The following is a 57,671-nucleotide window of genomic DNA, read 5'->3' as shown; positions in this document are numbered from 1 at the left end:
TTGGTGCCCAGGAGAAGACTCGAACTTCCACGGCTTTGCAGCCACAGGTACCTGAAACCTGCGCGTCTACCAATTCCGCCACCTGGGCCCCGCCTTGACCGGCAAGGAACAAAAAAACAACCGCCTGCGTCGCGATGGTGCCCAGGAGAAGACTCGAACTTCCACGGCTTTGCAGCCACAGGTACCTGAAACCTGCGCGTCTACCAATTCCGCCACCTGGGCTTCCGTTGGTCTGTTAAGGACCACAGAAGCGTTGCCGTATCGCTCGGCAGGAGGCGAGCGTTTAAAGCCCCGGCGCCGCCTTGTCAAAGGAAAAAAGAGAAGGCTGGGGGAGGCGAGGCCTCCCCAGCCTTGTTTTACGCCCGCTTTCCCCAAGGATCCCCATGGGAAAACCCTTGCAGCTTCCTTGAAATTCCCCCACCTGTGACCGGGGCCGCCCCCCCAAGAAGAGCTTTCAGACGGCTTCACAGACCTTAGGCACGATCGGCACAGCAGGCACACAACAGCCCCAGGCGAGGAGAGACCCCATGAGCATGCACGGGCGCGTCGTCACGGTTTTTGGAGGAACGGGCTTCATTGGACGCCCGTTGGTCGGCGCCCTGGCGGCCCACGGGGCACGCGTCCGGGTGGCGGTGCGCGATGTTGAGCGGGTCTCCCCCCTCAAGATCTTGGGCGACCTGGGCCAGATCGCCCCCATCACCGCCTCCCTCACCCACCCCGACTCGGTGCACCGCGCCGTGGAGGGGGCCGACGCGGTGGTCAATCTCGTGGGCATCCTGAGCGAGAGCGGACGCCAGACCTTCCAGAGCGTGCACGTCGAGGGCGCACGCACTGTGGCCCGGGCGGCGGCCCAGGCTGGGGTGGGCACCTTGGTGCATATGTCGGCGTTGGGCGCTTGCGCCGACAGCCCGGCCCGCTATGCCCAGAGCAAGGCCGCCGGCGAGGCGGCGGTGCGCGAGGCGGTGCCCCAGGCCGCGATTGTGCGTCCCAGCGTGGTTTTTGGCCCCGATGACCGGTTTTTCAACCTGTTTGCCAGCTTTACCCGCTTTTCGCCGGTGCTGCCCTATTTTGACCGGGGCGGTTCCCTGGGCAGCCCGCGCTTTCAGCCGGTGTTCGTGGGCGACGTGGTCCAAGCCATTACCACCCTTGTCGAAACCCCGCGTCCGGGCGAAACCTTCGAGCTGGGCGGCCCGCAGGTGTATTCCATGCGGGAGATCATGGAACTGATCGTGCGCGAAACCCATCGGGCGACCCGGGTGATCAAGCTGCCGTTCTGGGTGGCGCAGACCCAAGCGGCTCTGCTGGGACGCCTGCCCAACCCCCTGCTGACCCCGGACCAAGTCTTGATGCTGCAAAAGGACAACGTGTTGAGCGGCGCGTGCCCGGGCCTGGAAGCGCTGGGCATTGAGCCCCAGGCGGTCGAGGCGGTGGTTCCCTCCTACCTGTCGCGCTTTCGCCCGCTCCACCGCCACGTCATCTTACGCGACACCTGAAACCTTCCAAAAAAGGAGGGGTCTGGGGAGGCGAGCCTCCCCAGCCTGTTCTTTCCCCCTACTCTGTCACGCTCCCCGACACCGAGCATGGCGGCGCCTCGGGCTCGTTCTTGGCCAGGGTCTCGCACAAGGAGGCCAAGCCGGTATCGCACGCGGTCATGATGGTTTCCAGATCCTGGCAGGAGCCATGCAAGGCTTCCAAGGCGCCGACTTGACGATCAAGAGCATCAAGCAATCCATCAACAGCAAGACGCAGGCGATCAAGAGGTTCAAGGAAACCCGAGGCCGGGCCATTGTCATTGGCCGGGGTGAAACGTAACAACTGTCCCATGAGGGCACCCCCTCTTGTTCGCCTCTTGAGAGAGGCGCGGTAAGACCACCGCCCGGATGCGTGGGTCCCTTCTGACGTGGGAGGCACTTTGCCGTTTTACCAGGGCCCTCCCGGGCTTTCTTTACCGTTGGCCGGAACAACGGCGGGCGCGGTCTTGACGCCATCCGTGGGGTGGTCGATCGTGAGCCAGAGCCACGTCTGCGTAAAGGGGGGGGAAGACGCGCGCCATGGCAAGCCAAGCCAAACCAAGCCGGGGATCGGGCGGAGCCGGCCCGGCCGGCGTCATCGTTCTGGGTCTCGGCGGTTTTATCGGAACCCAGGCCCTGATTCTTGTCGCGGCGCGGCTGGGCGGCCCCCCGGTGCCGCTGCTGGCCCTGGCGTTGCTGTTGAGCGTGATCGTAGCAACACTGACGATTGTTGCGATACAGGCTACCCGCAGAGCGCGCTCGGCGCGCCGCACCGCCGCGCGTCAGGCCCGGGCCTTGCAGATCCAAAGCCGCCTGCGCGCCCTGGCCCTGTCCGAGGTGCCCAAGCCGCTGGCGGTAACCGGCCCGGATGGCCGGCTGGTCCTGGCCAACCCGGCCTTTGCCACCTTGCCGCCGCCGTTGATTGAAGCGCTGGCCCAGATGCTGGGCACCCCCTTACAGCTTCAAGGCCCCGACGCCGCCGACGAAACCCGCACCCTGGCCTGGAGCGGCGACAACGGCGAGCTGGGGCGCGTGCGGGTGGTGCGCAAGGCGGCAGGGGGCGGCTTGATCCTCGTGACCCTTGAGGAACCCTCCCTGGCCCGAGGCGCCCCCCCCCGCTCCGAGCCCTTCGCCGCCGAACCGCCCCCGATCGACCCGCCGCAAGACGCCAACGCCGCCTTGACCAGTGCCCTGGAGGGGCTGGCGGAGCGCATCAAGGAAAGTGGCGCCGATATTCGCTCATCGGTTTTGCCCAATGTCCAATACCCTCGCGCCGCGCTAGAACGCCTGCTCCACGATCTGGTGGAAGCCGCCCTGGAGTCGGCTGTCCCCGAGCGCCCCTTGCGCATTGAAATTGATGGTCGGCTCGAGGACGGGCAAGCCCTGTTCACCTTAGAGGATAATGGCAACGGCCTGGGCAGCGGCGCCGAGGCCCTGGCCGATGACCGACGCGGCCGCCTGCTCACCGTGGAAGCCACCCCGGGCACCGGCACCCGGGTACAGCTCACCTTGCCAGCCCCTCCCTCGCGCCGGCCTGCGCCCTCTGCCGAGGAGTCGCCCTTGGGGTGATCCGGGAGAAGGCCGGGGAGCATGTCCCCCCAGCCCCCTCCTTGGCCTCACGGCGCGCAGATAAGGGTCAGGAACTCGGCCACCTGGGCCGAGAGGTGGTCCGACTGGCGACTGAGATCGCGCGATGCGGCCAACACCTGCCCGGCGCCGCCGCCGGTGTCTTGAACGCTGCGCGTGACCGCCTCGATGGCGCTGGTAACGTTGTTGGTTCCCTGAGAGGCTTCTTGGATGTTGCGCGCAATTTCCTGAGTGGCGGCGCCTTGCTCCTCGACGGCGGCGGCAATGGCCGCAGTGATCTCGCTGATCCGGCTGATGGTGGTACCGATGCCTTGAATCGCGCCGACCGCGTCCTTGGTGGCCGACTGGACGTTCTGAATTTGCGAGGAGATTTCGTCGGTCGCCCGGGCGGTCTGATTGGCGAGGTTCTTGACCTCACCGGCCACCACGGCAAACCCCTTGCCCGCCTCGCCGGCCCGCGCCGCCTCGATGGTGGCATTCAAGGCCAGCAGATTGGTCTGGCTTGCGATATTGTTGATGAGCTTGACCACCTGACCGATCTTGTCGGCGGCCTCGGCGAGGCCTTGCACCATGGTGTTGGTGCGCTGGGCTTCCTCGACGGCGGCCGTGGCGATTTGGGTGGACTGGCCCACCTGACGGCTGATCTCGTGGATGGAGGAGGTCAGTTCCTCGGTGGCGACGGCTACGGTTTCGACGTTGGCCGAGGCCAACTGGGCAGCATCGCCCACCGCCCCGGCCTCGCGTGAGGTCTGCTGGGTGCTGGCTGCCAGCCCCTCGGCGGTGTGGTGCAGGCTCATCGCCGAGCCGGCAACCACCGACACCAGCCCCGAGACGTTCTTTTCAAAGGCCTGGGCGTGGCGCTGCAAGGCTTGGCGCGCGGTTTCGCGGGTCGCCTCGACATAAACGGTCACGGCCAGTTCCATCTCCATGGCCATGGCCTTGCCTAGCGCCACAAGCACGGCCTCCAGCTTTTGCGGCTTCTTGGCAAACACCTGGGCCGCGATGCGATTCAATCCCCAGCCAAGGCGCGAGACGACCCCCGACATACCAGCGCGGCTCAACCCCGGCCGCAGCCCGGTCGATCGAGACCTTGCGGACCCCGTCGAAATACGCGCTGTCGAAACGAGCCTCCAAGAGTCCCTCCAGGAGGTGCTTTTTCATCCGCCGCTTCAACTCGTCATAGCCGGCAATGGCAAGGTAGCCTTTCGCCGCGTCGGGGAAGCGATCGACCGTTCCGTAAAGGTCATCAAGAACCGGATCGATCCGATCGGAAGCCAGCCGGCGAAACTCACGCAAGACCTGACGGTCTTCCTCGGTAATCCCCAGGTATCGAACCCGGGACTCCTGATCAATCCGTACATCCATGATGTCAGTCCTCATGATGGGCTGGCCCGGCACGATCTCCCCCCTGCGCAAGGGTGAACTCGGCCGTCTCCCGACTTAAGTCGGGTTGATGCTACCCCATTCTGACGGGCCACAGGAAGGAGGTGAACCGTGAAAGCGTAACCTTAAGCCCGGCCCGGGCCGCGTCGAGGAAGAGAGAAACAAGGGAAGGCTGGGGAGGCGCGGCCTCCCCAGGCGCCTCGGTTTTTTTCGGGGAGACGGAGAGAAAAACGCTTGCCAGAGGGGCGGGGCTGCCGTAAATAGGGCTTCCCACGCGGGTGTAGTTCAATGGTAGAACATCAGCTTCCCAAGCTGAATACGTGGGTTCGATTCCCATCACCCGCTCCAAATTTTCTCCCCTGTGAGACGACGACACCCGGTCCTCTTTAGACTCGGGTGTTTTTCCGTGTTCGGGGGGCGACCGGGGATGTCTGTTCGATGGATGTTGTGGTGACCCTCCTCACCGATCCGGCCCGCGGCGGGCTGGAGACGGCCCACCTGACGGCGGCGCGCGCGGCGCTGGAAGCGTTAGGGGGCGAAACGGTGCGCCCCGATTGGCTGGACGACGGCATCGCCGCCGACCTGCGGGTGGACGGCCTCTCGCCCGAGCAGGCGGAAGCGGCGGTGCGCCAAGCCCTGGGAGACGCGGCCCTGGACGTGGCAGCCCAACCCCTGGCCGGGCGACGCAAGGCCTTGCTGGTCGCCGACATGGACTCCACCTTGGTCACCACCGAAACCCTGGATGATTTGGCGGCCCACGCCGGCCTCAAGGAGACCATCGCCGCCATCACGGCGCGGGCGATGAACGGCGAGCTCGACTTCACCGCCGCCTTGCGCGAGCGGGTGGGCATGCTCAAGGGCCTGCCGGTAGCGGCCCTGGAGGAAACCTGGGCCCACACCCCGCTGACGCCCGGGGCCGAGGTCACGCTGAAAACCCTGGTCGCCCACGGCACCCGCTGCCTGATCGTCTCCGGGGGCTTCACCTTTTTCACGTCCCGACTGGCCGAACGCTGCGGCTTTCATGGCCACGTGGCCAATGTCTTGGGGGTGGCCGACGGAGTGCTGACCGGCACGGTGGCCGACCCAATCGTGGACCGCACCACCAAACTCACCACCCTGACGACCGAAGCGGCGCGCCTTGGCCTTGCGCTATCGGCCTGCGCCGCCATTGGCGACGGGGCGAACGACCTGCCGATGATCCAGGCGGCGGGCCTCGGGGTCGCCTTCCACGCCAAGCCGAGCGTGGCGGCGGCCGCCCGCCTGCGCATCGACCACGGCGACCTAACCGCCCTTCTTTACTTGCAGGGCTACCACCGAACCGAGTTCTCGCTCTAACCCACCCGAGGGGTCTGGGGAGGCCGCGCCTCCCCAGCCTTTTCACATCGGCCGAAACTCCAGCTTACCGCGCTGCACCACTTCCCACCCCCCCTGGGACGAACGACGCACCCGGGCCACCTCTTCCACATGGTACGACGCCGGCCACGCATACCCGGAAGGGGCCACGCACTCGAAGGCCCGAACATAGGCGGCTTTCAGGTCCTCCCCGCCCCGGCTGAGGAAGCCGTGGTAGTCGCTGCGCAGCCACCAAGGATCGGGTATCACGACCCCTGTCTCCCCATCGACCACCAAAAAGACACGCCCCCTCCCCTCTTCCCCTGGGAGCAATGCCTCCTCCCACAAGCTGACAGACCACCGCTCCCAAAGACGCGGGAGATCCGGGTCCACCACGGGGGCTCGGCCCTTCTGCTCCAGACAGGCATTGACCCAGGCGAGGGGATCGTCAAAAGACCGCAGGGGTGACGGGGGAGGATACGGAGGCTCTTGCCGCCTTGCCCGCCCCTCAGCACCGAGCAGGAGCTGGGAGACCAGACCGCGGCACCAAACAAGATAACTTTTCAGGGTCTCTAATTCCCGTACCAGATCAGAATCGCCCCCATTGGTCGAGGCACCCTCCTGGGTCATCCCCTTTCTCCTTCACCCCCCGTTTTCATCCCGCCGCCTTGAAAAACAAAAATGCGGGGCTCTGCCCCGCCCCCGCAAGGGACCAAGCCCCTTGACCCTGTTCTTTTTCCCTTGAAGGAGCGAGAGAGCTAGGAAGGCCTGCCTCCCCAGCCTCCTCTCGTTCAAGACCCTCTCCCATCCTCCCGGAAATCCCCCTGCCGCTGCAACAACTCCTCAAGACGAGACTTTAAGGTCTGAAACTCTACGTTAATATCCCTGACCAGTCCGACCACCTCTTTGTGGTCTTTTTTAAGAGATTCTTTGAGATCAATCAAATTTTGCTCGGTTTTTTTCAAGTCAACCTTAATGTCTTTCACCTCATTCTGCGCTGCCGTCCTGGCGCGATTCAGAACCAACAGCGCCCTTCCCATTCCCACCAGCACCAGACCGAGCAGCCCCCCTAAGATCCCGGGCCACCACTCTCTCCAAAAGGCGTTTTCCGAGAGAGAAGCGGGCGGGTCTTTCGTTTTTTGTAGACAAATCTCTCTATCCCCCTGAAGAGACCCAGACGCATGACGCCATGCGCTCGCATATGAAAAATATTCTTCATAAATATCGTACTGCCTAAATACGCTCATTGCTTCTTGATTAAAATTAATTTTTTCAAAACGATTATTCATTTTATTAATATTAGTTTCAATTCGTGCATTTATATTTTGGCAGTTATTATCAATATTATGCCCCGCCCCCGCAAAAGACAGGCTAGCGAACGGCATAACCAAGACCCCAGCCCAGAGCACCATCCGCCCAGCCTGCGCGGTCATCACACCCTCCGGGTCATAGGCAAGCGATAGAGATGCTCTCTCAGGGCGGTAATAAAGGGAGGTTGCACCGCTTCCACCGCCGCGGTGGAACTCCCGGAGGCCAGGACTTGGCCGCTGCGCCGGTCGTCATCGAACTCCTGATTGACAATATCGACGATCAGCTTCTTGACCTCATCCCCCGGGGAGACGGCGCACCCGAGAGGAGCCAGTAGGTTTCTCTCGAACTTTTCGAATTCTCCCAGTCTCGCGATGCGCAAGGAAGCGCCGGGGGCGGCTTGCAGGGCTTCGGTGATGGTCATCAGTTCCTTCTGGGCGAAAGGCGCCCAAAGGGCCTCCCCCATGACCAGATCCCGGGCGAATGGGACCGACGTTTCCTGGAAATCACTTTCCTGGGCCCACACAAGCCCTTGGGCCACTTCCTGTTTGGCTTCCTCGCTGAAAATGAACTCCGAGATGAGCTCTGGTTGCCACCCCAAATAGGCTTCCAGAAGAGACCTCAGCGTTCGCGATGTTTCCCGTGCACCGTCGCTGCCAAGAAAACGATGGAAGAGTAGAGAGCCCCGCCCCCCAAACAACACATTGATCCGCGTGACACCTTGCAACAAAGAATTGACTGGCGCGGGAGGATCCCCCACCAACAGTGTACTGCTTGGACGCTGAAGGCTCTTGATCACCATAAAAATATAATACAAAAGGCCTGCCGCACCGGTCAGCGAGATGGTCCGCAAGGAGGCGAGAACTGTATCCCCCGGCAACTGATCCAAGGTCCGGCGCGATGTCTGCAAATTGACGAGATCATTGATAATAGACTCGATGATGGCGAATCTCTGTGAACTAAATTCTTCCCTATTTTTGTGGGAAAAAGAAGCCAAGTCCCCCTCTTTCTCTGCAAATGACTCCAAGATACCGATGATCTTCTCATAAGCCTTGATCGCCTCCTGATCACCCAGACGGCGCGCGTCGATGCCAAGCTCGCGGATCAGGCGCTCTGGCTCCCGGCTCAAGTAATGAACCAACAGGTCCCGCCCCCCCAGTTTCAAGGAGCTGGCCCAGAGCATTGTGTCCCGACGCCAGAGGGTCACGTCGGTTGTGCGCCCTCCCACATCAAGGGTCACCACCAAATCGGTAAAGCTCCCGACATTTTTTTKGCGAAAATAGATCGCACTGGCCCAGCTCTCGGACAACACACCACGATAAGCCAGACCAAGGTCAAGATCTCGTATGGCAGTGTCGATGGCTTTTTTAAACGAACTTCGCTCACTATCCTTGAAGGCCTGGGGATAGGAGTAGCGGACTTCGATATTATCGGGAGTAAACCCTTGGTCAACCAATTCTGCGGCGACCATCAGCATGATTTGCCCCTGAAAATTACGCAAAGCGACTAAGGCGCCGCCATCTGCACGCTCCCATTTGAGGTCGAGGTACGACCTGATCTGCTGCCCCTCGCCMCCGACATTCATATTCTCCGCTCTGATGCTAGTGGCCGCTGCCACAAAATGCGGGAACGACGGAATTGTCCCCCCGCGCAACACAACAGGGTGCTGTCCGCGAAAAGCGTTCACGTTTTCATAGAACAAGGTGCGAAACGGTGCGTCTATCTTTTTGACGGGCATGTACTCCACGCCCACTTTTTCAAGCATGGAAGCGGTCGTGGGGCCCTCAACAGGCATCCACACGCGAGGACTCCACGCCTGGGCCTCGGGCGAACGGCCCTCGCGACTCACCGCCACGAAGGTGTTGGTGGTTCCCATGTCGATGCCCACGACGGCCGAGGTGTTGCGCAAGGCACGCTCGGGCATCTTTTCCGGCGGCAGAAGAAGCAAGGCGCGGTCGCTCTCCTCCCCTCCCTGGCACACCACGGCCTCGGGCGCCATGGAGCGCCGGAAGATGCCAAAGGCAAAGTCAGAGCCCCCCGCGTGAACCTCCCAGTCCATGCTGGCACTGGCCCGAGCCTCGACGCCCTCCTCAAGCTGCTTGAGCGCGGCGCTTAACCCGCCCTGACTGTTCCAGTCGAGACGAGTCAGGCAGTCCTGAAGATCGGCCGGGCTGAGCAGCGCCGAGGGCAGGGGCTGCTGGTCGCGGACCGAAGCATAGCGCATATAATGATGCTTCCAGACCCCCGTTACCTTGAAATTGGGCCAGAAATATAACGCGGGAACATCGAGGAGCCGGATATTGCCGCTGCGATAGGTCCGGCTCACGACATGGGAACGCGCTGTGCCGTCATCAGCGAGCAAGGTCAAGCTCAGGCTCACGGTGACGCCATCGCTCCCCTCGTGCAACCGAACCGCGTCACGCAGTTCCTCCGGCGAGAGCAGCAACAAGACCAACGGCGTCAAGGGCAGCAAGGCCCCCTCCAGCCCGTGGCGATGCCCAAGGCAGCGTCCGCTTTGCAGCGTGATCAAGGTCGGCCGGAACAGGTCGGCCGGGGTCAGGGGCAGATAGCCTTGGGCCAGCATGGCGGTCTTGGCGTCGCGGGCCAAGGAGGTATCCTTGAGCACCCGCTGTAGATCCTGATCCCTCCAGCAGGCCACGGCTCCGAGAGGACGTTGCAAACTGGTCGCGACCGCGGGGTCGATGAGGATCGCCCCCTTGAACGGCCCCGAGAAGCCCGAGCGTGGGGCCAAGCGCACCTCGGATCCCAACGACTGATCACGCTGGGGGACGGACAGCAGGGGAGCGTAGCTCTGCTGAGAGCCAATGTTGCCCCCGCTGTCCAGATTTTTAAACGCGATATTGCTGACATCGGAAGCACCGCCCTCGCGAGCCACCTGCGCGACCAAGTCCTGCTCGAAGGTGGACAGCGCCGCGATCAGGGCGTTGCGCACGTCTTGCGTCTGTTCCTCACCCGCGGCAAAAGCCCGCACGGCCTCTAGCAGATGCCGCACGAAGGCCAAGATGGCCCGGTGGTGGGGCAAGCGCAGATGGGGGGCAGTCACCGGGTCGAGCCACGCCCCCTTGTCGATCCAGGGAATATGTCCTTCCAGGGGCGCGAGATCCACGCTGCCCGGGCAAACTAAGGTCGTGGGGCTTACCAGGCCCACGACATGGGAGCCACACGCCAGCACCACCGGACGCTTCCACGTCATGTCCAACGCCAGCCGCTCGACGGGCAGAGTCCCCAGCAAAACCTGGGCGAACAGGCTTCCTTCGGGTGCCCCGGCGTGCCGCTCGAGATCCACTTCTTGAAACCGCACCCTAAAGTTCCCTCCCGGCACCCAGTCGGCCAGGGCCAGCAGGGTCAGCAGAGCTCGCCACTGGGTCACGGCATCTCCGTGCAACTCATTGCGGTCATCTCCCAGGGCGGCCCGGACCAGGAGAGGACGGGCCCAGCAGTCCGGGATGGAAGTGACCCGGTTCAAGCCGGAGCCGCCCGCCGCACCAACAATGTCGCGCGCGATCGTCGTCAAAAGATCAAGACCGCCCTCTTCCCACTCCCCGGCCTTTTGGGGCACCGGAAGGGTAGTCTTGGGATCCAGCGGGGGCAAAAACCGGTGAAACATGCGAGCGCTCCTTCAGACCGGGCGACGGGCAGGCCGGGGCCAGGGGCCGGCCAGGGGGATGGGACACAGCAGGAAAGACGGGACTCAACGGGTCATGAGCCCTCTCCTTGCTCACGTCCCCGCCGACGACGCGACCGTCCCTCCGATCCACAGGCCGCGTGCAAGGCATGAGCAAAGGTCCCAAGGCCCCGCGCCTGGGGATGGGGCCAAGCGGCATCGAGAGCGCCAAACATCTGGGCCATGTCGGGCCACGTGCCCCGCGCGACCAAGGTGCGAAAACCCGCCTGTTCCGCGGGGTCCATGCCCGCCTTGAGGGTCAGCAGACCATCTCTGCCGAGACGACCGTCGTGGAGGGCCTGCCCCTCGAACAGCGTGACCCGGTGCCTGCCCGTGCTTGAGGCAAAGGGACAGGTCAAGAGCCAGCGCAGGGCACGCGACGAAAACTGCTCCAGCGCTTCCACCATCTCCACAGGCGGGGAAGCTCCCTGTAGAGGCCGATCGACCAACTCCCGATACCAGGATTGGGGGAACCAGCGCTCGCGTTGCCCTGGCTTGAGAGTCGCGGCATAGACTCGGGTGATTTGCTGACAAAAGCGAGCATACTGGCCCAGAGCCTCCTCGGGCCGGTCCCCCCCAACGAAGGGGAGGTCGGCCCAGGTGATGGCATCCTTGCTGTGGGAGGAGAGAAAGCGCAGCCGCCCCTTTCCCTCGGGACCTCGCTCAAAAAAGTCGCACGCAGCGAGTCCGGCGATCAGTTCGGGGAGCAAGGGAGGATTGCACTGCTCCTCCCCCCCAACCGAATAGGTTGGCAGCGGAATGCTGGGGTTCCCCCCCACCACATACAACGTATCGAACAAGGACTGGGCCGAGGCGCTCCGCCCGTCGGCGGGGAGGTCCAAAGCCTTCATGAGGTGCACATAATAAGTCAGAGCCGCCCGGGCCTGTTCCAGGAAGTGCTCGGCGTGGGCCACCTGAGAATTGTCGGGTCTGTCGGCAGGGTCAAAGGTGAAATAGGGCAGCAGCAAAACCGCCCCCACCTGAACATTGCGATCGCCCACCTTGGCCCGCGCGGTGTGGATCAGGCGGGCCAAGGTGGGCAGGCTGGCTGCGCCGGTGCCGCCGAAAATCGAGCCGATCAGAAAAATCCGCCCCCCTTCCCCGCCCTGGGCTTGCCGGATCTGACTTTCAAGATCAATCCACAGGCCGTCAGCCTCCAGCCGACGGCTCAAAATGGCGGCGGCACCCACAGCGGGCTTGCCCCGGTAGCCCCCGGCAAACGGCACATGGCGTTCGTCATGACTGTAGAGGGTATCAAAAAGCTGGCCCAATGCGCCGGCGCTGCCGCCCATGGCTGCGGCGCGGTTGAACAGTCGCTCAAGGTTCATCGCCCCTGAATTGCCCACGGGACACCACGCAAGACTGGCTGAACGGGTCTTCAGACGGGTCTTGAACAACGGGCAGTCAGGGGGCAGCTCATGGCCTCCCTCGGCACGACGTAGCTCTGTTTGCAGTTTCTCATAATTTTTGAACGTCTCAACGGTCCGTCCCAGATTGCCGTTGGCTTCGTCCTGATCCACGAGGGCCAACCAGGCTTCGGGCGGACCCAGACCGGCCGCCGCCAAGTGGAGGAAGGCTTCGACGCTTTTCGAGCCGGATCCGCCCAGACCCAGAAGAAAGTTTTTGCTCACGCTCTGGACTCCTTAGCGCCGCTTGCGGATCAGGTGAAACAGCGCGCGCCACGAGCCGAGAGGATCTCCTGGTGCCGCCGCGCGCAGTCGGTTGGGGGTAAACAGAAAGGTCATCAGGACATGGAGACAGGCCGCGAAAAGCACAGAGAGTCCAACCCCCAGAAGGGAGAGCACGGTGCTGGGGATATCCCGGCTATCCCAGCACGCCGCAACCACGGCAAGCACCGACAAGACCACGCACACGGCAAAGCTCAGGTACCACGGGGCGCGACGTTCCACATCCCAGGGGGTCGCGGGGGGGGCAAGAAAACGTCGAAGCCCGGCCCAAACGCTAAACGTCAGGAATACCACCAGGGCCCCCCATCCCAATCCCGTCAAAAAGGCCTCCACAAGATCGCCTAGGGCCTGCTGCGCGAGAGGTAAACTGTCGGCAGAGGGCGATTGCTCAACCATCTCCCGGAACTCTGGCGAGACGTAGATCGGAAACAACAAAAAGGTGAGCTGCGGTGAAAACCCCGAGCCGTCAAACAAGGTGGCCTGACCCACTAGGGGGGTAAGACACAGCACGCCGCCCAGGGCCGCCGCGATCCTCATGATAATGCGATCAAAGCTTCCACGCATGACACCCCCCGTTAGCGACTGAGTTGACTGGTGAAGGCGAGATCAACAACGGTGCGATCTGCCCGCACCGCGTCGCTTGCCTTAAAGCGCTCGGCGGTTTCCAGAAGATCGGCAAAACTGCCGAGAAAGGAGAGGTCGATCTTGCCTGGGGGGCTCTCCCGTTCGGCCCCGCCGCCACTGGCCCAGGCCCGCATCCAGTGGCCCGTCCCATTGGTCACGCTCACGTCCTTGAGGGTCGCCGTCACCCGGGTGAGCAGGATTTTGTCGTTGATCTGACGATCCATCGTCGAAACGGCCCCCGGATACACCGACAGCCGAACCCGTCCGTCGTCCATCTGCGAGGCAGGAGGGAGCTCGACGATCAGGGGGCGCGAGAGTTTGGTCCAGCGGACGTCCTCGCACCGCGCGACCTTTTCGTTGAGAACCCAGGTGCGGGCGCTCCAGTTGCCCAGCGTTCCTTGGGTGTTCCCCTGGATGATCGGGCCCAACTCAACCTGGAAAGCTTCCTTGCTCCGCAGGCGGTCGCGCGCATCAACATTGTATAATGGCAGACCGCTCAACCAAGGCAACAGATTGCGTGCCGCCCTGATACCGCTGCTGGCCGAGGGCTCAGGCCATACACCAATGGCGACCTGATCCAGAGCAACGGCACCCTTGATCCCTCGGTGATGAACCGCCGGGCCAGTCTGCTCGCTTGGCGGGCCGAGGCGCCGTTGACCGAACCGGGGGGGCTGATTCTTGACAGCTTCCGCGACGCGCTGAAGGGACCTGGGCTATCTCGGGCCGTATGTGCCCGTGGATGCCCTGGCGGCGGCTTAAAAGAGAGGAAAGGCTGGAGAGGCGCCGGGCCTTCCCAGACCCCTCGGTCCTTTGGAGAGAAAAAAGGGGGTTGCCTCCAGGCGGGGGGTCAGGGGGGCAGACGCACTCCCGACGCCGCCTGACCTCCGCCCCTCTAGGAGAGTAAAGACGATGAGCGCGACGTATCGGGTATGTGTTGTGGTTCCCGTGGCGACCGAGGCCTATAACGAGCGGATCCTGGCGGCCTTGGCCCCGGTGATTCCTCCCGATGTGGCGGTCGAGATCCGGGCCATTGCCACCGGCACGACCAGTATCGAGTGCCGGGCCGACTGGCTGTTTAATGGTCCCGCCGTGATGAGCTTGGCCCAGACCCTGGAGCAGGAAGGCTTTGACGGCCTGTGGCTGACCGACTTTGACATGTGCGGGGTCGAGGCGGCCCGCGAGATTATCGACATCCCCATCATCGGCGGCTTTCCGCCCTCGGCCTTCACCGCGCTCGCTCTCAGTCAGCGCTTTTCGATCATTACCATCTTGGAGAGCACCCTGGCCATGCAACGCCAGCACGTGCTGACCTATGGCCAATCCGAGTCCTTTGCCTCGATCCGGGCCATCGACTGTCCGGTCGATCAGTTGGGCAACCTGGAAGTCGTCGTCGCCAAGACCCTGAATGCCGCCCTCAAGGCGATCTCTGAAGATGGAGCCCAGTCCATTTTGTTGGGCTGCACCGGGTTCGTCGATGTGGCGGCCCGGGTCTCGGTGATGATCGAGGAGACCCTGGGCGTCTATATCCCGGTGATCGATCCCAATCAGGCCGGGTTCAGTTTTCTCGTGTCGTTGGTGCGCCAGCGTCTGCGCCCCAGCCGTGCCACCTATGCCAAGATGCCGCTTCCCCAGCCGGGCGGGCCGGGCTGACCGGCGGGGACGGGAGGCCGGGGAGCGCTCCTCCGTTCAGTCCCCGGCCTCCACTTTATTGCGTCCGGCGGCCTTGGCGCGGTACAGCGCGTCGTCCGCCCGGGCCAGCAGGGCTTTTAAGGTGTCGGGGCCTTGGCTGTCTCTGAGGGCGAGGCCGATGCTCAGGGTAAGGCGGCCGTAGGGTGAGGAAGGGTGGGCCACGGCAAGGTCCCACACGCCTTGTCGGATCTTTTCGGCGAGCACCAGGGCGGCGGCCCGGTCGGTGTTGGCGGCCAACAGCACAAACTCCTCTCCGCCATAGCGCGCGGCCAGATCGCCGGGGCGCCGTGCCGCGCCCGCCAGCACGGCCGCAACCCGCTGAAGGGCTGTGTCGCCAGTGGGATGGCCGTAGTGATCATTGTAAAGCTTGAAAAAATCCACATCGAGCATCATCAAGGTCAAGGGCTGGGCGGCGCGTTCAGCCCTTGACCACTCGGCGGCGGCCACCTCATCAAAATGCCGGCGGTTGGCAATCCCGGTCAGGCCATCGGTCACCGACAGGGCTTCCAGTTTGCGGTTGGCGGCCTCCAGGGCCAAGGTACGTTCGGCCACCCGCTCCTCCAACCCCTCGGTGTTGCGTCGCAAATGGTCGGCCATGCTTTCCAGGGTGTGGGTCAGACTGACCACTTCGTGGATTGGGCTTTCCAGGGGGGGCGGGGCCTGCCAGTCGCCCTTGGCGAGCCGACGTGCCCAGCGACTGAGCGCCAGCAGGGGTTGGGCGAGGGCATGGGTCGCGAACAAGGCGAGAATGATGCCCAGGAGCCAGAGGGCGAAGGTCAGGTAGCCCACGGTGCGAAACGCCTGTTCGACCGGACCGGCCAGCCGGGCTTCCGACAAAATAATACCAAGGCGCAGGCGCGGGCCATCGGGCAAGGAGAGAGTTTGCCAATCCAGAAGATGGCTTTCCCCGTCCACGTCGAGCATCGCCGTACCCTCCGGGAGGAGGGTTTGAGCCATCCGGGTTCCGGCGGCGCGAATGTGAGGGTCGAGGCTGTGATCGACGGAGAGGCGGGCGTTGTCCTTGAGATCAAACACCTTTTCGTCGCCCGAGGTGGCGAGCAAGGCGCCTTTCTCTTCGGCTAGGAAGGCCACCCCATCCAAGCCGGCCATCTGCTCTTGCAAAAACTGGCCTAAGTGGGAAAGGGCCACGTCCGCCGTCAGAACGCCAACGAAGCGGCGATGGCTGTCATAGAGAGGAACGGACATGCCCATCCCCAGGGTATCGTAGGCGGGGGAGGAGGGAAAAACTTGGTAGCGTGCAGGGGGATACCACTTTAGACTGTTTGACTCCAGGGCCTGCGTGTACCAAGGCCGATGGCGTGGGTCGAAAGAGGCGGATCCCTCGGCGACCAGATTGCCGCGTCGATTGAGGTCGTCAACCCGATACACCTGCACTTGATTGTCTTCTCCCCGTCGCTCCATCAGGCGCAAGCTGCGATCCGATCCCTGGGGCGGTCGGCTGGCCGCAAGGTATTCCCCTTGCGGGGTTCCAAGAGACAAGAAGGTAAGGAAAGGCTGCTGGCGGACCTGCAATACCAAAAAGCGGGCGAGGGCTTCCGGGTCGTCGGGATTCATGAGCTGGGCCCGGATGATCTCGGCGTTCAGGCTGGCCACTCGCCGTGGGACGTCAAAAAAAGCCGAGATCTTGTCGCGCAGCTGTCCCCCGAGTTCATTGACCTGTCGTTGCTCCAAAAGGATCGCGGCATGGCGCGAGGCCGAGTACGACAGCCAGCCGGCAAGCCCCACCAAGAGAGGAACCGGGATCAAGGCCACCATCAACAACAAGGTCCGCAGCGACATCCCCTGAGCCCCCTTCCAGGCAGGGTCAGGGGGGGCCAAGTCGATGACCCCCCGCCGCCAGAGAAAGAGCAGAAGACTCCCCAAGGTCAGGCTGACGCCCAGTCCGCGCACTAGCCAAGCCCGCGATCTAACAGACTCCATGGGAATGCGAGGCGTGGCCGCCAGTTCCCAAGACGTGTCCGCCACGGGAAACAAGACGGTCGCATGATGTCGCTCAAACAGGGCTTGGTTCCCCACAAGGGTACGGATCACCCCATCGGAACGACGGTTGCGGATGGCCAGATGAAAAGACGAGGTGTTGGTGTTCAAGCCCGTATCGGCTAGCAGACCTTCCAGGTCCACGCCCATCGCCACGTGGCCCCAGGCGCTGTCGTTCCCCTCGGGGTCGTAGACCGGGGTGCGCACGATCAAGCCCAGTCTCTCCGTTTGGAGCAACTGGACCGGGGCGTCACTGACGGTGTCGCCCGCTTGCATGGCCCGGTTGATCCCGCCCATGAACTCCGGGTGCAGGCCGTAATCGAGACCAATCAGAGGCTCGTTCCCGAGCTCGGGGGAGACGAAGATGATCTTGAGCTGGCGCGCGACCACCACACTGACCAAGCGAGGGTGGGCCGCCGTGGCCGCCTGGGCCAGACGAGGCAAGGCCGAGAGGCCTTCTGGCAACGTGCGGGCGATCTGGCGATTTTGCGCCACGATCTTGTCCAGGGCGTCGCTCAGGCGTTGGCCCGCCTGGGTCAGAGCCTCTTGGACCTCAGCCAAGTGGGCGCGTTCCAGACGGTACCGGTCTTGCTGTTCAAGACCCGCTGTCAGGCCGAGCCCGGCCAGGAGAAGCATAACGGCCAGCAGGAGATTGGCTCTCACAATCGCCCTCCTCCCTTTGAAGGGCCCTGGCCCCTTCCTCGAAGGGAGAGGGTGAATGTTTGATTGGCCGTCCCCATCCGCGTCCCCTGACGGTCCCCAAGATCCGCAGCCTGGGTCTCGCGTCATGACCTTGTGGAACAGGGTGTAAAAAACACCCCTCCCGCCAACGGTAGGAGGAGGTCAAGACGCGGTCAATGGGGGAGAGGGAGAATGGTCTTTTTGGTGGGCCCGGCAGGACTCGAACCTGCAACCAGACGGTTATGAGCCGCCGGCTCTGACCATTGAGCTACAGGCCCGCCCAAAAGAGGAACACTCTCTAGCCGATCGCGTTGGACCGCGCAAGGGGAAAGAGGGCTTAATAAACAAGGAATCTGGGGAGGCCGCGCCTCCCCAGCCTTCTTTTTTTCCTCGCAAACGCCCCAGCGTTCGAGGGCTCAGTTATCCAAAAAGCTGCGCAGCTTGCGCGAGCGCGACGGATGCTTGAGCTTGCGCAGGGCCTTCGCCTCGATTTGCCGGATACGCTCGCGGGTCACACTGAACTGTTGGCCCACTTCTTCCAAGGTGTGGTCGGTGTTCATGCCAATGCCAAAACGCATGCGCAACACCCGCTCCTCGCGCGGGGTCAGGCTGGCCAGCACCCGGGTGCAGGTTTCGCGCAGGTTGGCATTGATGGCGGCGTCAAGCGGTTGGATCGCGTTCTTGTCTTCGATGAAGTCGCCGAGGTGGCTGTCTTCCTCGTCGCCAATGGGGGTTTCGAGGCTGATCGGCTCCTTGGCGATCTTGAGAACCTTGCGCACCTTCTCCAGGGGCATCTGGAGCTTTTCCGCCAGTTCCTCCGGCGTGGGCTCGCGACCGATTTCGTGCAGCATCTGGCGCGAGGTGCGCACCAGCTTGTTGATCGTTTCGATCATGTGCACGGGAATGCGGATGGTACGCGCCTGATCGGCGATCGAGCGGGTGATGGCTTGGCGGATCCACCACGTGGCATAGGTCGAGAACTTGTACCCGCGCCGGTACTCGAACTTGTCCACCGCCTTCATCAGGCCAATGTTGCCTTCCTGGATTAGGTCGAGGAACTGAAGGCCTCTGTTCGTATACTTCTTGGCGATCGAGATCACGAGGCGCAAATTGGCCTCGATCATTTCCTTTTTGGCCCGGCTGGCCTCGCGCTCGCCTTTTTGGACCGTCGAGACAATCCGCCGGAATTCAGGGATCGGCAGGGAGGAGTGCTCGGAGACCTCGGAGATGGTGGCGCGGATATCAGCCACGTCGCTTGCGTAGCGGGTCGTGAACTCCCGCCAGCCTTTGCCGGGCAGACGGGCCACGTCGTCGATCCAGGTGGGGTCCATCTCGCGACCGATGTAGCGGTCCAGGAACTCCTGGCGCTTGATGCGCGCGCGCTCGGCCAAGCGCAGCAACTTGCCTTCCTGGACCATCAACTGCTTGTTTAAGGCGTTGAGCTGCTCCACCAGTTGTTCGATGCGGGCGTTGTTGAGATGGATTTCCTCCATCATCGTCACCAGCTCGGACTTCAGCTTTTCGTATTTGCGCTCGACGGTGGCCGGCGGATCTTCGCCTTTGAGCAGAGCGGAGAGGCGCTGCTCCTGGACCTTTTTCATTTTGCCGTAGGTGGTGGCAATGCCCTCGAAGGTCTCCAGGACCCGGGGCAACAGCTCCTGTTCCATCGCGGCGAGCGAGACGTTGGTTTCGCCATCTTCCTCGCCCGGCTCGCCCTCGCCCTCGCCCAGCGGCTCAACGCTGACGCTTTCTTCTTCCTCTTCATCCGCGGTGGCGCCTTCGGCCGGGGGCGCCCCGTCCTTGGCCGGGGGGCGCAGGGCCAGCGGTGGCAGGGGCAGGTCCTCGGGCGTCTCGCCCTCGGGTTCGACACCCTCCTCGGCCAGGGCGTCGGCGGCGGCCGGATCCAAGGCGACGGCCCCGGCGCCGTAGGTCGCGTCGAGGTCAATGATGTCGCGCAGCAGCATGCGGCCTTCGACCAGGGCATCATGCCACTGGAGAACAGCGCGGATGGTTAGGGGGCTTTCGCAGATGCCCCCGATCATCATTTCGCGCCCGGCCTCAATGCGCTTGGCGATGGCAATTTCGCCCTCGCGCGAGAGGAGTTCCACCGAGCCCATTTCACGCAAGTACATACGCACCGGGTCGTCGGTGCGACCGATGTCGTCCTCGCTGATATTGCCCGAGGCGCTCATCTCGCGGCTGTCGTCGTCGTCGCCGGTGGTGACCGCCGACGAAGCCTCGCCCTCTTCGTCATCCTCGACCAGATTGATGCCCATGTCCGAGAGCATGGCCATGGTATCTTCGATCTGTTCTGATGACACGTCATCAGGCGGAAGGGCGCCGTTCAGTTCATCATAGGTGATGTAGCCCCGGTCCTTGCCGCGGGACACCAGCTTCTTGACCGCGGCATTCATCGAATCCAGCAGGGGTCCGTCGCCGCCCTCTTCCTGGGGGGTGGTCGCTTCCGCCGTGCTGCCCGCTTTGCTCGCCATACGGTTGTCCATCCTTCGCCCGTTACGGCGGCTGTCCTGCCGCCAGAATTCTCGAACCCGCCATCGGTCCGACCGCTTCGCGTCCTGCTTATCCCGAGGACGCTGCCGACCCGGTGTCGGAAGAGCCCCCCCCCTTCTGCCCAGGGATCCTGCTCCTTGACGGCCAGCAGGTGATCCAGGGCATCCTGGGTCATGGTCTCTTTCAGCCGCTGGCCGGCGCGGCGTGAGTCTTCGCGCAGATCCTCCCGACGGTGGATCTCATATGTATGGTCCCAGCCGGCCCGGACCAAGGCCGGGTCGGTCATCTCTCGTGCAAAGCCGGCATGCACGAACAAGCCAGGACGGGCCAGCGCCGCCAGGGAAGCCGCGAAGCCTTGGGTGGTCAACTGATCGTGTAGCGCCTGCCTGTCAAGGGCTTTTCCCGACGATAGGCTCATTACGATCTCCTGGCGTAGCCTGTCAAGGGTCGGGTCAAGGAAGATCATGGTGCCGAGGCGCTCGCCCACGTGATCGAACAACCAGGGATGAAAAAGCACGGTTGCGACCAGGGCCTCCTCGCGCAGGCGGGCCGGTGACGGGGGCGGGGGCAGGGGAGGGGCTCCTCCTTGCGAGTTCCCCCCCCGGACCGGACGCCTGCCCTGTCCAGACAGGCTCCGCGCGAATTGGCCCTGAGCGGCGTTGGAGGGGCGGGCCACCGCGCGGGTTTGCTCGCGGACCAAGGTCCAAAAGCGCTCGCGTAGCGCGTTGCGAAAGTGATGGTGCACCGTGCGGTCGGTGATGCCATCCACAAAGGCGTCCACGGCAGACTCCAGGGCGGCCCGGCCCTCGGGGGTGTCGAGACGTGCGCCGAGTGCCAGCAGGCGCCACGCCATTTCCGAGAGCGGCAGGGCTGCGTCGAGAATCCGGCCCATCGTCTCGGGGCCGCCGTCGCGCGCCAGATCGTCAGGATCCCGCCCGGGCGGCAGCAAGGCAAAGCGCAAGGACCGCTGAGGTGTCAGGAGCGGCAAGGCCCGTTCCAGGGCCCGGCCCGCCGCCCGTTGTCCCGCCGCATCGCCATCGAAGCACAAGATGGGGGCGGGGGTGGTGGTCCACAGGGTCTCCATCTGGCCCTCCGTCAGGGCTGTGCCCAGCGGCGCCACCGCATGGCCGAAGCCGATCCGGGTGAGGGCGATCACATCCATGTAGCCCTCGGCCACCACCAAGGTCCCGGCCGAGCGGGCGGCCTCGCGGGCCAGGGGCAGGTTGTAGAGGGTCCGTCCCTTGTGGAAGAGGGCGGTTTCGGGCGAATTCAGATACTTGGGTTGACCCTCGCCCAAAAGGCGCGCGCCAAAGGCCACCACCCGCCCGGCCGGATCGGTGATGGGAAAGGTCACGCGGTTGCGGAAGGTGTCGTAAGGGGCCCGTCCATCCTGGGGCCGGCTGGCCAAGCCCAGGTCAAGCAGCATGCCCTCGCTCACCCCCTGGGCCAGCAGATGGGCGCGCAGGGCGTTGCCGGCCGGCGCATAGCCCAGGCGAAAGCGCTCGATCAGGGCGTCATCCAGGCCCCGTGCCCGCAGATAGGCGAGGCCGGTTTTGCCCTCTGGGCCTCGTAAGGCCCGCTGAAAGAACACGCAGGCCTGCTCCATGATCTCGCGTGACGAGGCGCTTCGCTTCGCTCTGTCGCGCTCGCGCGGGGTTTCCTGGGGCAGGTCCAGCCCGGCCTCGGCGGCCAGACGTTCCACCGCTTCGCGAAACGGCAGGTTGGCCGCGCGCATCTCAAAGCCGATGACATCGCCATGGGCGCCACAGCCGAAACAGTGGAAAAACCCCTTTTCGTCATTCACGGTGAACGAGGGGGTTTTTTCGTTATGAAACGGACAAAGACCGTGAAACTCGCGCCCTTTGCGGATCAGGCGGACGCGCCGCCCCACCACCACCGACAACGTCAGACGCGTGCGCAGCTCATCCAGAAAGCCTTCGGACCAGCTCATGATTCGGAGTATCCCCTGGGGCGCGGGTCAGGGGCGCCCCCGTTTATTATACGCGGCCTCCTTGAAAAAAACGGATATCCCCGAAAGAAAGACCTGGGCTCTGCCCTGACCCGCAGAGGGGCTCGKGCCTTGGATCCCCTTGAAAGAAAAGGGGGCGGGGGCCCGTGTGAGGCGGGGGGCGCGGTCTTTCGCTTTTCAAGGCGACGGGGCTGTCTTGAAAGGTCTGGGGGGCATCCCTCCCCAGACCGGCTGGACCTCAAGAAGACAGGCGAGCCTTGGCCACGGCGCCGGCGCGGGCAAAGTCCATGGAGCCGGCGAAGCGCTCCTTGAGGGTGGCCATGACGCGGCCCATGTCCTTGAGCCCCTGGGCCCCCAACTCGCTCATGACGGCCAGCACGGCGGCCTCGGTGTCGGCCTCGCCCATCTGGGCGGGCAAAAAGCGCTCGATGACCTGGATTTCCTCTTGCTCTTGCTGGGCCAGTTCCAGCCGTCCGCCCTGTTCGTACAAGGTGATGCTCTCGCGGCGCTGCTTGACCATGGCTTGGAGCATGCTCAAAATCTCGTCGTCGTCGATCCCGTCGGGCTGTCCCTTGCCCCGGGCCGCGATATCCCGGTCCTTGAGCGCGGCGATAATCAGACGCACCGTGGACAGGGCCCGCTGGTCCTTCTGGCGCAAGGCTTCTTTCATGGCCTCGTTGAGGGTGGTTCGCAACATGGATCAACTCCTGGGATCTCTTGGGAAGGAGGCGTGCCCGCAAAAGGACGTCTCCGTCCGGGGAGGGTAGCCCAGGGGGGCGCCGGGCGTAAAGTCCCCTCGTCGAAGATAGCTCTTTGAATAACAAGGTCTTTCCAAATGACGGCGGCCTTGACTTCTGACGAGCCATCGCGTAGAACCCGCCCCGGTCCACAGGTTCGGCGCAGTGGACGGTCCGATGCCGCCCTCATGCTGGGCGCGCGGGGGCCTGCCCTCACTTCAGGTCCCAGCCCAGGGAACGCGGCGTCCGAGCGCTGGCGCGGTGGGGCGGGAGGCGCCTCAAGATCCGGGAAAGATACATCATGAGCTCCCCCCTGCCCACGCCCCATCCTTCCGGCGCGACCGCCGTTCTTGCCCTGGCCGACGGGTCCTTGTACTGGGGCCGTGGCGCCGGCGCCGAGGGCGACGTCGTGGGCGAGGTGTGCTTCAACACCGCCATGACCGGCTATCAGGAAGTCCTGACCGATCCCTCGTATGCCGGGCAGATCATCACGTTCTGCTTCCCCCATATCGGCAACGTCGGCACCAACCCCGAGGACATCGAGGGCACCGTGCCCGCCGCCCGGGGCTGCATTTTGCGTGCCGACATCACCGAGCCGGCCAACTGGCGGGCCACCCAGTCTCTGGATGCTTGGTTGAAGGCTCGCGGCCTCGTCGCGCTCACCGGGATTGACACCCGGCGCCTGACCCGGCGCATCCGGGCCCAGGGCGCGCCCTCGGGCGTGCTTGCCTACCATTCCGACGGCCTCTTTGATCTGGACGCCCTGGTCGCCAAGGCGGCCGCATGGCCCGGGCTCAAGGGCATGGATCTGGCCCGCGAGGTCTCCTGCACCCAGTCCTATGCCTGGAGCGAGACGCTGTGGGATCTCCAAAGCGGCTATGGCCGGCTGGAAAACCCCCGGTTTCATGTCGTGGCCATGGATTTTGGCGCCAAGCGCAACATCTTGCGTAATCTGGCGACGCTCGGCTGCGCCGTGACCGTGGTGCCGTCCACCACCCCCGCCGAGGACATCTTGCGGCTCAATCCCGATGGCGTGTTCTTGTCGAACGGCCCTGGGGATCCGGCCGCCACCGGCATCTCTGTGGTGCCCGAAATCCAAAAGCTGATCGCGAGCGGCAAGCCCCTGTTTGGCATCTGCCTTGGCCATCAAATGCTGGCCCTCGCCCTGGGCGCCACCACCTACAAGATGGACACCGGCCATCGCGGCGCCAACCATCCGGTGAAGGACCACACCACGGGCAAGGTGGAGATCACCTCCATGAACCATGGCTTCGCCGTGGATCGCGCCAGCCTGCCCCCCGGCGTCACCGAGACCCACACCAGCTTGTTCGACGGCGTGCTGGAGGGTCTCGCGGTGGACGGCAAGCCGGTGTTCTCGGTCCAGTACCACCCGGAGGCCTCGCCCGGTCCCCAGGACAGCCACTACCTGTTCCAGCGCTTCGTCGATCTCATGGCCGCCCGGCCCGCCTGAGATCCACCACGCCGTTCCCCCCGGCGCTGCGAAGGACGCCGCGCGCGACCCAAGGGAAAAGTTATGCCCAGACGCACGGACATTAAGAGCATTCTCATCGTTGGCGCCGGCCCCATCGTGATCGGCCAGGCCTGCGAGTTCGACTATTCCGGAGCCCAGGCCTGCAAGGCGCTGCGGGCCGAGGGCTACCGGGTCATCCTGGTGAACTCCAATCCGGCCACCATCATGACCGACCCGGAAACGGCCGATGCCACCTACATCGAGCCGATCACCCCGGAGATGGTCGAGGCCATCATCGCCCGCGAGCGGCCCGATGCCCTGCTGCCCACCATGGGCGGCCAGACGGCGCTCAACACCGCCATGGCCCTGGCCGAGCGCGGCACCCTGGAGCGCTATGGCGTCGAGATGATCGCCGCGCGCAAGGACGTGATCGCCAAGGCCGAGGACCGCTTGCTGTTCCGCGAGGCCATGAAGCGCATCGGCCTTGATTGTCCGCGCAGCGCCCTGGTCAACACCGTTGAGGAAGCCCAGGCGGCCCTGGAGGAAATCGGTCTGCCGGTCATCATCCGTCCCAGCTTTACCTTGGGCGGGCAGGGCGGCGGCTTGGCGTTCAACCGTGCCGAGTACGACCAGATCATTGCTAGCGGCCTCGCCGCCTCGCCGATTCGTCAGGTGCTGGTCGAGGAAAGTGTGCTGGGCTGGAAGGAATACGAGATGGAGGTGGTCCGCGACCGCGCGGACAACTGCATCATCGTCTGTTCCATCGAAAACGTCGATCCCATGGGCGTGCACACCGGCGACTCCATCACCGTTGCCCCGGCCCTGACCCTGACCGACAAAGAATACCAGATCATGCGCGACGCCTCGATCGCCTGCCTGCGCGAGATCGGCGTCGAGACCGGCGGCTCCAACGTCCAGTTTGCCGTCAACCCGGCCGACGGACGGCTGGTGGTCATCGAAATGAACCCGCGCGTGTCGCGCTCGTCGGCCCTGGCCTCCAAGGCCACCGGCTTCCCGATTGCCAAGGTGGCGGCCAAGCTGGCGGTGGGCTACACCCTGGACGAGCTGACCAACGACATCACCGGTGTGACCCCGGCCAGCTTCGAGCCGACCATCGACTACGTGGTCACCAAGCTGCCGCGCTTTACCTTCGAGAAGTTCCCCGATACCGAGCCCTTGCTCAACTCGTCCATGAAGTCGGTGGGCGAGGCGATGGCTATTGGCCGCACCTTTGCCGAAAGCCTGCAAAAGGGCCTGCGCTCGCTCGACATCGGCCTGACCGGTCTTGATGAAATCGATATCCCGGGCTCGGACGGTCCCGACGGCAAGGACGCCATCCGCGCCGCCTTGTCCAAGCCCCGGCCCGACCGCCTGCTGGTCATCGCTCAGGCCCTGCGCCAGGGCTTTAGCATCGAGGATGTGGGCGCCGTTTGTCATTATGACCCCTGGTTCCTGGCCCGCCTCAAGGAAATCATCGACGAGGAAGCCCGGCTGCGTGCCGAGGGCCTGCCGACCGATGCCGTGGGCCTGCTGCGCGTCAAGAAGATGGGCTTCTCCGATGCCCGTCTGGCGACCCTGACCGGCAAGTCCCTGACCGAGGTCTCGTTCCGCCGTCAGGTGCTCAATGTCCACCCGGTGTTCAAGCGGATCGACACCTGCGCCGCCGAGTTTGCCTCGCGCACGCCCTACCTCTATTCGTGCTACGAGGGCGATGGCGTGACCCCGGCCGAATGCGAGGCCGAGGTGTCCGAGCGCGACAAGGTCATCATCCTGGGCGGCGGTCCCAACCGCATCGGCCAGGGCATCGAGTTCGACTATTGCTGTGTCCATGCCGCCTACGCCCTCTCCGAGGCCGGGTTTGAGACCATCATGGTCAACTGCAACCCGGAGACGGTCTCGACCGACTACGACACCTCAGATCGCCTGTACTTCGAGCCGCTGACCCCCGAAGATGTGATTGAGTTGGCGCGCAAGGAGCAGGAAAAGGGCCGGCTGCTTGGCTGCATCGTCCAGTACGGCGGCCAGACCCCGCTCAAGCTGGCCCACCATCTGGAAAAGGCCGGCATCCCCGTGCTCGGCACCTCGCCCGACGCCATTGATCTGGCCGAGGACCGCGAGCGCTTCCAGAAGTTGATTGTCGATCTCAAGTTGCGCCAACCCCGCAACGGTGTGGCGATCTCGGTCGAGCAGGCGCGCGGCGTGGCCGCCCAAATCGGCTACCCCGTGGTGATTCGTCCCTCCAACGTTCTGGGCGGGCGGGCCATGCAGATCGTCCATGACGAGTCCCGGCTTAACGCCTACATGGGCGAGGCGGTCAAGGTCTCGGGGACCCAACCCGTGCTCATCGACGGCTATCTGGCCGGGGCCATTGAGGTGGACGTGGACGCCATCGCCGATGGCGAGACCACCTACATCGCCGGCATCATGCAGCACATCGAGGAAGCCGGCATCCATTCCGGCGACTCGGCGTGCTCCTTGCCGCCGTATTCGCTCAGTCCGGCCCTGATCACCGAGCTGTCCCGCCAGACCGAAGAACTGGCCCGGGCCCTTAAGGTGCGCGGCTTGATGAATGTCCAGTACGCCATCAAAGGCGATGACATCTACCTGCTGGAGGTCAATCCCCGCGCCAGCCGCACCGTGCCCTTCGTCGCCAAGGCGACCGGGGTGCCGGTTGCCAAGATCGCCGCGCGCGTCATGGCCGGCGAGCGCTTGGCCGACTTCAAGCTCACGCCGCCGGTGTTCAACCACGTGGCGGTGAAGGAAGCGGTGTTCCCGTTTGCCCGCTTCCCCGGCGTGGACATTGTCCTGGGGCCGGAGATGAAGTCCACCGGCGAAGTCATGGGCATCGACACCACCTTTGCCCGCGCCTACGCCAAGTCTCAGCTCGGGGCCGGGGTGGCCCTGCCCACCACCGGCAACGCCTTCCTGAGCGTGCGCGACGCCGACAAGGCCCTGGTCGTTGAAACCGCCTGCGCCTTGAAGGCCCTGGGCTTTGGCATCGTCGCCACCCGCGGCACCGCCACCTTGCTGCACGCGGCCGGCCTTGAGGTGCGCGTCGTCAACAAGGTGCTGGAAGGCCGTCCGCATTGCGTGGACGCCATGTTGAGCGGCGACATCCAGCTTGTGGTTAACACCACCGAAGGGGTTCAGTCGCAAAAGGATAGCTTCGACATCCGGCATACGGCCCTGATGCGGAATATCCCTCACTACACCACCTTGGCGGGAGCCGATGCCGCGGTGAAAGCCATGGCCGCCATCCGCCAGGGACAGCTTGAAGTGGCGCCGTTGCAGGAATATTTTGGAAAGCCTTGATCCCGTATCATCGGGGTCCGGCTGAGGCCGTTCAGGGAGTGGTCAGGCGTCGGTTGGGGTCCGCCCAGGAGGAGAGGGCGGGGCCGGCCGGCGATTGGCTTTTTCAGGCTGGCGTTCCTGAGGAGAACAGGAGGGCCAGCGTATCAGGTGGAAGGCGAGGGTTCCTCATCAATGGAAAAAATTCCCATGACCCCGGCTGGGCTGGCCCGCCTGGAGGAAGAGCTGAAGGTTCTGAAGTCGGTGGAGCGCCCGGCCGTCATCGCGGCGATCAGCGAAGCCCGCGAGCATGGAGACCTGTCGGAAAACGCCGAATACCATGCCGCGCGCGAACGCCAGAGCTTTATCGAGGGCCGCATTAAGGAACTCGAAGACGTCATCAGCCGCGCCGAGCCCATCGACATTACCAAAATGAGCGGCAGCACCGTTCGCTTCGGGGCCACCGTCACCGTGGCCGACGACGACACCGACGAGGAAATGACCTATCAAATCGTCGGCGCTCACGAAGCCGACCTGAAGGCCGGCCGCATCAGCGTCCACTCGCCCATCGCCAAGGCCCTCATCGGCAAAAACCTGGGCGACTCCATCGAAGTCCGCGCCCCCGGGGGCTCGAAGTTCTACGAAGTGATCGACGTCAAGTTCGGCTAAGGTCTCGGCGACGCCGGGCTGTTAGAGGCAGGCTGGGGAGGCGGGGCCTCCCCAGACCCCTCCAATCCTGGGGCTTCCCTCGACGCGAAGGACCAGGGACCGTGGGGTCTGGGGAGGCCCGCCTCCCCAGCCTTCTCTTCCTCCCCGGGCGTAAATTGGAGGAGGGCAGCCCGCACCCCCCAAAAAAGTCCTTGCACCAGCCCTCAGAACACCGTAAAAACCCCACCTCGCACACGCCGCTGTCCCCATCGTCTAGCGGTCCAGGACGTCAGCCTCTCACGCTGAAAACAGGGGTTCGATTCCCCTTGGGGACGCCAATTCACCAAAAGCCCGGCTTCGGCCGGGCTTTTGGCGTTTCGGGAGATGGCGAGGCGGTTGTCATGGGGGCAGGGGGCTTGTAGCGTCGCGAAGGGCGAATTCAAGGAAGAAGGCGTCATGGCGGGGCGGAAGGATCATCCCCTGGTGCTCGCGGTGCTCGACACCAATGAGCAATCGCGCCAGTTCATGGTGGCGTTGCTCGAAGGGTTGGAAATGGGCGAGGTGGTGGCGTTAGCCACGCCCGAGGCCTGCCTGGAGTGGTTGGCGGCGGGGCATCGGCCCGATGTCTTGTTGATCGACATGGCCTTGGTGCCGATGTCGGGGGTCGCCTTTACCCGCTATCTGCGGCATGTGGTGGGGGGACGGGCGGCTTATCTGCCGGTGATTTTGACCGGCCAGCGGGCCGATCGCGATGCCCTGGCCGAGGCTCGCAATGCCGGGGTGAACGAGTTTATCGCCAAGCCCATCAGTGCGGCGGGGTTGGCGGCGCGCTTGCATGCCGTGTTGGAGGCGCCGCGGCCTATGGTGCGCACCGGGGATTACTTCGGGCCCGATCGAAGGCGGCGGCAGGTGTCCTTTTCTGGTGGTGACCGGCGGGGCTCGGGGCACGAGGAGGTTTAAGGCTCAAGCAGGGAAGGAAGGCTGGGGAGGCGGGCCTCCCCCAGGCCCCTCCTTTCCTTTGGGCCCGGGTCCTAGCCTCCTCGCGATTCTCAAAGTTATTTTTATGCATACCTCTAAAACAATCAATTTTTCCTTATGGGCTCCCTGACATAGAATAGGGGCATTCGAACCCAGGAGGACCCCCCATGGACCAGTCGGCCCGCTATGTGAATCTCGACCTCAAGGAAGATGCCCTGATCGCCGGGGGGCAGCATGTGCTGTGCGCCTACATCATGCGGCCCAAGGCGGGATACGGCTTTGTCGAGACGGCGGCCCATTTTGCGGCGGAAAGCTCGACGGGCACCAATGTCGAGGTGTGCACGACCGACGACTTTACCAAGGGCGTGGATGCGTTGGTGTACGAGGTGGACGAAGCCTCGGAGTTGATGAAGATCGCCTATCCTATCGACCTGTTCGACCGGAACATCACCGATGGCAAGGCGATGATCGCCTCGTTCCTGACTCTGACCATTGGTAACAACCAGGGCATGGGCGATGTTGAATACGCCAAGATGCACGATTTTTATGTGCCCCCGGCCTACCTGAGCCTGTTTGATGGCCCGTCGGTGAACATCGGCGCCTTGTGGAAGGTGCTGGGCCGTCCCGAGGTCAATGGCGGTCTGGTGGTTGGCACCATCATTAAGCCGAAGCTGGGCTTGCGGCCTCAGCCCTTTGCGGCGGCGTGTGAGGCGTTTTGGCGCGGTGGCGACTTCATCAAGAACGACGAGCCCCAGGGCAACCAGCCCTTCGCGCCGTTCAAGGAGACCATCCGTCTGGTCGCCGATGCCATGGCCCGGGTGCAGGATGAAACCGGTCAGGCCAAGCTGTTCTCGGCCAACATCACGGCCGATGATCCGTTCGAGATCATCGCGCGCGGCGAGTATGTGCTGGAGACCTTTGGTGCCAACGCCGGCCATGTGGCCTTGCTGGTCGATGGCTACGTGGCCGGTCCCACGGCGGTGACCACGGCGCGTCGGCGCTTTCCCAACACCTTCTTGCACTATCATCGCGCCGGCCATGGCGCCGTGACCTCGCCCCAGTCCAAGCGCGGCTACACCGCCTTTGTGTTGAGCAAGATGGCCCGTTTGCAAGGCGCGAGCGGCATTCACACCGGGACCATGGGCTTTGGCAAGATGGAGGGCGATCCCTCCGACCGCGCCATGGCGTTCATGCTGGAGCAAGACGTGGCCCAGGGCCCCTATTACAAGCAGGCCTGGGATGGCATGAAGGCCTGTACGCCGATCATCAGCGGCGGCATGAATGCGATCCGTTTGCCGGGTTTCTTCGCCAACCTGGGCCACGCCAACGTGATCCAGACCTCCGGCGGCGGTTGCTTTGGCCACCTCGACGGCCCGGCGGCTGGGGCGCGTTCGCTGCGTCAGGCCTGGGAAGCGTGGAGCCAGGGCGTTGATCTGGTGACCTACGCCAAGGAGCATCGCGAACTGGCGCGCGCCTTGGAGTCCTTCCAGGCCGATGCCAATGCGCGCTATCCGGGTTGGCAGGCCGCGCTTGGGCTCTAAACCAAGCAGGCTGGGGAGGGTGGGGCTCCCCAGCCTCCTCAAGTCGGGGCTGGCCACGTCTTGAGGGCGTGGTGGCCGGCCGGGCTCAGGGTATAGACGCCGCGCTCGATGCGCTCGAACCAGCCGTAGACATTGGCCTGGAGGATCTTGGCAGCCTGCGGCGCCTGGGCCTTGAGGTCGCGCGGGCGGCTGGGACCATTAACCAAGCCGGAGGCAACGACCAGGGCTTGCTGGCGGTAGGCCGTCATTTGCGGTTGGCGCCCGCGCGTGCCGCCGACCATCGGGTCGCCCTGGCGGCGGCGGAACTCCTCGACAAGGCGGGCCCGCTTTTTAAGGTTGGGCCGGGGGTGGTAGGGCGCGGGCTCACACAGGATATCGACCCGATCCGTAAGGGATACACCCAGCAGGCCGAGGCCAAGCAAGCGGCAGAGCTTAATCACCCGGGGGTCGCGTTCGCGGCCCCGGCCGGTTTTGGAGGCTCTCACCGCCAGCCAGACCTCGTCACAGGCGCTCCATCGCTCCACGGCCTGCAAGACCAGCTCTAGGGTGAAGCTCTGCTTCAATTCGCCGATGACCACAAGCTCTGGCTGGCCGTCCTTGAGCGCCACGAGGTCGCAGCCCCGTACCTCCCCTTTGACCGTGAAGCCCAGGGTTTCGAGAGTGCGTTTGACGGGGGCGTAGAGGTCAGTTTCCAAACAACGGGACTCCCGAACAGGGGGCGGAGGGGTCTGGGGAGGCCGCAGCCTCCCCAGCCTTCTCCTTTTTTTCCCTCCCCAATGTCACCCCTCTTGCCAGCCCCGGCTCCCGCTTGTACAAAACCGGCCGTGCATCAAGAGTTGGGGCGACGCCCAACGCCAACCTGCCTTCCGGGCAAGGTGGAGCTTCCGTAAGGAAGGATGTGGCCGCTCCGGCAAGTATACGGAATTAAGCCACGGCGTCCGCCCCAGGGTTTTTGTGAGAGGGGCCGTCGCCATGCCGATCAAGATTCCCGACGATCTGCCCGCCCGCCGCACCCTGGAAGCCGAAGGGGTTGTGGTCATGCGCGAGGCGGATGCGATCCGCCAAGACATTCGTCCCATGCGGATCGGCCTTTTAAACCTGATGCCCAACAAGATGAGCACGGAAACCCAGATCGCTCGCTTGATTGGGGCGACCCCGCTTCAGGTCGAGCTGACCTTGGTCCGCATCACGCATCACGTCGCTCGGCACACCCCGGCCGACCACATGGCCTCGTTCTACCGGCCGTGGGAGGATGTGCGCACCGAGCGCTTCGACGGGTTTATTGTGACCGGGGCGCCGGTGGAGCGGCTGCCGTTCGAGGCGGTGCGCTATTGGGACGAACTGCGGCGGATTTTTGACTGGACCCAGACCCATGTCCATCGTGCCTTGCATATTTGCTGGGCGGCGCAGGCGGCCTTACACCACTTCCATGGGGTGCCGAAATATGAGCGCGGTGGCAAGGCGTTTGGTGTGTTTCCTCACCGTATTCTCCAGCCGGCGTCCCCTTTCTTGCGGGGCTTCTCCGACGACGTGGCGATTCCCGTCTCCCGCTGGACCGAGGTCCGCCGCGACGATCTGCCATCGGCGGTCCATGTTCTGGCCGAAGGCGACGAAACCGGGTTGTGCCTGGTCGAGGATCCGGCGCGGCGTAGTCTCTTCATGTTCAATCATCTAGAATATGATACCAGGACCCTGGCCGACGAGTATTTTCGCGACCAAAAGGCGGGCATTCCCATCATTTTGCCTCGGTATTACTTTCCCGCGGATGACCCCACCCGCGATCCGGTGAATACGTGGCGTGGCCATGCCCATTTGCTGTTTGGCAACTGGATCAACGAAATGTATCAAACCACGCCGTTTCAGGTGCACCGTATTGGAATATAATCAGGGCAGCGCGTCGAGCAGGGTAACGTAGTCTCGCATACGGTTTAATTTGGGAGAGCTGTTGCCAACGCCTCCCATGAAGTGGACTAGCCCCCGGCGGTCGTTGGGGGAGGGGGGCTGCTCGTGGCCGTTGAGGCGGATGTGTTTAAGAAAAACCGAGGGATCCTGGAGACCAAGCTTGTAAACAACGTAATTGAAAAAAGGTTGATCGAAGGTCAATGGCTCAGAAGCCTGGGTATCGTGTGCCCGCTGAAGCCGTGGGATGAGCTCGAAAGACTCGCGCAAAACGAAAAGGTTTTTGGCGCAGATGCTCCCGGAGTTCATGCCAAAATCATTGATGGTCAGGCCCGAAGAAGAATCCTTTTCAAAGAGGGCCTTTCCGCCCCACCAGTCGAACTGATCCAAATGGAGGAGATGTTCGGCAGGCGCAAGGATCTTGTCGGTGTCCATGGCCTCGCGAAACAGGTTCTCCAACGGGCCGTCGCAGACCATGTCGGTGTCGAGATACAAGATCGGCTGGTACAGCGCGCCTTCTGGAATGGTCGCCAGGGCGTAGCGGGCAAACATGAAATCACGCAACGACGTGGCGTCAAGGCACGCAATGCGCAAGCGATCGCCCAGAAGGGCGCAGGCTTCGGCCCCGTGCTCGGCAATCAAGGCCCGGTCTTCGGGCCGGGTGATCACCAGATAGGTGGCCGGAACGGCTCCGCGCCGAGCCAGGGAGCATAGCGCGATATTAAGCAGTTGAAACATCTCGGGGGGGCCAAAGGCGGTAAAATAAATGAGGGGCCGAAAGACCTCAAACTGCCTGACCTGCCAGCCGTCGCGTCTCAGCTGAATCGACAAGGCTCTCTCGGGCTGTTGCGCAAGGCAGATCAGAACCTCAGCCAGGGTATAAGAGACGCCCGCAAACATCACACGATCGTGCGGCAGAAGCTGCAACGATCCGGCGGGGTGCCAAACGCGGGGGCGCACCTCCATCCAGGCGTGGCGGTGGAGGTGACGCAGGCGGGCAAAGGCAGCCGTCGCGATCAGGACAAAGCGCGCCGCCGCTCCCCGCGTCGGGGACCAGGACACTCCCCCGCTGGGGGAGGCCTGGAGATACTGCCCACGGACACTGAGGCCAACGCCGCCGGAGCCATCGTGGAGCAAGGCGGGGGTGTCCTCGGGAGGCGCGTCCAGGTTCAGGCGAAAGGTTTGGCCAATGCGGCGGACCGCAAGGGGAGAGCCTTCCACGTCCAGGAGCGTTTGACAAAACGTCCCTGGCGTCGGCCCCGCAGAGAGGAACGTTCCTTCCGGGGTCAGTAAATGAAATGTTTGATCCTGGGACGTATCGCCAAATGTCATCGCAGGGGCCAGACGCGGGGGAGGGAGGTCAATGATGCAGGATTTGGCTCAAAAAGAGCTTGGTCCGTTCATTGGTCGGGTGATTGAAGAAGGAATGCGGGTCGTTTTCCTCGACGATTTGGCCTCGGTCCATGAAGATAACCCGGTCGGCCACGGTCTTGGCAAAGCCCATTTCGTGGGTCACGCACACCATGGTCATACCTTCCTCGGCTAGGGAGATCATGGTGTCTAGAACCTCCTTGATCATCTCGGGATCGAGCGCGCTGGTCGGCTCGTCGAAGAGCATGATCTTGGGCTGCATGCACAAGGAGCGCGCGATGGCCACGCGCTGCTGCTGCCCGCCCGAAAGCTGACCCGGGTATTTGTGGGCCTGATCGGGGATCTTGACCCGTTCCAACAGCCGCATGGCCCGCGCTTCGGCCAGCTTGCGCGGCTCCTTGCGCACCCACACCGGCGCTAACACGCAGTTTTCCAGCACGCTCAGATGCGGGAACAGATTGAAGTGCTGGAACACCATGCCCACCTCGCGGCGGATCTGCTCGATATGGCGCACGTCCGAGGTCAGCTCGACGCCATCGACAACGATGCGGCCTTGCTGGTGCTCCTCCAGACGATTGACGCAGCGAATGAGGGTGGATTTGCCCGAGCCCGAGGGGCCGCACAACACGATGCGCTCGCCCCGGCGGACCTGGAGCGAGATATCGCGCAGCACATGGAACTCGCCGTACCATTTGTTCATGTGCTCAATGGAAATCACCACGTCCTTGCCCAGGCGCGGCGCGATGCGGGTGTCGTCCTCGGAGGGCGGCGCCTCCAAGTCGTTGGCGACCGGGGGGGCCACCGGAGGAACTTGGGGAAGGGTCATGATTACCTCTTGTGTCCGGTTTGCAGCTTACGCTCCAGGGACTGGCTGTAGCGGCTGATGCCGAAACAGAAGATCCAGTAACAGAACCCGGCGAAAACATAGCCCTCGACGGCCACCCGATCCCAAGACGGGTCCACCAACGCGGCTTGCACCGCGCCCAGAACATCGAGCAGGCCGATGATGAGCACCAAGGTGGTGTCCTTGAACAGAGCGATGAAGGTGTTGACGATCCCGGGGATCACCAGCTTGAGGGCCTGGGGCAGGATGATCAGCGCCATGGACCGCCAAAAGCCCAGCCCCAGGGCCTGGGCGGCCTCGAACTGCCCGCGCGGGATGGCCTGAAGACCGCCGCGCACCACCTCGGCCATGTAGGCCGCCTGGAACATGATCAGGCCGATCAGGGCGCGCAGCAGTTTGTCGATGCTCACCTCCTGGGGCAGGAACAAGGGCAGCATGACCGAGGCCATGAACAGGACCGAAATCAAGGGCACGCCGCGCCACAGTTCAATGAAGGTGGTGCAGGCGATGCGGATCACGATCATCTTGGAGCGTCGGCCCAGCGCCAGCAAAATCCCCACCGGCAGGGCGGCCACCATGCCGACCACGGCCAAAACCAGGGTCAGCATCAAGCCGCCCCATTTGGAGGTCTCGACCAGCGCGAGGCCGCCCCCTCCCCCCAGCAGCAGCCAGAAAGCCAACAGGGGATAAACGGTGACGCTGGCGAGCGCTACCCAGCGCCGGCCGGGCACACGGTTCCACAGCAAGGCGGCAATGAAAGTCGCCAGCAAAGCGAACACCACGTCCACCCGCCAGCGCTCCGCCGCCGGATAGAAGCCATAAATAAAGAAGTCGAACCGCGCCCGAACGAAGGTCCAGCACGCGCCCTTGGCGGTCGAGCAGGCCTCGGCGGTGGTGCCGCCAAAACTGGCCTCGAACACCGCCCAGCGCAGGAAAGGCCCAATCGCCACGGCCAGCAGTAGGAGCCCGGTCGCGGTGAGGGCAATGTCGAGGGGAGAGGACAGAAGGTTGCGCCGGATCCAGCCCCAGGCACCGGTCGTCGCGACCGGGGGCGGCAGGGCCGGCTTGGCGTCGAAAACGGCCATGCTCAGCGCTCCTTGAGGGCAACGGCGCTGTTATACCAGTTCATCAGCACGCTGATGACCAGACTCAGCACCAGATAGACGGCCATGGTCATGGCCACAATTTCCACGGCCTGCCCGGTCTGGTTCAAGGTCGTGCCCATGAACACCGCGACCAGATCGGGATAGCCGATGGCCGTGGCGAGGGACGAGTTCTTGATCAGGTTCAGGTATTGGCTGGTAAGCGGCGGAATGATCACCCGCATGGCTTGGGGGAGAATGACCAAGCGCAAGGTCAGGCTGGGGCGCAGGCCCAGGGCACTGGCCGCCTCGGTCTGGCCGTGGCTGATGGCCAAGATGCCCCCGCGCACCACCTCGGCGATGAAGGCCGCCGTATAGAGGCTAAGGGCCGCGGTGAGCGCCACCAGTTCGGGGATCAGGCGCACCCCGCCTTGGAAATTGAAGCCCTGAAGCGCCGGGGTTTCCACGGACAGCGGCGTGCCGGCAGCCCAAAAGGTGAGCAGGGGCAGGCCCACGATCAGGCTGCCCCCCGTGAGCAGGGTGGGGAAGGGCTGGCCGGTCAGCCGCTGGCGGCGATACGCCCAGCGCCCCAAGGCCAAGGCCGCCACCACCGCGACGCCCAGGGCCAAAAAGACCAGGCCCAGGCCGTCTTCGGCAACGGGACGGGGGATGTAAAGACCCCGATTGTTGAGAAACAAAGAGTCTCCCAGCGCATGGCTGTCCCGGGGGCCGGGCAGGGAGCGCAGGACCGCGAAGTACCAAAAGAACACCTGAAGCAACAGCGGAATATTTCGCAGCACCTCGACATAAGCCAGGGCGAGGCGAGAAATCAGCCAGTTGCGAGACAGGCGAGAAATTCCGACAATAAAACCGATGACGGTTGAGACCACAATACCCAAAGCCGAAACCAGCAAGGTGTTGAGCAGGCCGACCATGAAGGTTCGGCCATAGCTCATGGTGTCGTCGTAGGGGACGAGGCTCATCAGGATCGCAAATCCGCTGGTGCGTTCCAGAAAGCCAAAGCCCGTCGCGATGCCGCGCTGGGCCATATTGGTCAAGGTATTGTCGAACAAGGTCCAGAAAAACCACGCAAGGCCCGCCGCCGTCAGAAGCTGGACGACAAGGGAACGGACCTTCGGATCCCGCCACGGGCTCGGTTTGCCCTGGGCAACAAAGGCGGGACCATCGGCGGGTGGGGTTGGATGTGTCAAGGACCTCTCCCCTGGGTTCCGAGAACGAACAAAAAAGGCCCGGGAACCGAAGTTCCCGGGGCCCGGTTCCCTTTAGCGGACCGGCGGGGCGTACTGAATGCCGCCTTGGGTCCACAAGGCATTCAGACCGCGTGCGATTTGCAGCGGCGAGCTTTTGCCCAGGTTCTTTTCGAAGATTTCGCCGTAATTGCCGACCTGCTTGACGATGTTGTAGGCCCACTCGTTGGTCAGGCCCATCTGTTTGCCCAGGTCGCCATCGGTGCCCAGCAGGCGCCGCACGTTGGGATCGGTGCTGGCCTTCTTCTCATCGACGTTGGCCGAGGTCACCCCCAACTCCTCGGCATTGAGCTGGGCAAACAGGGCCCAACGCACGATCGAGAACCACTGGTCATCGCCCTGGCGCACCGACGGGCCCAGCGGCTCCTTGGAAATCACTTCCGGCAGCACCACGGCCGAGGCCGGATCCGACAGCTTGAGGCGCAGGGCATACAACTGGGATTGGTCCGAGGTCAGAACGTCGCAGCGGCCCGACTCGAAGCCCTGCGAGGTCTGGTCCGCGTTGTCGAACACCACCGGGCTGAACTTCATGCCCTTGGTGCGGAAGTAGTCGGCCACGTTCAGCTCGGTCGTGGTACCCGAGAGAATACAGATGGACGCGCCGTCAAGTTGCTTGGCGCTTGTCACGCCCAGGGCCTTCCGCACCAAGAAGCCCTGGCCGTCATAATAGGTGGTGCCGGTAAAGCTCACGCCCATGGTGGTGTCGCGCGAGTGCGTCCAGGTGGTGTTGCGCGACAAAATGTCGATCTCGCCGGACTGAAGGGCGGTCAGGCGCTCTTTGGCGGTCAGCGGAACGAATTTGACCTTGTTGGCATCGCCCAGGACCGCCGCTGCTACGCCGCGACACACATCGGCGTCGATGCCGGTCCAGTGGCCTTTGTCGTCGGGGAGGGAAAAGCCGGGAAGTCCCGTGTTCACGCCGCAAATCAGCTCGCCACGAGCCTTGACCGCGTCCAGGGTTTCCCCCGCGGCGGCGGGGCCCACGGACCAGGCGCCGACCGCGCCCACGGTGGCCAGGGCGGCTATCAGCTTTCTCATCGGACACACTCCCTTGTGAAAAATGGGCTCTTCTCAAAATCCGCGTCGCTGCGCACGACGCCAGCGAGCATCGTAAACGCGATGCCGGACTCTTTTCCTGCCAAAAAAAGCGGCCCGAGGCAAATCCAGGCTGGAAACTCGGGCATCTTGGTGGGGGAGGGCCTCCCCAGCCTTTTCTTTTTTTCAGCGGATCTCTCCCCTTGCCTTACCCAAGAGCCGTCCCGGCAGGGAGCTTGCGAGGCGCCGTTGATTCCGTTAGAAGCGGGGCATCTGACAAGGCGCGACGCGGCGGGGAGGCCGGCGGGCCGCTTGCCTGAACGGATCTTCTGTCCCTTGCCGCCTGACACCCGATGGTGTTCGTCTGGCCGCGAGGTGCCCTCATTTAAGTCATCACGGCCGTAAGGAACCCGAGTCATGAGCGACACACCCGTCGCGGGGCTGCTGTCGATCGTCATTCCCCTCTACAACGAGGAAGATAATGTCGATCCCCTGTGTAGCGCCCTGTTCGACGCCCTGACCTGCCTCACGCGCCCCTACGAAGTCATCATGGTTGATGATGGCAGCTCGGACGCCACGGCCCAGCGTCTGGCCGCCGCCACCGAATGCTACCGCGCCCTGACCGTTGTCACCTTCCGGCGCAACGTCGGGCAAACGGCCGCCATGATGGCCGGGATCGACCACGCCCAGGGCGACATTATCATCCCCATGGACGGGGACCTGCAAAACGATCCCCGCGATATTCCCTTGCTGCTGGCCAAGCTCGACGAGGGCTTTGACGTGGTGTCGGGCTGGCGCAAGGAACGTCAGGACGATGCCCTGACCCGGACCTTCCCCAGCAAGATCGCCAACTGGCTGATCTCCACGGTGTCCGGGGTGCCGCTCAGTGATTATGGCTGTACCTTGAAGGCCTACCGCCGCGAGGTTCTGTCGGGCTATCGCCTCTATGGCGAGATGCACCGCTTTGTGCCCATTTACGCCCGCTGGCAAGGGGCGCGCATCACCGAGGTGCCGGTGCGCCATCATCCCCGGGTCGCCGGGAAATCCAAGTATGGCCTCAATCGCATCATCAAGGTGCTGCTTGACCTGATGGTCGTCAAGTTCCTCACCCAGTTTGAGACAAAGCCAATCTATGTCTTTGGCGGCCTTGGATTTTTCTTGTTCGTCGTGGCGTTTTTCTCCTTGGCTGGCGGCATCTGGCTGCGCTTGTTCGAGGACATCCACCTCAACCAGACTCCCCTGATGCTCCTCTCGGCCATGTGCGTGATCACTGGCATGATGTGCATGCTCCTGGGCTTGGTCGCCGAACTGCTGGTGCGCATCTATTTCGAGAGCCAAGGCAAGACCAACTACACCATCAAATCCGTAATCCGAGGCCAACCCTCGGCCTGATCCCCTCGGGACCGAGGGGTCTGGGGAGGCCCGCCTCCCCAGCCTGCCTTTTTTATTTCTCTTAGTCGTCTAAAACCACGGTAATCCGCCGGTTCTGCTTGCCCTTGCTCTCGATCTTACCCAGACGCACCGGGGCGATCTCGCCCAGGGAGCGGACATGGGTGCCGCCGCAGGGCTGCACATCCACCCCCTCGATCTCGACCAACCGCACCCGCCCCGACCCACGCGGCGGCGCAACGCTAAGGGTGCGCACCAAGTCGGGTTGGGCATCCAACTCGGCGTCGGTGATCCAGCGCACGCGCACCGGCGCATCGCTGGCTAGGGCCTCGCTCAGGCGCTGGGCCAACGCCTCGCGATCGGGGGGCGGGCCCGGAAGGTCAAGGTCGATGCGGCCTTTGTCTTCGCCGATCCCGGCCCCGGTGATCTTGCCGCCGGTCAAGCGGCTGATGAGGTGCAAACAGGTATGCAGCCGCATCAGGCGATGGCGTCGCTCCCAGGTGATGGTGGCGTTCACCGAGGCGCCCGGCGCCGGCGCGGGGGTATCGGGGGCCAAGACATGGACAATGGCACCGTCCTCGGCGTCATAAACCGTGTCGCAGACCGTCAGGACCGTGCCGTCGCCGAGGCTCAGGGCGCCCGTGTCGCCCGGCTGACCCCCGCCTTGGGGATAAAAAACCGTGCGGTCCAGCACGAGCCCGCCGGGGCGTACCGCCACGACCGTGGCCTCGCAAGTGCGGGCGGTGGCGTCCTCGCGGAAAATCTCTTCGGTCAAGGTTTGAACCATGGCGGGCTCCTGGGAGTGTGGGCGACTTACCCCTCAAACGGGGCGACGGTGCAGGCGTGGTTGAGGGGACCGTGGCCTCGGCCCAGGCCAGGGGCGGTCTCCATGGCGCGGCGGACATAGGCCCGGGCCCGAGCCACCGCCGAAACCAACGGCCGGCCCTGGGCCAAGCCAACCGCAATGGCCGAGGCCAGGGTGCAGCCGGTGCCGTGGGTCGAGCGGGTGTCAAGGCGCGGTGCGGCAAAGCGGGTCACGCCCTCGGCGGTGATCAACAGGTCGGTCACGATGTCGCCCGGCAGATGGCCGCCCTTCATCAACACCGCCTGGGGGCCCCCGGGCGCGTAAGGCGTGGCCGGCGTCTTCGAGGGCCGCGAGGTCGGGCAGGGGCGTGGCCCACCAGGACTTCGGCCTCGGGGACGTTGGGGGTCAAGACGGTGGCCAGCGGCGCGAGGCGCTCGATCAACGCTTCGGTCGCCGCATCTTCCAGCAAACGATAACCGCCCTTGGCCACCATCACCGGATCGACGACCAGGGGCACGCCGGGAGCGCTGGTGGTGATTTCGTCGGCCACCGTTTCAATGACCTCGCGGGTGGCCAGCATGCCGGTCTTGAGGGCGTCGGCGCCGATATCCTCCAGGACCATGCGCATTTGCAGGCGGATGAAGTCGAGCGGGACCGGCAAGACCCCCTGGACTCCCAGGGTATTCTGGGCCGTGAGGGCCGCCAGCGCCGTGGCTGCGTGCCCGCCCAGGGCCGTGACGGTCTTGAGGTCGGCCTGGATCCCGGCGCCGCCGCCCGAATCCGATCCGGCAATGATCAGAACCCGCCCTTGCATGCGATTTCCCTTTTTTCCAGCGGATGGGTGGACGTCCATTTAGGAAAGGTGCGGCAAGGGGGTGTCAAGACGTCTTGCCCGTGCGATGATCCGGTTTCGTCCTCTTCTCCCCCGAGGGTCCTTGCATGAACCGTTTTGCGTTGCGCCCGGCCTGCCTGGGGGTAGGCTTTAGTCTCCTGGCCTGTTTCGCGGCGTCGGCCGGGGCTGCCGAGCCCCTGTTGCGCCGGGTGGTTATGTCTACCGGGGGCGTGGCTCTTTATGAGTACACTGCCACGGTGAACGACGCCGGTCAGCCGCTTGCTCTTGTGGTTCGCCGCGATCAGGTGGACGACGTGCTGCGCAGCTTGATGGTCAGCGATTCCACCGGTCCGGTTACTATGGTGCGCTTGGCCGGTCAGGCGCCTTTGGCCGAAGTTTTTCGCGATCTGCCCGTCACCGAGGAGGACTTGGCGAGCCCGGCGGCGTTATTCGAGGCCCTCAAAGGGGCCAGTGTCACGGTTGCGGGAGCCCGTGGCTTCAGTGGTCGGGTGTTGAGCGTGACCGAGGAGCAGGCCGGCGACCCTCCCACCCGCCGGCATCGGCTGGGCTTGATGACGGCGCAAGGCGTGCGGCAGGTGGTCTTGGAAGAGGCCGAAAGCCTGTCCTTTGACGATCCCGACCTAGCGGCGGCCGTGCGCAGCGCCCTGGCGGCCCTGGCGGCCCAGGTCCACAAGGATTTGCGCACCCTTGAGATTCTGCCAGCCCCAGGCGGACCCCGAACCGTGCGCTTGGCCTATGTTGCCGAGGCCCCGTTGTGGAAGGCCAGCTATCGCCTGGGCCTGCCCGCAACCGGCGCCGAGGGGCGGCTGGCCGGCTGGGCCGTTTTGGAAAATCTGACCGGTCAGGATTGGCTTGATGCGCGCTTGTCGGTTGTTTCTGGCGCTCCTGTCACCTTTCGCCAAGAGTTGTATGCCCCCTATTGGGTCGAGCGGCCGTTGGTTCCCGTCGAGATCGAAGGCCGGGTTCTGCCCCCTCCCGACCACGCTCCCCCGGTGATGCAGGCCAAGGCCGCCTTCTCGCCTCCCGCTCCCCTGGCGGCCCCGATGGCCCTGGCGCGTGGTCTGGCCGCCGACCAGGAGGCCGGCGGGGGCGGGCCGGAACCGGTTGAAGCGGTGGCCGACGTCGTGACCGCCCAGGTGGTCTACACCTTCCCTGCGCCGATCAGCCTGGGCCGCGGCCAGACCTTGATGGCCCCCCTGGTTGATCGGGGCGTACCGGTGCGCCGGGTGTCCCATCTTCGGCCCGAGACCGGCGATCTGCGTCCTTTGGCCGCTGTTGAGATCACCAACAGCACCGACACCGCCCTGCCGCCGGGGGCCGTGAGTCTGACAGAAGAGACCCGTGGCGGCCTTGCCTATCTGGGCGATGCCCGCTTGACGTCCTTGCCCCCGGGGGAAAGCCGCCTGCTGGCTTTTGCCGTCGATCACGATGTGGTGGTGCGGCAAGACCGGGAAGAAGATCGCCGGGTCGCCGGTCTGGGAGCGGCGCGCGGGGTGCTGTCCTTACGCCAAGTGGCCCGTGCCGAGACCACCTATGGTTTGCGCAACGCCGCCGCCGAGCCTCGAACGGTGATCATTGACCATCCGGCGCGCCCCGGTTGGACCTTGGTTCCCCCCGACGGAGTCGCGGTTCAGGCGATGGCCGGGGTCCATCGCTTGAGCCTGGAGGTGGCTGCGGGGGAAGAGAAGACGCTTGTCGTCCGGCAGGAGCGCACCGAGATGGAAACGCTGGAAGCCGGCGGTCTGGAGGCTGAGGCCCTGGCCCGGCTGTCGGCTGACGGCAGTCTGAGCGACAAGGAGCGTCACGCCGTGGAAGGGCTGGCCCAACTTGCCGCTCGGGTCGCCCAATACGAAAGCCGGGTGCAACAAATCCGGCAAGATTTGGCCGAAGTGGCCGCTGCGCAGGAAGGCGTGCGTAAAAACCTTCAGGCGGTGCCCCCGGGGGGGGATCTGCACACCCGCTTCCTTGATCGCTTGGGGCAACTCGACGAGCGGCAAAATGCGCTGGAGAGTCAGGTAGCGGAAGCCCGTCATGAAGAAGAACAGGCCCGAGCAGACCTTGCCACCCTGGTGGCCAGCCTCTCCCTTCCCTAGAGCGCCGTGCGTTTTATCGGATCCGGTCGCGGCGCTCTCGGTTTTTGTTTTTGCGTCCAGCGTTGTCCAAAAAGCGGTAGGGGCTGGGGAGGCGCGCTTCCCAGCCTTTTTTTCTTCTCCGGGGGCCCTTGCCAGGGACCTTAGGCCGCAGCGATGGTTGCAGGCCGTGGGCCGCTGGCGCGTAGCCGGGACCGCGGCGTCGAGACGGTTGGCAGGAGGGCGGTTTGGGGGAACTTGTTCCGGCAGACGAACAGATAGCCTTCGGGGTCCCGCCACGTCTCGTCACGGCCATAGGCGATGCGGCACAGATGGGGCGAAACACCGCGACGGCTCTCGACCACGTCGCGCAATAGATCGAATCCGACCGGGCGGCCGTAGTTGTTTAAAATGGTGCCGCGGTTTTGGAGAAGCTCCTTCCAGTCTGCCCACGAGCGCAGGGCTTCGTGGCCACTGAAAAGAAAACGCCAGCCCCAAGATTCCCGACCGATCGGCAGAACGTCGGGGGACGCGAGCAGCCCCGGGGAGAGGGACGCGTCCGGCTTGAGCAGCCAATAGTAAGTGGTTCCCATGATCTCGCCTCCTTGACGGCGCCTTCGTTGGGGAGCGCCTTGGTCACCCCCCTTTCTTTCACCTCGGAAAAGGTGTCGGGAGGCGGGGTGAAACATCTGTAGCGAGAATCATGCCCAAGCCCCGAGGCCAAGGCAAGGGGGATGTATTCATTCTGTTTTTCTTTTAGAAACATTAGGATGTATTGTCTAAAAATTTGTCGCAATGTCCTTAAAAAGAAAGGCTGGGGAGGCGGGCCTCCCCACACCCCTCCTCCCCGGCGGGCGGCCTTATCGCGTCATGAAGAAGACGAACAAGAACAGCACCACCGCCGTCCACAGGGTGCCTCCGGTCAGGCGCCCCAGGAAGCGGCCCACCCGTGCTCCCAGCCGATCGCGCTCCGACACTAAGGCATCAATCACCGTGCGTCCCAGCCAGCCGCCGGCCGCAGTGATCAGGAGAACTGCCGTCAGGTGGACATAAAGAGAGACCAGTCCAATGTGCGGCAGGTCAGGCCGACCCGGCACCAAGAACAGATGAACCCGGCGCACGGTGGCTTGCAAAATCTCCTGGGCCAGGACCGTGTTCATCCCCAAGGCGCTGACGATCACCAAGACGACCAGCCCGACACTGACAATGACGCTGAAGCTCTGGCCGGTTTCAGCGTGGCGGACGTGGCGGCGGGCTTGGGCATGGGCCAGGGCGGCCTCCAGGGTTTGGGCGAAGGCGGCGGTGTCCTCCTCCAGGCCCAGGGCTTGGCGCCACGGCGTCAGGGGGTCGAGGGCGCGGCGCGAGGGCAGGGGGAGGCGGCGGCGCAGGGTGTCTTGCTCGATCGCCAGCAAGGTACGGTCCTGGGTGTCGTCGTCGCTAGCGAGCGCTGCGGTGAGCCGGGCGTCAAGGGCGTCGAGGGCCAGCCGCTCCCCGAGGGCGGCCAGGACCAGGGCCTCTTCCCGCGCCCGGATGTCGTCCGACGGGGTTCCGCCGATCAGGGCATGACCGCCCTTGAGGACCAAGCGCCGGCTGCCGTCGGCCAAGTCGTCCTGGCGGACCACGTCGTCGGCCCGGAACAAGACGGTCCATTCGGCGGCCGGCGTGCCGGCCGGCAGATCCAAGAGGCTGACCAGCGGCATTGCGCCGCCGGGGGGCGTCTCCAGCCCGGGATGGGGCAGTGGCCGTCCGTCATCGTCCAGCCACACCACCTTGGCGTGGCCCCGGCGCAGGATGTCGCTGACCTTGCGCACATCGTCCACGCTCACAGCGCGGCGTCGGGCCGTGCCGACCGGATCTTCTACGCTGAGATCAGGGCGTTCCAAGGGCCGGGTGGCACTGCTGCTCCCAAAGTCGGCCTCGACCACCAAGACGGCCCCCCCCGTGGCTAGCTTGACGACTTCCACGCGGGGGAGGGCCGCGCGTAAAGCCAGGGTACGGTTGTCCACCTCGACCTCAAGAGTCAGGCGGGCCGCCGCTTGCCACTGTGCCTCGGCCTGCGGTGCGAGCGGCCAAAACCAGATTTGACGCCATCCGTTTAATCCACTCATCCCCGTTTCTCCTTGCTCCGGGCACGCTTGGGCTTATTTTTACGCCTCTTCTGAGCGTACCGCCCCCAAAAACGAAGGCCCCCGCATTTCTTAAGATTCCAAGGACCAAGGGGGTCTGGGGAGGCCGTGCCTTCCGAGCCTTCCTTTCCTTCTCCCTACACCTCGCGCACGCCAACGATCCCCGGCAAATCGCGCAAGGCGGCCAAGGTTTGGGCCTTCAGCGCAAACCCATCCTTGAGCCGGATCTCCACTTCCTTGTCCTCCAAAACCGCCACCAGGATCACCGTGCGGTTGCCCACGCCATCGCGGCTTAAGAGGTCACGCAGCGCTGGCACCGGCGAGGCCTCGCGGAGCGTCACCTTGATGCGATGCGTCGCCCGGGCCACCGCGTCGTCGAGCAACTCCACGCCCTGGATCAGCATGCGGACCTCTTCACCCTCCAGCCGGGCATCGACCCGCACCAGCAAGGGCCGCCCCAGATCCAAGGTCTCGCGCGATAGCGCTAGCACTTCGGAAAACATCATGCCCTCAACGGTCCCCGTGGCGTCGGACATCTCGACAAAGGCATAGCGGTTGCCCGACTTGCCGATGCGCTCCTTGCGGGCCCCCGGGGTGACCGCGAGGCGTACCCCCCCGGAGCCGCCATTGCGCAGATGCCCCGCCAACAGCGCCAGCGGCACTACATCGAGTCGCTCCAGCGCCTCGCCATAAACATCAAGCGGATGGGCCGACAGGTAAAAGCCAATGGCTTCGCGCTCGCGGGTCAGGGTCTCCGTCACCGACCACGCGGTCGCCGGTGCCAGCTTGAGGGGCACGCCTCCGCTCCCCGGACCGCCAAACAGGCTGGATTGGCTGGAGGCCCGGTCTTCGGCGGCCGTCTGCGCGTGGCGCATCAAGACCTCGACGTTGGCCATCAAAGCCCCCCGATCCGGGTGCAAGCTATCGAGAGCGCCGGCTTTGATCAGGTTTTCCAGCAAGCGCCGGTTGACCAGACGCGGGTCGATGCGAGACACGAAGTCCGCCAGACTGCGAAAGCGTCCGTTCGCCGTGCGCTCGGCCACCAAGGCAGCCATTGCCGCCTCGCCCACGTTGCGGATGGCCCCCAGGGCATAGCGTACCGCCCCGTCCTCCACCGAAAACTGGGCCTCGGAGTGGTTCACATCCGGCCCTAGCAAGGGAATCCCCAAGCGCCGCAGTTCGACCTTGAAGGCCGCCAGCTTGTCGGTGTTGTGCATGTCGTAGGTCATGGTCGCCGCCATGAACTCGACCGGGTGGTTCGCCTTCAAATACGCCGTGTGATAAGCCACCAACGCATAAGCAGCCGCATGAGACTTGTTGAAACCATAGCCGGCGAACTTGGCGATTTGGTCAAAGACCTCGCTCGCCTTGGCCTCGGCGGTGCCGCGCGCCTTGGCGCCTTGGACAAAGATCGCCCGCTGTTCGTCCATCTCGGCTTGGATCTTTTTGCCCATGGCCCGGCGCAGCAGGTCGGCGCCGCCCAGGGAGTAGCCGGCCATGATCTGGGCGGCTTGCATCACCTGCTCCTGATAAATCAGGATGCCGTAGGTCTCCTTCAGAATGGATTCCAAGTCGGGATGGAGGTAGACCACCTCCTCCTCGCCGTTTTTGCGCTTGATGTAACTGGGGATGTTGTCCATCGGGCCCGGGCGGTACAGAGCCACAACGGCGATGATGTCCTCCAAGGTGTCGGGCTTGAGGCCGCGCAAGACATCGCGCATCCCTGTGCTTTCCAACTGGAACACCCCGCTTGTCTCGCCCCGGCCCAGCATGGCATAGGTCGGCCGGTCATCCAGCGGCAGGGTCGAAAGATCAAGGAGGACCCCGTTTTTTCCAGCAGCCGGACCGCCATGGCGAGCACGGTCAAGGTCTTGAGGCCGAGGAAGTCGAATTTGACGAGGCCCGCTTGTTCCACCCACTTCATGTTGAACTGGGTGACGGGCATGTCTGAGTTGGGGTCGCGATACACCGGGACCAACTGGTCCAGCGGCCGGTCGGCGATCACCACCCCGGCCGCGTGGGTCGAGGCGTGGGAGTACAGGCCCTCCAGCGCCTGCCCGATGGCCAGCAGCTTGGCCACGGCCGGGTCCTCGTCGCGCAAGGCTTGCAACTGTGGTTCGCCTTCAATGGCTTGCACCAAGGTCACCGGGTTGGCCGGATTGTTGGGCACCAGTTTGCAAATGCGATCCACATACCCTAAAGGCATTTGCAGCACCCGGCCCACCGAGCGCAGCACCGCCCGGGCCTGGAGCTTTCCAAAGGTGATGATCTGGGCCACCCGGTCGGCCCCGTATTCCCGCTGAACGTAGCGGATCACCTCTTCGCGCCGGTCCTGGCAGAAGTCGATGTCGAAGTCGGGCATCGACACGCGCTCGGGGTTCAAAAAGCGCTCGAACAGCAGCGAAAACCGCAACGGATCAAGATCGGTGATGGTCAAGGCCCAGGCCACCACCGAGCCCGCGCCCGATCCGCGCCCCGGCCCCACCGGGATGCCCTTGTCCTTGCCCCACTGAATAAAGTCGGCCACAATCAGAAAGTAGCCAGGAAACCCCATTTTGACAATGACATCAAGCTCGTAAGCAAGGCGCTCCCGGTACGGCCTCGCCACGGCCTCGCGCTCGGCCTCGTCCATGTCAGGCCGGAAAACGTTTTTTCCCAGGCGCTTCTCCAGGCCCTCGCTCGCCATGGCGCACAAGGCCTCGGCCTCGGTGCGCCCCTTGACCGCCGGGCTGTGCGGCAAGATGGGCTTGCGCTTCTCGGTCATCACCGCGCAGCGCGTGGCAATCACCAAGGTATTGTCCACCGCTTCCGGGAGATCGGCGAACAGGGTGCGCATTTCCTCAGCGCTCTTGAAATAATGCTCGGGCGTCAGACGGCGGCGGTTGGGATCGTTGAGCACCGTCTTTTGCGACATGCAAATCAAGACGTCGTGGGCCTCGAACTGGTCGCGCTCGGCAAAGAAAGGCTCGTTGGTGGCCACCAACGGCAGGTCCAGCGCATAGGCCAAGTCGATGAACGCCGGTTCAATGCGGTCTTCGTCGGGCAGACCGTGCCGCTGGAGCTCCACATACACCCGATCGCCAAAACATGCCTTGTGCCGCTCCAGCATCTGCCGGGCGTCGTCGGTGCGGTCGGCCTTGAGCAGGCGCCCCACCGGCCCCGCCATACCGCCGGTCAGCAAGATCAAGCCTTCGTTGCGCGCCTCAATGTCGGCCAGACGGACCTGGGGAGTCTCGCCCGCTTCCGTTTCCAGGAACGCTTTGGAGACCAGCTTTGTCAGGTTCGCGAGGCCGGCTCCATCCTTGGCAAGCAGGACCAGGGCGTCGGGGTCGGGGGCCCGGGTGTCGCGCGAGGCGCCAAACCCTCCTTCCTTCACCTCTTCGTTGCGGACCGCCAGTTGGCATCCGATGATCGGCTGGATTCCCATGTCCGCCGCCGTGACGGAAAACTCCAGCGAGGCAAACAAGTTGCCGGTGTCGGTCACGGCCACCGCCGGCATTTTGCGACTGTGGCACAGTTTGACCAGGGCCTTGACCGCCATCGCGCCTTCCGACAGCGACAGTGCGGTGTGGACCCGCAAATGAACAAACCCCTCGGACGAGGGGCGGGGCGAAGGGGGGGAGGGAGCCATGTCGTTCATCCCCCCACTGTGCCACGACTGTTCTCTTGCGTCATCTGGCCAAAAAAACAGGCAAGGGACCAACGAGACCGAGGGGCTGGGAAGGCCCGCGCCTCCCCAGGCCTTCCTTCAAAAAAAAGGGCCCCCGCGCGAAGGGCCCTTGAAGAGGAGGAGAGAGGGCCGGAGCCCTCTCCCGATTGGATCACACAGGTCAGCCCGGCAGGGCCGCTTGCTGCGCCGTCGTCATCGCCGCGGTCTGCGTCGTGGTGAAGGCCGCCGCCTGCGCCGTGGTCAGGGCCGACAGTTGCGACGTGGTCAGGCCGGTAATCTGAACCGTGGAGAACGACTCGATCTGAGCCGTGCTCAGGCCCGGGATCTGGCTTGTCGCCAGCGCCCCCACTTGGGTCTTGTTCAGTTCACCAATGTCCGCCGTCGTCAGACCACGGATCTGGGCGGTCGTCAGCGCCTGGATCTGTCCAGAGGACAGGCCAGACACCTGGGCCGAGGTCAGAGCCGACAGGTTGGCGGTGCTCAAGGCCTTCATCTGGCTCGTCGTCAGCGCGGACACCTGGGTCTTGGTGAACTCGCCGATGTCGCTCGTCGTCAGACCATTGAGCTGGGTCGTGGTCATCGCCGCAATCTGCGCCGAGGTGAACCCGCTCACTTGGGCCGAGGTCAGGGTCGAGAGCGACTTGGTGGAGAGCGCCGCGACCTGATCGCTGGTCAGCGCCGCCACCTGGGTGGCCTTGAGGCCCGCCAGAGCGTCGGTGGCGATCGCGTTCACCTGGCCCGTGCCCAAGGCCTTGACCTGGGTTGCCGTCAGGGCCGCGACCTGGGTGGAACCCAGGCTGGACACCTGCTTGGTGGACAGAGCCCCCACCTGCGCCGTGGTCAACGCCGCCGCCTGCGCCGTGGTCAGGGTGCCCACCGCCGCCGAACTCAGAGCCGCGACCTGGGTCGTGGACAGAGCCGCCAGTTGGGTGGCCGACAGTTCCTGAACATCCGCCGTTGAGAGACCCGCCACCTGCGCGGTGGTCAGGGACTTCAGCTGGGCGGTGGTCAGGCCCGACACTTGCGCCGACGACAAGGCCGACACCTGCGCCGAACTCATCGCCGCCAGTTGGGTGGTGGTCAGGGCGCCCACCTGGGTCTTGCTCAACTCACCCACGTCGGCCGTGGTCAGGCCGGCGATCTGGGCGGTGGAGAGCGCGGCCACCTGGGTGTTGGTCAGACCAGAGACCTGGGTCGAGGTCAAAGCCGACAGCGCCGTCGTGGACAGACGTCCCAGCTGGTTGGTGGTCAGGGCCGCGACCTGGGTCTTGGTCAACCCGCCCACCGTGGTGGTGGTGAACGCCGAGACCTGGGTCGTCGTCAACGACGCGACCTGGGTGTTGCTCAGGGCCGCCACCTGGGCGGTCCCAAGGCTCTGGATCTGCTTGGTGGTCAGGGCCTGGATCTGACCCGTGGTCAGGCCGGAGACCTGCGCCGAACTCAGGGCCGTCACCGCCGTCGAACTCAGGGCGGCAACCTGGGTCGTCGTGAGGGCGCTCACCTGTGTCTTGGTCAGCTCACCCACATCGGCCGTGCTCAGGGATGCGACCTGAGCTGTCGTCAACGCCTGCACCTGGGCCGAGGTCATGCCCGCCACCTGGGTGGAAGACAGGGCCGCGAGGCTGGCCGTGGACAGGCCCGCCACCTGGGTGGTCGTCAACGACGCCACTTGGGTCGCGGACAGACCGGCCAGGGCCGAGGTTGCCAGAGCACCAATCTGCGCGGTGCTCAAGCCCTTGATTTGCGACGTCGTCAGACCCGCGACTTGGGCGGTCCCCAACGCCTGGATCTGCTTGGTGGACAGCGCGGCGACCTGGGCCGTGGACAGACCCGACATCTGCGCCGTGCTCATCGCCCCCAGGGCCGAGGTGTTGAGCGCGGCCACCTGGGCCGTCGTCAGCGCACTGATCTGGGTCTTGTTCAGTTCCTTGACGTCTGCCGACGACAAGGAGGCGATTTGGCCCGTGGTCAGGGCCCCGACCTGAGCCGTGGAGAGCGCGGCCATCTGGGCCGACGTCAGGGCCGAAACGTTGGCCGTGGTCAGGCTGGCAATCTGCGAGGACGTGAGTGCCCCCACCTGGGTGGCAGACAGTTCGCCGATGTCAGCGGTCGCCAGTCCTGCCACCTGGGCGGTGGTCAGCCCCTGGATCTGTTTGGTGCTCAACCCGGAGACTTGGGCCGAGGTCAGGGCCGAGAGGGCCTTGGAGGACAACGAGGCCAACTGGCTGGTGGAGAGCGCGCCGACCTGGGTCTTGGTCAGTTCGCCGAGATCAGCGGTGCTAAGGCCGGCCAACTGAGCGGTGGTGAGGGCGGCGATCTGGCCGGAGGTCATGGCCGCGACTTGCGTCGAGGTCAGGGCCGAGAGGGCCGCGGTGCCCAGGCGGGCGACCTGATCGGTGGAGAGGGCGGCCACCAAGGTGGCATTGAGCCCGCCGACCGTGGCGGTGGTAAAGGCGGCGACTTGGCCGGTGGTCAGACCCTTCACCTGGGTGGCGCTGAGGGCGTTAACCTGAGCGGTGCCCAAGCTCTGGATCTGCTTGGTGGACAGGGCAGCCACCTGGGCCGAGCTGAGGCCGGAGACCTGAGCCGTGGTCAAAGCGGCAAGGGCGGTGGAGCTGATGGACGCCACCTGGGTGGCGGTCAGGGCACCGATTTGGGTCTTGGTCAGTTCGCCGATGTCAGCGGTGCCAAAGGCGGCGATCTGGGCCGTGGTCAGGGACGACAGTTGCCCGGAGGTCAGGGCAGCGGTCTGGGTCGCGTTCAAGGCCAGCACGGTCTTGGTCGCGAGGGCGGCGACCTGGGTGTTGGTCAGGCCGGAGATCTGGGTGGCGGTGAGGCCGGCCAAGCCATCGGTCGAGAGGGCACCGATCTGGGCCGAACTGAGCGCCCGGATCTGCCCGGTGGACAGGGCGGCGACCTGGGCCGAGGTCAGGCTGGAGACCTGCTTGGAGGTCATAGCCGCGACCTGACCGGTGGTCAGACCGGAGAGCAAGGTGGCGTTGAGAGCGCCGACCGCTGCCGAACTGAGGGCCGCGACCTGGGCGGTGCCAAGGGCGCCGACCTGGGTCTTGTTCAGCTCGGTCACGTCCTTGGTATTCAACGCGCCGACCTGGGCGGTAGTCAGAGCCCCCACCTGGGCGGTGGAGAGCGCGGCGACCTGAGCGGAGGTCAGGGCCGAGACGCCCGCAGTGGTCAGGCTGGCGATCTGCTTGGAAGTGAGCGCGCCGACCTGGGTCGCGGTCAGTTCACCGATGTCGGCGGTGCCGAGCGTGGCGATCTGGGCCGAGGTGAGCCCCTGGATCTGACCGGTGGTCAGGCCGGAGACTTGGGCCGAGGTCAGGGCCGAGAGGGCCTTGGAGGACAACGAGGCCAACTGGCTGGTGGAGAGCGCGCCGACCTGGGTCTTGSTCAGTTCGCCGAGATCAGCGGTGCTAAGGCCGGCCAACTGAGCGGTGGTGAGGGCGGCGATCTGGCCGGACGTCATGGCCGCGACTTGCGTCGAGGTCAGGGCCGAGAGGGCCGCGGTGCCCAGGCGGGCGACCTGATCGGTGGAGAGGGCGGCCACCAAGGTGGCATTGAGCCCGCCGACCGTGGCGGTGGTAAAGGCGGCGACTTGGCCGGTGGTCAGACCCTTCACCTGGGTGGCGCTGAGGGCGTTAACCTGAGCGGTACCCAAGCTCTGGATCTGCTTGGTGGACAGGGCAGCCACCTGGGCCGAGCTGAGGCCAGAGACCTGAGCTGTGGTCAAAGCGGCAAGGGCGGTGGAGCTGATGGACGCCACCTGGGTGGCGGTCAGGGCACCGATTTGGGTCTTGGTCAGTTCGCCGATGTCAGCGGTGCCAAAGGCGGCGATCTGGGCCGTGGTCAGGGACGACAGTTGCCCGGAGGTCAGGGCAGCGGTCTGGGTCGCGTTCAAGGCCAGCACGGTCTTGGTCGCGAGGGCGGCGACCTGGGTGTTGGTCAGGCCGGAGATCTGGGTGGCGGTGAGGCCGGCCAAGCCATCGGTCGAGAGGGCACCGATCTGGGCCGAACTGAGCGCCCGGATCTGCCCGGTGGACAGGGCGGCGACCTGGGCCGAGGTCAGGCTGGAGACCTGCTTGGAGGTCATAGCCGCGACCTGACCGGTGGTCAGACCGGAGAGCAAGGTAGCGTTGAGAGCGCCGACCGCCGCTGAACTGAGGCCGCGACCTGGGCGGTGCCAAGGGCGCCAACCTGGGTCTTGGTCAGCTCGGTCACGTCCTTGGTGTTCAACGCGCCGACCTGGGCGGTGGTCAGAGCCCCCACCTGGGCGGTGGAGAGCGCGGCGACCTGAGCGGAGGTCAGGGCCGAGACGCCCGCGGTGGTCAGGCTGGCGATCTGCTTGGAGGTGAGCGCGCCGACCTGGGTGGCGGTCAGTTCACCGATGTCGGCGGTGCCGAGGGTGGCGATCTGGGCCGAGGTCAGCCCCTGGATCTGACCGGTGGTCAGGCCGGAGACTTGGGCCGAGGTCAGGGCCGAGAGGGCCTTGGAGGACAACGAGGCCAACTGGCTGGTGGAGAGCGCACCGACCTGGGTCTTGGTCAGTTCGCCGAGATCAGCGGTGCTAAGGCCGGCCAACTGGGCGGTGGTGAGGGCGGCGATCTGGCCGGAGGTCATGGCCGCGACTTGCGTCGAGGTCAGGGCCGAGAGGGCCGCGGTGCCCAGGCGGGCGACCTGATCGGTGGAGAGGGCGGCCACCAAGGTGGCATTGAGCCCGCCGACCGTGGCGGTGGTAAAGGCGGCGACTTGGCCGGTGGTCAGACCCTTCACCTGGGTGGCGCTAAGGGCGTTAACCTGAGCGGTGCCCAAGCTCTGGATCTGCTTGGTGGACAGCGCGGCCACCTGGGCCGAGCTGAGGCCAGAGACCTGGCCCGAGGTCAGGGCCGCAATCGCCGTGGAGCTGATGGCCGCCACCTGGGTCGTGGTGAGCACGCCGATTTGGGTCTTGTTCAGTTCCTGGATATCGGCGGTGCCGAGGCTGGCGATCTGAGCCGTGGACAAGGCCCGGATCTGCGCCGTTGTCAGTGACTGGACCTGACTGCTGGTCAGAGCCGAGAGCGCTGCCGTGCCGATCACGCCGAGTTGGGTGACCGTCAACGCCGCAACCTGAGAGCTGATCAGTTCGCGAATGTCGGCCGTGCTGAGGCTGGCGACCTGGGCGGTCGAGAGCGAGCCAATCTGGGTTGCCGTTAGGCTTCCCATCTGGGTGCTGTTGAGAGAGGCGAGGGCTGCCGTGCCCAGAGCAGCGACCTGGGCGGTGCTCATGGCCGCGAGCTGCGTCTTGTTAAGGGCGGCTACCGTGGAGGTGGAGAACGCGTTGACCTGGGCCGTGCTGAACGCCCCAACCTGGGTCACGCTCAGGGCACTCAACTGATCGCTGGTGAGGTTTTGGACCTGCTTGGTCAGGAGTGCGGCGACTTGGCCTGTGGTGAGCGCTCCGACCTGGGTCTTGGTGAGTGCCCCGACATCGGCGGAGGTGAGCGCCTGGATTTGGGTTGCACTGAGGGAGGCCACCTGCGTGGCCGAAAACTCACCAATATCGGCGGTGGTGAGGGCGGCGACCTGGGCGGTGGTCAGCGCCGCCAGTTGGCCGGTCCCCAGGCCACTTACCTGGGCCGAGGTGAGGGCCGACACGGCCTTGGTGGACAGGCCGGCAATTTGTGATGTGGAGAGCGCGCTGATCTGGGTTTTGGTGAATTCGCCGATGTCACCCGTGCTCAACCCGTTCAATTGGGTGACCGAGAGCGACCGCACTTGCGTGGTGGTCAGGGCGGCGGTCTGGGCCGAGGTGAGGGTCTGGAGGGCGGCGGTCCCGAGCGCTCCAATCTGCGCCGTGCTGAGGGCCGCGACCTGGGTGGTGGTCAGTTCGGCGATGTCGGCGGTGCGCAAGGCCGCGACTTGGCCGGTGGTCAGCGCTCCGACCTGGGTTGCGCTCAGGCCGGCGACCTGATCGCCGGAAAGGCCGGTGAGGGCCGAGGTGCCGAGACTCGTGATCTGGCTCGTGGTCAAAGACGCGACCTGCGTCTTGGTCATGGCGGCCACGGTGGATGACGTAAGGGTGGCGACCTCGGCGGTGGTCAGTCCCTGGATCTGGGTGGCGGTGAGCGCGCCAATCTGGACTGATGTCAACGACTTGAACTGGGTGGTGGACAGGGCCCCCACCTGCGTCTTGGTCAGTTCCTGCACGTCGGCTGTGGTCAGGGCCGAGAGTTGGGCGCTGGTCAACCCCGCGAGTTGGGCGGTGGACAGGGCCTGGACCTGGGTTGCCTTGAGGGCATTGAAGTCCGTTTCCAGGGCGCCAACCCCGGCGCTGCTGAACATTTGCAGCTGAGACGCCGAGAAGACCAACTGAGTCGAGGTGAAGGCTTTGATTTGGGCGGTCGACAGGACCTTAATATGGTCAGTGGTGAGCGCTTGAACTTGCGCTGTTGTCATCTCCGTGATGTCGGAGGTTGACAAGGACGCGATTTGGGCTGTCGTCAACGCCGAGACTTGCGTTGGCGTGTAGCCTGAAATTGGCGATACCATGTCTGTCCTCCACTAGTGGCTGTCTGAGGCCGCGACTTTGTCGCGGGGGCTCGACGTTTCCCGGGGAACAGGGGCTTTTTCTAAGAGGAGCGTTCCGCTAAGAGAAACGCACCATGGCTTCAGCCAGGAAGTGCAGGACATGAACAACCTCCATTCTGGGGGCAAGGGTTCGGGAGCCAGTATGCTCTTCTCCTCGAAGATAAACAAGGAATTCGGGGGGGGCGGGGTGGGGGGCGTCTCGCCGGAACCCGGTAAAATTTGCCGTGGACACGCATTAGTCCATGGAGTGTTTGAGGGCTATTGGTCATTTGGAAGACTCGGAAAAGATGGAGATGCCGGTCTTCTTGGGAAAAATTCCTCCCGGGCCAAGTTAGATGAGGGAGGAGGGGGAAGCAGACTAGAAAGAGGAACAAGGATTCCGGTGAAGGACGGAGATGCTTCAGGATAAAAAGCGTTCACCATTGAGAGGTGTTCAGATCCGTCTCTCGGCGAGGGTTCCTTCAAAAGGAGGGGAGAAGTCGCCGGTTATCTATCAAAAGAGATGTCTTTTGCCCGAGGGGGCGCGTTCTGCGCGTCGGCATTCGCGGGCGGGTGAAGGCTTCCCCTTGGTCTGACCTCAAGAATGGGGGGCTCTGGTATGAGTGAGGAGGCGGGGCAGGCCAGCCTCCCCCCAACAATCCTTAAAGGGTCTCGTGTCGCACGCCCCCCCTTTGTGGAAGGGCAAGGACAACGCTCAAGGGGCTTTGCGGATTCTGCGGAATTGTTCTTCCAGGTCGTGCACAAAAGCCGCCGTATCCCCCAGGGTGCGACGCCAGATGTCGCCGGCCAAGCTCTCGCGCACCGGCCGGTAGGCGGCTGGAGAGGCCCCAAGGCGGGCGGCGATATTAATATAGTCATCCAGGGTTTCCGCGACGCACGCTCCCAGCCCCACCTGATGGAGCAGACTCCCCGCCATACGCGACGAGAAGGTCCGTCCCGCCAAGGTCACCATGGGCAGACCCATGCGCAGCGCATCGCTGGCGGTGGTTCCCGAGTTGTAGGGATAGGTGTCCAAGAAGAGATCCGCGAGCCGCAGGCGCGACAGGTACTGGGCGGGGCCGGTGGGGGCGGCGAAAATCAGACGGGCCGGATCCACCCCGCGGGCCTCGGCGTGACGGCGCATGGAGGCCTGGGCCCAGGGATTGCGGGCCAGAACCCACAAGACCGAGTTTTCGACGCGGCGCAGGATGCTCATCCAGGCCTCGAAAATCTCTTCGGTGATTTTGTAGGTGTTGGAAAAGCAGCAGTAAATGAAGCGATCCTCGGGCAATCCGACGTCGGCCCGAGTTTCCTCGGGGCCGATCTCGGCTTGCGTGTCGTTCGCTTGATAGACCCGAGGCATGTAAAGGGGCTGGGGGTAAAAATCATGGGCCAGAGCTTCCGGGACCACATAACGATCGGCGATGGCGTAGTCCAGTTCGGGAATGGGCATGGAGCCCACGTATCCCAGATAGGTCACCTGAACCGGGGCGGGGCGCCAGCGCAGGGCGCCGAGGCGGGTTCCCTCGGTCAAGCCGTTAAGATCGACCAGGATGTCGATTTCGTCGGCCCGAATGCGTCGAGCCAGAGCCTCGTCGCTGAGGTCGCGCACCCGCTCCACCCGATCGAACGCCGCAAGGATGCGCTGTCGCAAGCCGCTGCCGTCCTCGGGGCTGCTGCAATAGCCGATGATCTCAAAAGACGAGCGGTCATGGCGCTCCAGCACCTCGACCATCAGCATGCTGATGGGGTGCAAGCAGTAGTCGGAGGACAGGTAGCCAATACGAATCTTGTCGTGCGCGTACCCTTCCGGGGGCGCCAGTTGTTCGCAGGGCTGCGGCATTTTGCGCACCAGCCAGGATTCGACCCACTCATTGATGCGGGCGTTATCGTCAAACAGACTGAGAACCGAGAGCCCCCCCGCGCCTTGGATCATTTCCCCGACGCTCCGTCCGGGAAGCGGCGGGCCGAAGACCGGCCAGGCACACATTTTAAGGCGCAAGTGAAGCCAGTGGGTGTAGGCATCGTGCTGGTGGGGATCGAGCAGGAGGCTCTTGTAGAGAAGGG

The 57,671-nt window shown here is 64.4% G+C and carries 38 protein-coding genes, 5 tRNA genes, 2 pseudogenes and 1 riboswitch (1 of these 46 only partly in view); of the genes and pseudogenes, 14 read left to right on the top strand and 31 right to left on the bottom strand.

From position 1 onward, the window contains the following. Position 1: 1 nt before the first annotated feature. Together RSPPHO_RS17050 and RSPPHO_RS17045 are read right to left on the bottom strand one after the other, a co-directional pair. A tRNA-Leu gene (locus RSPPHO_RS17050) sits at positions 2-88 on the bottom strand. 47 nt (positions 89-135) lie between these two features. After that, positions 136-222: transfer RNA gene (locus RSPPHO_RS17045), tRNA-Leu, on the bottom strand. A 311-nt stretch (positions 223-533) separates the two neighbouring features. Here RSPPHO_RS17045 and RSPPHO_RS17040 point away from each other — a divergent pair. Beyond that, positions 534-1,493: a complex I NDUFA9 subunit family protein gene (locus RSPPHO_RS17040; RefSeq protein ID WP_041797805.1), complete on the top strand. Its 960-nt coding sequence runs from the start codon at positions 534-536 to the stop codon at positions 1,491-1,493. A gap of 58 nt (positions 1,494-1,551) precedes the next feature. Here RSPPHO_RS17040 and RSPPHO_RS17035 read toward each other — a convergent pair whose 3' ends face one another. Continuing rightward, positions 1,552-1,824 (bottom strand): hypothetical protein, encoded by a 273-nt coding sequence (locus RSPPHO_RS17035; RefSeq protein WP_014416436.1) that lies wholly within the window; start codon positions 1,822-1,824, stop codon positions 1,552-1,554. Positions 1,825-2,051: 227 nt separating this feature from the next. On the opposite strand from RSPPHO_RS17035, the gene RSPPHO_RS17030 reads away from it, so the two are divergent. Next, positions 2,052-3,080 (top strand): phytochrome family protein, encoded by a 1,029-nt coding sequence (locus RSPPHO_RS17030; protein ID WP_014416435.1) that lies wholly within the window; start codon positions 2,052-2,054, stop codon positions 3,078-3,080. Positions 3,081-3,127: 47 nt separating this feature from the next. On the opposite strand, the gene RSPPHO_RS17025 is transcribed toward RSPPHO_RS17030, so the two are convergent. Then, entirely contained in the window at positions 3,128-4,144 is a 1,017-nt protein-coding gene (locus RSPPHO_RS17025; protein ID WP_242390535.1) for a methyl-accepting chemotaxis protein, read from the bottom strand. Positions 4,145-4,196: 52 nt separating this feature from the next. Beyond that, positions 4,197-4,463: pseudogene (locus RSPPHO_RS21400) on the bottom strand (protoglobin domain-containing protein); the annotation flags it as partial. Between the two features lie 292 nt (positions 4,464-4,755). Between RSPPHO_RS21400 and RSPPHO_RS17020 the strand changes: the two are divergent. Both RSPPHO_RS17020 and serB read left to right on the top strand, forming a co-directional pair. Then, positions 4,756-4,829: transfer RNA gene (locus RSPPHO_RS17020), tRNA-Gly, on the top strand. Between the two features lie 90 nt (positions 4,830-4,919). Continuing rightward, entirely contained in the window at positions 4,920-5,816 is an 897-nt protein-coding gene (gene serB / locus RSPPHO_RS17015; protein ID WP_041796136.1) for a phosphoserine phosphatase SerB, read from the top strand. Positions 5,817-5,858: 42 nt separating this feature from the next. On the opposite strand, the gene RSPPHO_RS20320 is transcribed toward serB, so the two are convergent. The 6 genes from RSPPHO_RS20320 to RSPPHO_RS16985 form a co-directional block, all read right to left on the bottom strand. Continuing rightward, positions 5,859-6,083, bottom strand: a complete 225-nt coding sequence (locus tag RSPPHO_RS20320) for a hypothetical protein (RefSeq protein WP_157879295.1) — start codon at positions 6,081-6,083, stop codon at positions 5,859-5,861. A 521-nt stretch (positions 6,084-6,604) separates the two neighbouring features. Next, positions 6,605-7,246 carry a hypothetical protein gene (locus tag RSPPHO_RS17005; RefSeq protein ID WP_157879294.1) on the bottom strand — a complete coding sequence of 214 codons (642 nt, stop codon included), beginning with the start codon at positions 7,244-7,246 and terminating at the stop codon, positions 6,605-6,607. Continuing rightward, on the bottom strand, positions 7,246-10,749 hold the full coding sequence (locus RSPPHO_RS17000) for an acetate and sugar kinases/Hsc70/actin family protein (RefSeq protein ID WP_014416432.1): 3,504 nt from the start codon (positions 10,747-10,749) through the stop codon (positions 7,246-7,248). The genes RSPPHO_RS17005 and RSPPHO_RS17000 overlap by 1 nt, the downstream gene beginning before the upstream one ends. Before the next feature lie 92 nt (positions 10,750-10,841). Then, positions 10,842-12,437: an FtsZ/tubulin family protein gene (locus RSPPHO_RS16995; RefSeq protein ID WP_014416431.1), complete on the bottom strand. Its 1,596-nt coding sequence runs from the start codon at positions 12,435-12,437 to the stop codon at positions 10,842-10,844. A 12-nt stretch (positions 12,438-12,449) separates the two neighbouring features. Further along, on the bottom strand, positions 12,450-13,058 hold the full coding sequence (locus tag RSPPHO_RS16990) for a hypothetical protein (RefSeq protein WP_014416430.1): 609 nt from the start codon (positions 13,056-13,058) through the stop codon (positions 12,450-12,452). Between the two features lie 11 nt (positions 13,059-13,069). Further along, complete coding sequence (locus RSPPHO_RS16985) at positions 13,070-13,627, bottom strand: hypothetical protein (protein ID WP_014416429.1); 558 nt, start codon at positions 13,625-13,627, stop codon at positions 13,070-13,072. A gap of 400 nt (positions 13,628-14,027) precedes the next feature. On the opposite strand from RSPPHO_RS16985, the gene RSPPHO_RS16980 reads away from it, so the two are divergent. Beyond that, positions 14,028-14,768 (top strand): aspartate/glutamate racemase family protein, encoded by a 741-nt coding sequence (locus RSPPHO_RS16980; protein WP_041796128.1) that lies wholly within the window; start codon positions 14,028-14,030, stop codon positions 14,766-14,768. Between the two features lie 36 nt (positions 14,769-14,804). On the opposite strand, the gene RSPPHO_RS18250 is transcribed toward RSPPHO_RS16980, so the two are convergent. The 5 genes from RSPPHO_RS18250 to RSPPHO_RS16955 form a co-directional block, all read right to left on the bottom strand. Then, the gene (locus RSPPHO_RS18250; protein ID WP_051013974.1) at positions 14,805-17,468 is read right to left on the bottom strand and encodes a diguanylate cyclase; all 2,664 of its coding nucleotides are present in this window, start codon (positions 17,466-17,468) and stop codon (positions 14,805-14,807) included. Positions 17,469-17,688: 220 nt separating this feature from the next. Next, positions 17,689-17,764, bottom strand: a tRNA-Ile gene (locus RSPPHO_RS16970). A 138-nt stretch (positions 17,765-17,902) separates the two neighbouring features. Then, positions 17,903-19,978 carry an RNA polymerase sigma factor RpoD gene (rpoD, locus tag RSPPHO_RS16965; protein WP_041796127.1) on the bottom strand — a complete coding sequence of 692 codons (2,076 nt, stop codon included), beginning with the start codon at positions 19,976-19,978 and terminating at the stop codon, positions 17,903-17,905. After that, on the bottom strand, positions 19,897-21,948 hold the full coding sequence (dnaG, locus tag RSPPHO_RS16960) for a DNA primase (RefSeq protein WP_014416425.1): 2,052 nt from the start codon (positions 21,946-21,948) through the stop codon (positions 19,897-19,899). The genes rpoD and dnaG overlap by 82 nt, the downstream gene beginning before the upstream one ends. Positions 21,949-22,204: 256 nt before the next feature. Next, complete coding sequence (locus RSPPHO_RS16955) at positions 22,205-22,663, bottom strand: GatB/YqeY domain-containing protein (protein ID WP_014416424.1); 459 nt, start codon at positions 22,661-22,663, stop codon at positions 22,205-22,207. A 341-nt stretch (positions 22,664-23,004) separates the two neighbouring features. Between RSPPHO_RS16955 and carA the strand changes: the two genes are divergently transcribed. From carA to RSPPHO_RS16925, 6 genes are all read left to right on the top strand, one after another. Next, positions 23,005-24,174 carry a glutamine-hydrolyzing carbamoyl-phosphate synthase small subunit gene (gene carA / locus RSPPHO_RS16950; RefSeq protein WP_014416423.1) on the top strand — a complete coding sequence of 390 codons (1,170 nt, stop codon included), beginning with the start codon at positions 23,005-23,007 and terminating at the stop codon, positions 24,172-24,174. 63 nt (positions 24,175-24,237) lie between these two features. Next, positions 24,238-27,486, top strand: coding sequence for a carbamoyl-phosphate synthase large subunit (carB, locus tag RSPPHO_RS16945; protein ID WP_014416422.1), 3,249 nt, complete (start codon positions 24,238-24,240; stop codon positions 27,484-27,486). A 171-nt stretch (positions 27,487-27,657) separates the two neighbouring features. After that, positions 27,658-28,131: a transcription elongation factor GreA gene (gene greA, locus RSPPHO_RS16940; RefSeq protein ID WP_041796125.1), complete on the top strand. Its 474-nt coding sequence runs from the start codon at positions 27,658-27,660 to the stop codon at positions 28,129-28,131. 241 nt (positions 28,132-28,372) lie between these two features. Beyond that, positions 28,373-28,448 (top strand) — tRNA-Glu (locus RSPPHO_RS16935). Positions 28,449-28,566: 118 nt separating this feature from the next. Further along, the gene (locus RSPPHO_RS16930) at positions 28,567-29,070 is read left to right on the top strand and encodes a response regulator (protein ID WP_041796122.1); all 504 of its coding nucleotides are present in this window, start codon (positions 28,567-28,569) and stop codon (positions 29,068-29,070) included. A gap of 185 nt (positions 29,071-29,255) precedes the next feature. Further along, a complete protein-coding gene (locus RSPPHO_RS16925; protein ID WP_014416419.1) occupies positions 29,256-30,629 on the top strand; it encodes a ribulose-bisphosphate carboxylase in 1,374 nt (457 codons plus the stop codon). Positions 30,630-30,667: 38 nt separating this feature from the next. On the opposite strand, the gene RSPPHO_RS16920 is transcribed toward RSPPHO_RS16925, so the two are convergent. Then, positions 30,668-31,324 carry a DUF2161 domain-containing phosphodiesterase gene (locus RSPPHO_RS16920; protein ID WP_014416418.1) on the bottom strand — a complete coding sequence of 219 codons (657 nt, stop codon included), beginning with the start codon at positions 31,322-31,324 and terminating at the stop codon, positions 30,668-30,670. Between the two features lie 126 nt (positions 31,325-31,450). Continuing rightward, a riboswitch (SAM-I-IV-variant riboswitch) is annotated at positions 31,451-31,557 on the top strand. Positions 31,558-31,601: 44 nt separating this feature from the next. Between RSPPHO_RS16920 and RSPPHO_RS16915 the strand changes: the two genes are divergently transcribed. Beyond that, a complete protein-coding gene (locus RSPPHO_RS16915; RefSeq protein WP_041796120.1) occupies positions 31,602-32,513 on the top strand; it encodes a homoserine O-succinyltransferase in 912 nt (303 codons plus the stop codon). On the opposite strand, the gene RSPPHO_RS16910 is transcribed toward RSPPHO_RS16915, so the two are convergent. From RSPPHO_RS16910 to RSPPHO_RS16890, 5 genes are all read right to left on the bottom strand, one after another. Then, on the bottom strand, positions 32,514-33,749 hold the full coding sequence (locus RSPPHO_RS16910) for a hypothetical protein (RefSeq protein ID WP_041796118.1): 1,236 nt from the start codon (positions 33,747-33,749) through the stop codon (positions 32,514-32,516). Positions 33,750-33,888: 139 nt separating this feature from the next. After that, the gene (locus tag RSPPHO_RS16905; protein WP_339325415.1) at positions 33,889-34,599 is read right to left on the bottom strand and encodes an amino acid ABC transporter ATP-binding protein; all 711 of its coding nucleotides are present in this window, start codon (positions 34,597-34,599) and stop codon (positions 33,889-33,891) included. Positions 34,600-34,727: 128 nt separating this feature from the next. Further along, positions 34,728-35,828, bottom strand: coding sequence for an amino acid ABC transporter permease (locus RSPPHO_RS16900; protein ID WP_014416414.1), 1,101 nt, complete (start codon positions 35,826-35,828; stop codon positions 34,728-34,730). A 2-nt stretch (positions 35,829-35,830) separates the two neighbouring features. Beyond that, positions 35,831-37,036 (bottom strand): amino acid ABC transporter permease, encoded by a 1,206-nt coding sequence (locus RSPPHO_RS16895; protein WP_014416413.1) that lies wholly within the window; start codon positions 37,034-37,036, stop codon positions 35,831-35,833. Between the two features lie 72 nt (positions 37,037-37,108). Beyond that, positions 37,109-38,131 carry an amino acid ABC transporter substrate-binding protein gene (locus RSPPHO_RS16890; RefSeq protein WP_041796116.1) on the bottom strand — a complete coding sequence of 341 codons (1,023 nt, stop codon included), beginning with the start codon at positions 38,129-38,131 and terminating at the stop codon, positions 37,109-37,111. Positions 38,132-38,545: 414 nt separating this feature from the next. On the opposite strand from RSPPHO_RS16890, the gene RSPPHO_RS16885 reads away from it, so the two are divergent. After that, positions 38,546-39,520 carry a glycosyltransferase family 2 protein gene (locus RSPPHO_RS16885; RefSeq protein ID WP_014416411.1) on the top strand — a complete coding sequence of 325 codons (975 nt, stop codon included), beginning with the start codon at positions 38,546-38,548 and terminating at the stop codon, positions 39,518-39,520. A gap of 61 nt (positions 39,521-39,581) precedes the next feature. Here the strand turns inward: RSPPHO_RS16885 and RSPPHO_RS16880 are convergent, their stop codons facing one another. From RSPPHO_RS16880 to thiD, 3 genes are read right to left on the bottom strand one after another with little or no spacing between them, the layout of a single operon-like run. After that, entirely contained in the window at positions 39,582-40,304 is a 723-nt protein-coding gene (locus RSPPHO_RS16880) for an alanyl-tRNA editing protein (RefSeq protein ID WP_014416410.1), read from the bottom strand. Positions 40,305-40,330: 26 nt separating this feature from the next. Further along, positions 40,331-40,615, bottom strand: coding sequence for a bifunctional hydroxymethylpyrimidine kinase/phosphomethylpyrimidine kinase (locus RSPPHO_RS21810; RefSeq protein WP_339325392.1), 285 nt, complete (start codon positions 40,613-40,615; stop codon positions 40,331-40,333). After that, positions 40,615-41,136: a bifunctional hydroxymethylpyrimidine kinase/phosphomethylpyrimidine kinase gene (gene thiD, locus RSPPHO_RS21805; RefSeq protein ID WP_339325391.1), complete on the bottom strand. Its 522-nt coding sequence runs from the start codon at positions 41,134-41,136 to the stop codon at positions 40,615-40,617. The genes RSPPHO_RS21810 and thiD overlap by 1 nt, the downstream gene beginning before the upstream one ends. A 125-nt stretch (positions 41,137-41,261) precedes the next feature. On the opposite strand from thiD, the gene RSPPHO_RS16870 reads away from it, so the two are divergent. Next, a complete protein-coding gene (locus tag RSPPHO_RS16870) occupies positions 41,262-43,268 on the top strand; it encodes a hypothetical protein (RefSeq protein ID WP_014416407.1) in 2,007 nt (668 codons plus the stop codon). A 140-nt stretch (positions 43,269-43,408) separates the two neighbouring features. Here the strand turns inward: RSPPHO_RS16870 and RSPPHO_RS16865 are convergent, their stop codons facing one another. The 6 genes and pseudogenes from RSPPHO_RS16865 to RSPPHO_RS16845 form a co-directional block, all read right to left on the bottom strand. Next, positions 43,409-43,837 carry a hypothetical protein gene (locus RSPPHO_RS16865; RefSeq protein ID WP_014416406.1) on the bottom strand — a complete coding sequence of 143 codons (429 nt, stop codon included), beginning with the start codon at positions 43,835-43,837 and terminating at the stop codon, positions 43,409-43,411. A 267-nt stretch (positions 43,838-44,104) separates the two neighbouring features. After that, positions 44,105-45,352 carry a hypothetical protein gene (locus RSPPHO_RS16860; protein WP_014416405.1) on the bottom strand — a complete coding sequence of 416 codons (1,248 nt, stop codon included), beginning with the start codon at positions 45,350-45,352 and terminating at the stop codon, positions 44,105-44,107. Positions 45,353-45,507: 155 nt separating this feature from the next. After that, positions 45,508-48,911 (bottom strand): annotated as a pseudogene (dnaE, locus tag RSPPHO_RS16855) (DNA polymerase III subunit alpha). Positions 48,912-49,200: 289 nt separating this feature from the next. Continuing rightward, positions 49,201-53,148: a beta strand repeat-containing protein gene (locus RSPPHO_RS16850; RefSeq protein ID WP_051013973.1), complete on the bottom strand. Its 3,948-nt coding sequence runs from the start codon at positions 53,146-53,148 to the stop codon at positions 49,201-49,203. 20 nt (positions 53,149-53,168) lie between these two features. After that, positions 53,169-55,586, bottom strand: a complete 2,418-nt coding sequence (locus RSPPHO_RS19475) for a beta strand repeat-containing protein (protein WP_014416401.1) — start codon at positions 55,584-55,586, stop codon at positions 53,169-53,171. A 733-nt stretch (positions 55,587-56,319) separates the two neighbouring features. Beyond that, on the bottom strand, positions 56,320-57,671 hold the 3' portion of the coding sequence (locus tag RSPPHO_RS16845; RefSeq protein WP_157879293.1) for an O-linked N-acetylglucosamine transferase, SPINDLY family protein. 517 nt of this gene lie beyond the right edge of the window; the window shows 1,352 of its 1,869 coding nt (coding positions 518-1,869); its start codon lies beyond the right edge, outside the window — the gene reads right to left on this strand; the stop codon is at positions 56,320-56,322.

The sequence above is a fragment of the Pararhodospirillum photometricum DSM 122 genome (assembly GCF_000284415.1).
GTDB lineage: Bacteria > Pseudomonadota > Alphaproteobacteria > Rhodospirillales > Rhodospirillaceae > Pararhodospirillum > Pararhodospirillum photometricum.
The sequence above is the reverse complement of the archived record's forward strand: the minus strand, read 5'-3'. Positions and strand labels throughout refer to the sequence as shown.

Coding starts and splice junctions, on each gene's coding strand:
- RSPPHO_RS17040 (WP_041797805.1), top strand. CDS start 534: ATGCACGGGCGCGTCGTCACGGTTTTTGGAGGAACGGGCTTCATTGGA.
- RSPPHO_RS17035 (WP_014416436.1), bottom strand. CDS start 1,824: ATGGGACAGTTGTTACGTTTCACCCCGGCCAATGACAATGGCCCGGCC.
- RSPPHO_RS17030 (WP_014416435.1), top strand. CDS start 2,052: ATGGCAAGCCAAGCCAAACCAAGCCGGGGATCGGGCGGAGCCGGCCCG.
- RSPPHO_RS17025 (WP_242390535.1), bottom strand. CDS start 4,144: ATGTCGGGGGTCGTCTCGCGCCTTGGCTGGGGATTGAATCGCATCGCG.
- serB (WP_041796136.1), top strand. CDS start 4,920: ATGGATGTTGTGGTGACCCTCCTCACCGATCCGGCCCGCGGCGGGCTG.
- RSPPHO_RS17005 (WP_157879294.1), bottom strand. CDS start 7,246: ATGACCGCGCAGGCTGGGCGGATGGTGCTCTGGGCTGGGGTCTTGGTT.
- RSPPHO_RS16990 (WP_014416430.1), bottom strand. CDS start 13,058: ATGCGTGGAAGCTTTGATCGCATTATCATGAGGATCGCGGCGGCCCTG.
- RSPPHO_RS16980 (WP_041796128.1), top strand. CDS start 14,028: ATGAGCGCGACGTATCGGGTATGTGTTGTGGTTCCCGTGGCGACCGAG.
- rpoD (WP_041796127.1), bottom strand. CDS start 19,978: ATGGCGAGCAAAGCGGGCAGCACGGCGGAAGCGACCACCCCCCAGGAA.
- dnaG (WP_014416425.1), bottom strand. CDS start 21,948: ATGAGCTGGTCCGAAGGCTTTCTGGATGAGCTGCGCACGCGTCTGACG.
- RSPPHO_RS16955 (WP_014416424.1), bottom strand. CDS start 22,663: ATGTTGCGAACCACCCTCAACGAGGCCATGAAAGAAGCCTTGCGCCAG.
- carA (WP_014416423.1), top strand. CDS start 23,005: ATGAGCTCCCCCCTGCCCACGCCCCATCCTTCCGGCGCGACCGCCGTT.
- carB (WP_014416422.1), top strand. CDS start 24,238: ATGCCCAGACGCACGGACATTAAGAGCATTCTCATCGTTGGCGCCGGC.
- greA (WP_041796125.1), top strand. CDS start 27,658: ATGGAAAAAATTCCCATGACCCCGGCTGGGCTGGCCCGCCTGGAGGAA.
- RSPPHO_RS16930 (WP_041796122.1), top strand. CDS start 28,567: ATGGCGGGGCGGAAGGATCATCCCCTGGTGCTCGCGGTGCTCGACACC.
- RSPPHO_RS16925 (WP_014416419.1), top strand. CDS start 29,256: ATGGACCAGTCGGCCCGCTATGTGAATCTCGACCTCAAGGAAGATGCC.
- RSPPHO_RS16915 (WP_041796120.1), top strand. CDS start 31,602: ATGCCGATCAAGATTCCCGACGATCTGCCCGCCCGCCGCACCCTGGAA.
- RSPPHO_RS16905 (WP_339325415.1), bottom strand. CDS start 34,599: ATGAACAAATGGTACGGCGAGTTCCATGTGCTGCGCGATATCTCGCTC.
- RSPPHO_RS16900 (WP_014416414.1), bottom strand. CDS start 35,828: ATGGCCGTTTTCGACGCCAAGCCGGCCCTGCCGCCCCCGGTCGCGACG.
- RSPPHO_RS16890 (WP_041796116.1), bottom strand. CDS start 38,131: ATGAGAAAGCTGATAGCCGCCCTGGCCACCGTGGGCGCGGTCGGCGCC.
- RSPPHO_RS16885 (WP_014416411.1), top strand. CDS start 38,546: ATGAGCGACACACCCGTCGCGGGGCTGCTGTCGATCGTCATTCCCCTC.
- RSPPHO_RS16880 (WP_014416410.1), bottom strand. CDS start 40,304: ATGGTTCAAACCTTGACCGAAGAGATTTTCCGCGAGGACGCCACCGCC.
- RSPPHO_RS21810 (WP_339325392.1), bottom strand. CDS start 40,615: ATGAAGGGCGGCCATCTGCCGGGCGACATCGTGACCGACCTGTTGATC.
- thiD (WP_339325391.1), bottom strand. CDS start 41,136: ATGCAAGGGCGGGTTCTGATCATTGCCGGATCGGATTCGGGCGGCGGC.
- RSPPHO_RS16870 (WP_014416407.1), top strand. CDS start 41,262: ATGAACCGTTTTGCGTTGCGCCCGGCCTGCCTGGGGGTAGGCTTTAGT.
- RSPPHO_RS16865 (WP_014416406.1), bottom strand. CDS start 43,837: ATGGGAACCACTTACTATTGGCTGCTCAAGCCGGACGCGTCCCTCTCC.
- RSPPHO_RS16860 (WP_014416405.1), bottom strand. CDS start 45,352: ATGAGTGGATTAAACGGATGGCGTCAAATCTGGTTTTGGCCGCTCGCA.
- RSPPHO_RS19475 (WP_014416401.1), bottom strand. CDS start 55,586: ATGGTATCGCCAATTTCAGGCTACACGCCAACGCAAGTCTCGGCGTTG.